This is a genomic window from Haloferula luteola, assembly GCF_014201715.1.
Classification (GTDB): domain Bacteria; phylum Verrucomicrobiota; class Verrucomicrobiia; order Verrucomicrobiales; family Akkermansiaceae; genus Haloferula; species Haloferula luteola.
In genome coordinates this window covers 1-56,190 of sequence record NZ_JACHFD010000025.1, presented here as the reverse complement: position 1 = coordinate 56,190, position 56,190 = coordinate 1, and the positions used below count along the sequence as shown (strand labels likewise).

Sequence of the window (56,190 nt, the reverse complement as noted above, 5' to 3'; positions counted from 1 at the left end):
CATCCATCATCGGCACCGGAAACGCAAGGCAGATATCGAGCGCCGATGGAACGGACGGACCGGAATTCCCACCAATTTAACTAAGTAGAACTAAAGCTCGTATTGAATTCGCCCATGACCTCTCTCACCCACGCCCCACTGATCAAATTCGCATCCACCTCAATAGGTAGCACTTGGATGACGCCTCATTCGAATTCAAAGTGACCAAAACACCTGCAATCAAAAACTCCTGTAAGGGTTCGCATGCATTGCCTCCAATTTGACCATCCAACGAACGAACGATCGTTTAGTCAATGCACCTGAACCATCTCCATCCCTTCTGACACAGGCCCGGGGCCACCTTCTTTCGCTTTGCGAGGGGTGGCCCCACCTGCATTCCGAAATCGGTTACGGCTTCCCCTACTCCATACAAACCGCAATCCAGCTCATCCTCGCCCACCAAAAATGATATGCCGGCCTGAACGGTCACCTACCACTGAAATTCCCTCACGATGGCGCGCACCGGCATGCCCTGGGCCACCGCCGCCACGACCTGATCGAACATCCCCCGCGGGCTCGACGCCGCCTCATAGGTCGCCAGATGCACCTCGCCATCGGTCTCGTGACGCACCCGAGGGAGCCGGATCGACTCCTTCTCCCCGTCGAAAAACGCCACGCCACGCTCGGAACCGGCGCGGTGACAGGGGCAGTCCGGATCGGGTCGGTAGCGCGGTCCGCACAAGGCGTCGACCTCCTCGGCCATCGCTTCAAGCTGCCCGAGACGGACCACTCCTTTCATCATTTTGCGGAACCATTCCGCCGCTTCGCGCTCTCCGCCTTGCAGGAACGCCTCCTTCAGTTTTTCGTGGTTCACGGTGGTTGGTTGGTTTTCGTTTAGCAACGCCACGCTGACGCGTGGCACCAACCAGCCACCACCTAATTCTAACGATTCATGGGACGCTTCCAAGAGTCACCTCCCTCCACACCTATTCTTACGGCATCAACAAAGCCAACCAAAACCAGGAATTTATCACCCGAATCGCTCCATCTGCACTACCTCGGTGACGAAGAAGCTCACATGCCGTCGAGCAACTTGATTCTGAACCACCATGTGTTCTGTGGATGTTTATATTTTTTACCCAACATTAGAGCATTTTAAATATTCTCGTAACCGCGCGGCGTGAAATCTGATACACTCCAGATAGGGCAACGCTCTCGATCGACCTACGCGAAAGAATCCTCAAGGCCTACGACAGCGGGGATGTCACGCGCGACCAAGTGGCCCAGCGTTTCGAAGTTTCACTTGGGATCGTCAAGAAGCTCCTCCAGCAAAGGCGCCGTACCGGAGACATCGCGCCGCAGCACCAACGCAGCGGGCGCGAGCCGAAGATCGAGGCTTCGCACTGCCGCACGATGAAGGCGCTACTCGTCGAGAGTCCGGATCTGACACTCGAGGAGATCCGCGCCGCAGCTGGTCTGGAATGCAGTATGCAGGCAATCCACTACGCGCTCTCCCGCATGGGACTGACCTGAATGGCGCTTAGATTAGGCGCAAATCATCGATTTTAAGAGACGAAAAGCCGATCAGCGTACGGTTTGAAAGTATGACCAAACAACCCGTTCTGACCGGCTTCCCGTGCACTGTCTTTGCCACCGCCAAACGTCGTTTGCAAGCTGCCATCCGGCGGCAGCGCGCAGCTGTCCTGCGCGACTCCATCTGTGGCTACGCGCTGGTGTTTGCCAGATTGCTCCCGGCGTCGGCCCTCACCGATGCCGATCCAACCAAACGCAACCGCCACTTCGGACACATCCCGGTCTTCTGGGCCTGGCTTGCGCAGATTCTCGAGAGCAACGCCTCGTGTTCGAAAGCACTGAACCTCGTCCAGTCCTGGTCGCGCTCCGTCGGCTTGCCCGTCTCTGTTGGTGGCGCGGGCGAATTCTGTCAGGCGCGCAAGCGCGCCCGGCCAGACTTCCTCCATTCAGTCCTGGCGAGGATCGGCGAGTCGCTGCAGCGCTCGATCCGACCCGAGAACCTGTGGCACGGCCGCGTGGTCAAGGCCAGCGACGGCAGCAGCGTGTAACTGATGGACACGGAGGCCAACCAGCGGGTCTTTCCGCTGTCATCGTCCCATAGCGTCGGCTGTGGCTTTCCTACCATGGGCATCGTCGGTGTTCACAATTTCGCACACGGTGGCTGGGAGGGGATCATGTCCTGCCCTCAGTCCACCCATGACTCTGCCGTCACCCCGCTCCTGCCCGGGCACATCGATGGTGACGGCGTGCTGCCGGCCGATCAGACCTTCTGCACCTACGAACTAATTGCCCGGCTGCGTATGAAGGGCGCGGATGCGGTGATGCGGCTCCACCAGACCCGCCACGCTAAGCTGGACTGGAGGCGGGTAGGATGGTCAGTCCCATTGAGCGGATGCTGGTGGTGATCACCACCCTGCTCGACCCTGACCTCCACGACGCGCTGGAAGTGGCCGGTCTCTACCCCGCCGGTGGGACATCGAACTGAAACTGCGCGACGTGAAGACCACGCTGGGCATGGAGCGTTTCGAGATACGCAGCCCCGCGATGGCCGAGCTCCCGCTTCTGATGATGATCGCCGCAAACATACTTCGGGGCCTGATGCAGCGGACTGCTGCAGAGGCCGGCAAGCCCGTCTGGCAAATCAGCTTCAAGGGTGTGCTCGATCAGGTGCTCGCCAGCCATGAGATCTACACAACCCACCGCGGCCGAACACGCAAACTTGCCGCGCACCACGCCTCGGTAATTGAGATCTGCGCCACGAAGATTCTCGAAATCCGCCCGTTTCGTCACGAGCCGCGGGCCGTGAAACGAAGGCCGAAGAATTTCTCGATGCTTACCCGATACCGCCACGTTTTTCGCCAGGTGCCGCACCGTGGAAACTCGAAATCAGCAGCCTAAACTAAGCACTATTCAGCCCGGTCCTAAAACTCGATGCTGTGCTTACTTCTCTTTCGTATCAGATTTTTCGGTTGGCTGACTCCGACCCGAATCCAATCACATCACAACATGCCACTTGCCACTCTTTTCGAGGTCTACAAAGACGTCGATGAGCCCCCTGCTGCCACCTTCCGACAGTGTAATTCAGCGCAGAGCCGTGCCCGCAATCCTACCACACCGTGAAAATGCAGTCGTATGCAGTGCCCGCGGTGAATTTCCAGATTTTTATCATTTTGAATCCCACCCCCCTCCTTCAACAGAGTGAAGAGAGGCCTTTTCATTGGGGCGCTGTACGAACTCGGGATTCCCTTCCCCCCCTCTTTCCACAGCGCTCAGCTGCATACCAACCGAACTCGATCAGCCGAGTATTCTCGCCGGGAGGTCCAGAGCGAACTTGGCCGACCGCACTTTCACTCCGACGAGGAATCGCTCGACGTCATCCTCGAACTCAAAGCCCGTCACGAAGTCGTCCGCATACCTCACCGCGGTCCATCTCCCCGCGGGCATGGAGGTTGTGCCACTGTTGCACCCACAGGTGGAAGACGTAGTGGAGTTACACCTTGGCCAACAGGGGCGAAATGTTCACGCCCAGCCGTATTCCCCGTTCGGTGGCTCGCAAGTTCCCGTCCACCATGACGCGGCATCAAACACTTGTCGATCAGGCGCAGGACGCGCCGATCCCCGATCCGGTGTGGAGGACCTTCATCAGCCACCCATGGACGATGGCGTCAAAAAAATCCGCAGATATCCGCATCCAGCACCCAGTTCACTCTCTTGCTTTTGAATCCGGCCGCCAACGCGTCGAACACTTCGTGCGGACTCTTCCCGGGCTGGAGCCCGTCTGAGATCCCCATGAAATTTCTCTCAAAGGAGGCTTCCAAAGCCAAGCCTCAGCACCTTGGACGATCTTGTCTTCTAATCTCGTGATTCCCAGCAGCCGATCTCCGCCATCCGCCTTGGGGATTTGAACCCGCCGCGACAGTAGGCCCCGCGATGAAGGCGTCCGTGCAGTCCTTGGTGGTTGGCCTCCAAATCCCTGCCCCAATCCTGCTTGCGAAGCACGTCCACCCCGCCAGCGGCACCTGGTTTGAATCTCCCGTATGATTCCTGCAGCAGGTCCACCGCGAGGTGGTGCAACAGGGCACTGAATACTGTCCCTTTCTCCCGCTTCGTTTAACAGTAGCAACCGGGACGAAACCGTTTCGTCGCTCGATACCTCGCCCGTGCTTGCAGCCTATTATCGCTTCGTGAGCACCCGATGCGAATGCCCCCCGCACGACTCGGAGCCAGGATGAATGGTTGGTTCTCTTCTTTGAGACTCTTCCATTCAGTGTATCACGCTAGTTGGCCACGCAACTGTTTTTCTGCATACGCTGTTAGGCTGGTTTGAGAAGGTGAGGCGTTCGGCTATATTGGAGGTGCGCAGCCGGCGGCGGTGTGCCTCGGGCAGGGCGAAGACGGCCAAGCCCGCGGGGAGGTTCGTCTCAAGCCAGTCGGAGAGCTTGGGCGAGATGTCTCACCAGTAGGTGGAGATCTCGGCGAGCCTGGCCTCGGCGTGGGCGAGGCCCGGGGCGTTGAAGACCGAGCGGATGTCGGCGGCGACTTTCTGCCGCAGATCGACGCGGGGGATGTGTGCCTGGGCGTTCTGCTGGAGATGGAACTGGCAGCGTTGCCAAGGAGTTGCGTCGAGGGTGGCTTTCAGTGCGGCTCGCAGACCTAGGTGGGCGTCGGAGGTGATGAGGTCGAGGATGCCGATGCCGCGCTCCTTAAGCGAGATGAGGAAGGCGTGCCAGTGGGTCTCGACCTCGGAGAGTGCGCAGGAGAGCCCAAGCACCATGCGCTTGCCGTCGGAGCGGCGGATGCCGAGAGCACTGAGGATGGCACAGTCGCGCACCGAGCCGTCGACACGAACCTTGAGATAGGTGGCGTCGAGGATGAGGAAGGCGATCTCCGGCAGGGGGGGCGCGCCATTTGTCGAACTCCTCATCGAGTCCGGCGGTGAGCCGCGAGGCCTGGGTGGAGGTGATTTCCAGGCCGCAGAGTTCCTCGAGGACCTTGGTGAAGCGGCGTGTGGAGACTCCCTGGAGATACATTTCAGCGATGGCGGCCTTGAGTGCGCGTTCGATGCGCGGCAGGCCACCGGCGAGGCCATGCTCGAGAAGGAGATTGATGGGGTCTGTGGCGGCGGTATAGTTCTGCGGCTTCGTCACGGTTGGTAATTGGTTCAGTTTAGGCACGTCCATTTTCAAACCGTGGCCGGGCTCCCTCAATCCCCGGTAGGGGGCGGCGTCCGTTGATTCGGACGATTCCGCTCCGCTCCACCGTCCGAATCAACGGAATTGCAGGCTTTCGGTACTTTTACAGACGGAATGTTGCACTAGCCGCTAGTTAGCTGGCGCCTCTATCCTCTACACCATCGTCGTTATGGCGGCTCGGCATCGACGCCCAAGGATTTCTTGAGAATCCGCTCCCTCACTTGCCGCGATAGGATGGTCAATGAAGGACTCAACTCACCGCCAGGAACCGGTAGGCAGCCTACCAAGACGGGCAGCATCGGGAATAGGCATCGCAACCGGCACAACCAAAGGAATTCGGACAGCAGATCCGATCACGTTTACTTTCGTTGAACGAAAATTTCGTTCTTCAAGGAAGACGGAATATATCCGGAATTTGAGGAATCCATTCCTCACTTGACACTGACTTCACCCACAGTCCGTCGACCTTTACCATACGTAGTTGCTGTAGAACCTGGAGATACTCATCGCGCTTGGCAGATGTCATGGGTTGAACCTTTTGCAGAATCCCTCGGCGACGGATCGATCCAGATTGGGAAACGGCCTTCAAGATCCTACCCAGCTCATTCTCCTCTCTCTCGCTAGAAGCCATCCATGCTTCTGGCAACAGGGCGAGCGTGCCTAACGCCAATCCTCTGCAAGCCGCGTCTCCGAGTCGTTCATCAAGCCCCTCAGGTGGTCCCTTCCCGCTCACCGTAAACCTTGTGATAATTTTTGACACAAGCCGGACCCCACGCATGGCCGAGATCAGCGAATCTAGATAGTCCGGGTGTAGCATCGGCATCGACCGCTGCACCACCCGAGCGTAATTCAAGCTGCACCCATCGGTTCGAAATGGTACCTTGAATCGTTCAGGACTCGTTGAGAGGATTCGGATAGAAGTCTCCAGTGACGTCGACATTCGACAGTCCAGGTGGGGTGGGTGCATGAAATCCCCGATGCCGATCCCAAGCATTCTCCGTCCATCGCCGAATGCTCCCTTGGCCAAGTGTGCGGCCCAAGCAGGGCGGCTCACGCCCCCTACGACTGAGATAGGAACCGAAATGCCAGCTTTGAATAGATGCCGGGTCGCAACAGGCTTCCCTTCGAAACACCCTTCAGCCATGAGACTCTTCAGCATTTGAACGTGTTGATCCGAACCCGTCCACAATGTGGAGATTCCGCTCGGTGATGGCGCGACTCCAAGCTGCACGTCTCGAAGCGCCCAGAATCTCTGAAGTTGGACTTCAGGGGACACTCGTAGAATCGCATCCCTCGTGCTGTCGTCTACCCATCCCTGCTTTAAATCATTTCGGATCGAACTAGCCCTCAGGTGTAGAAACTTCCGTGCAATGGCTCTCTTTCTCAAGAACCTAACACAATCCCTAGACAACGATCGCCTAAATTCTCGTAGCACGGCCCAAAGCCAATCGCGCCCTGGCTGAAATCCCGGACGCCCCTGAACGATAACGAAGCTCGGAGGTGGCAAATTCACAAGTCGAGTCCCCATCATGTGCCAGAGCGACAGCATCAACGCCGCGACATACTGGTAACCGCCCACCTCCCCACCTTGAACGTTATTTGAAAGTTGCTCTAGGTCAGTATGAGCTTCACGCATCTTGAGTGGAATCTGGTCGATACTTCGAATAGCAAGTCGATCTTCTAATTTATCCACGGTGCTCAATCAAGGTGAAGGTTGAATCCGGGCTATCGACGTCTCCAGAACATTTGACATGACCCGTAGAGATCAGACCCCGGAGTATCTTCCTGCAGTCAACAATTCGAAGGTCGTTGAACCGGCGTGCTAGGTCCCTAGATGTCTGCGGCTGGCTATTCAATTTCGATACCATGGAGGCGGCAATCCTGCGGAGGTCAGTCTCGTGATCACGCATCGCGATCCACTGCTTTGCAAAGATAGAGCGTTGGATAACAAAGCGGGTGAGTGAACCCACAGCGCTACCTTCGACTTTCGGCAAAAACCTCCCACCTTGTTCCGTGAGTAGGGAAAGACCAAATCCGAGAGATCCAAATAGACGCATCGTGAGAGGCCATGACTCATCACCTGGGCCACTTCTGGAATTTACCCACAGCCGTAGGTGCTCCAACTCGTCCCTCCAGGAAACGTTCATCGCTCTACTGACCCACGGGGATTGCTCAAAGCGCGCAACAAGAATTCTTTCAAGCGCCCCTTCGAAATGAACTTCAATCATTGGTGGAGAAATCTTATTCTGACTCCTAGAAAACGACCGCATTGGCTCCCACGGCACATCACTGAGAAGGAGCACGTCGGGGCCAAAATGCCGCTCGTCTTCAATAAGCGATTTCGCCAATGACATCGGCATTATCGTAACGGCATTCCCACGGATGATGGCGCCGCTTTCGAGCTGTCTACCACCGGAAATCGCCTGATAAACTGAAAGGGTTTCCTCGGAGTGGGCTATGCTTGTTGGAGTCAATGACACGAAGGCATGCCCAAGGTGACAACGTTCGAGCAATCTCTCGAATGACTTAGAAGCTGTTCCTTCAAAATAGACGTGTGGCTGCTCCTGGAAAACCTTCACTGGGGAGCGCGCATTAAAAAGCAGCTGCTTGAATGCGGACTCCTCATCAAGAGGTGAATGGCATTCACCTCTTCCGATCAACTCAACCAATTTTTCCATCTCATCCCCCTTAGTTCGCGCGCCATACGCCTTTCCAGACTCCCATTTTCGAACATCTTGATCTTGGGCTCGAAGTAGCTCAGCCTTCCTGAGCCATATCGCTTGGCGCCGTGATAGCTTATCTAATGCCATGATTCGGAGCTGCCGAGTCGATTGATCACCGGCGACAACCCAATCGAGGTGAGCATCCAATTCGTGATTGCCTTGTTTGATGCACGCATCGGGACCACCGAGATTGGAAAGGACCGCACAAAGAGACACTAGGGTATTCAATCCCGCACCTTCATCCCCACGCCCAAGCTCAAAGACATCAAAGCATCCCAATAAAGTAGTGCATATCGGCTCAGGCTTCGGATGTTTTAGCAAAAAAAACTCCGTTGAGCGCTGGGTATGCGACTCTGATTGCGCGTTGTTCTGTACGATTGGTTTCATCGTGATTTTAGGAAAATTGTAGAGGTAGAATAGATAATTCAGTTGGGCCCTGGATGTCTGAGCGGGTCGCAAACGACCCCCCTTCGGGCGCGTCCTCGACCAAAGGCTGCGGGCCTAGCACTTCGTGCGGCCCCCACCTTCGCCCTCGGAACGCGGCTCAGTCTCCAAGGGCCGCTTCTGAAGTGGAGGCCACACGGGGACCGAGTTGCTTCGCAACTCGGTCCCCGTGTGGAAGATAGAAGGCACTGTTCCCATCAGCATTTAGCCATGGGTAAAGATAATACATTTCGTTCTCGCCCTCCCAACCAGGAGCATAGACATCGCCGATCTCAGGAAGGATATCGAAGCCTGCAATCTGATGCTCTCTTACCATTTCTTTCTTGGGCACATGAACACCGGGTTGATACTGGTATGCCTCTTCGCAAAATAGGGCTCCTAGGTCTCTATTCCTCAGCGAACCCAAGCGTTCATAACAGGCTCTCGTAATCCGACACATTCTCCTGGAAGCAGACTTTTTTCCTTTCTCGTTGGCGACCGCAAAACCCTCGACAGGACGGTCCAAATCAGCGAAGAGAGCGATCCAGGCAGAGACCGATTCGTCGCCTGAACCGAAACGGTGATAGGCTTCAGCGATATAGACGCCAAATTGATCCGGTTTATTTTGGGATCTCGACACTTGAGACATCCCTCGAAACTGCAACATCTTACTTCTGTGGACCCGCCGAACGTCATCCAGAGTGAACGAGACTAGTCCTCTTCCTTCACCTTCTCGGCCTGATTCCATGGAAAACTTCACAGTAGGTGAGTCCAGCTGTTGAAACGCTTCCTCAAGGTGCCGCTTTCTGAGCCTCACTTCCAACCTCAGAACCTCTTCTCCGGTGTCTACATGTCCAGCCTTGTATTTTTCCCGCATCTGGCGCCGCTTCCGATATACAGCGATCTGAACGCCAGAACGATGTCCACCGAATGTAATACTCTCATCACGAACCGGAAGTGTTTTATATGAGCATGGATGAGATGCGTTGTAGAATTCCAGAAATTGAACTCCAACAGAATCCGGAAGGTGCATCGGAAGTTCAAGTTTGTCCCAGAAAGCCAGTCCTTCAGGATCGATCCCTGGGATGAGCCTAGAAGCTAACCTCCGGTCCCCCCATAGCGCCACCAGCAATTCGAAAAGAATGCTCAATGCTCGGGCAAACTGGGCACCACTTAGCACGCAACCGTTGTGACCATAGATAAGCTTGGGAAAATTGACTTCAATTTTGCTCACTTTCCATTCACCATCAAGTCTAGAACAGTAGATTGCAATTGCATACCCCGGCCCGATAAGAATCTTCTTTTTACTACCAGGAAGATCTTTATTCAGCCTCGGAATATCAACAACTTGACCATCGTAGAGTAGCGGATGAGAATTGAAAATCTTCTCCGGATTGCGGAATATTTCCGAAGGAATTGGAGAACCAAGAATACCGATAGTAGCTTTATCAATCATAATTCGTTAGTTTTTTGTCTCAGTTGGGGAAGTTCATGCGCGCATGGGCGCGCGCGTATTAGAGCTCAAGAGTTGCTCCGTTGCTCCCGTGATTCTCTATCCCACAGCGATGCCAAGAGCTTTGACCACAGATTCAGGGTTAAACCGAACCGTCCGGCCTGACCGGAAAGCCGCAGGTATTTTTCCCTGTGCCTCCCATTCAAGAACAGTTCGCGGGGTAACCTGAAGCGCGTCGCCGATCTGAGTCGCCGTTGAAAGCGTCGGAAGTAGCGAACCATCGCGTCCTCGGAGAACAAAGCCCCCGTCTGAGTTGGTAGCACAGCCTTTCGGAATCACGGCTGTAAACTCACGTTACAAAAGGCCCACCCACAAGCACATTTTGCTCTTTTGTCTCTCATTACCAGCAACTTCCGACATTTTTCGAGTTATTTTTTTGAACACCTATTGAACGGAATCATGAAGAATCCGAGCGTCCACTTGAACACTTGTGTAACGAATTAATCTCGGCACATGGGATGGCTCTGAACAATTGCTAAACACTTGAATCACCTCAGCTCACACCAAAAAAAAAATCTGAAACAGGCACGAATGCTAGCGAGGAGGGCTATAACTTTTCAGGAATCCACCATAGTTGAAGTGGTCTCCCCGAACGGAGTCAGGGGAGCTTGTAGCGATGTGGTAGGGTTCTGGGGCCCTTGAGGCACACAAGGTCATCAAGACCATCAAACAGATCCCCCCAGGACGAGGGCATTCACCCGGTACAGGTTTGCCAGTGGAAGAAGGAGCTCCAGGAGCGCCTGCCGGAAGTCTTCGCCTCAGCCAAGTCCGGTCGCGGAGACAAGGAGAAGTCCGAGCGCCACCTTACGCGCCTCAAGCGCAAGGTCGGCCAGCTGGTCATCGAAAAGGATTTCTTCGAAAAAAGTGCGGGGAGCTGAGGACTGATCTCCACGAAAGACCATGATCGAAAAAGACCATTCCCAGCTCAGCTTCCGCAAGCAGGCCACGTTGCTTGGCGTCAACCGCAACCGCCTCGAAACGGCGGAAGGTGTTAGCGAAGAGGATCGCGCGATCATGCGCGGTATCGACGAGCGATTCTAGGCAGAAGCGGGTGTCGGCCGTGTTGGAGATCCACTACGAAAGGACTGCTCGACTGTGCCAGTCCATGATCGCAACCAGTTAGGCGAAGCCGCAGCCCAAGGAGATGGAGGTGATGTCGGCGCACCCGACCTCGTCGGACGCGGTCACCTCGCGATCGCGCTGCAGTTAGGGATGCTTGCGTTGGTTCGGGTCCGGCACGCTTGTGCGCGGCTTCGGCACGACGGCGGTGAGGCTCATGATCCGCATGAGGCGACGCACGCGTTTGCGCAGTTCTACGATCCGTTTGCGGTTGCTGTAAACGGGCCAGTGGACGTGCAGTTCGCTGGCCACGCACCGGAGATCTTCAACACCGATTTTCACCAGGCGAGAATGGATCGCCGCGATCGAAGGGCCTGGCGCGCGCACGAGCATGGACGGCAAGAGACGTTGGATGGACAACGTCTTCATCGAGCGGTTGTGGCGCAGCCTGAAATGCGAGGTCATCCACCTGAAGGAATACCGCAACCTGTTGGAATTGGAGTCCGGCATATCATGCTGGCTCGGCGACTACAACCGGGGGGGAACCCACCAGCATATGGGCTACGTCTCCCCTTGGTCGGTCTACCGGCCTCAACCCGGGCTTGCCGAGTCGGCCTGATCCGATGACAACCAGCGCCTGAAAGTTGCCCACAGGAACCCGTCGCTCAGACGAGCTACTTACTGGCCCATTCTCGCGCCGGAACCCTATTGACACCTTTCCTCCAAGGGCGGAAGCACCCGAAACGAAAAGCACAGCCATCCGACCCACCACACCATAACGATAATCCGCCCTAGCCTTGCTCAGGAAAGGGGACCACTTCACGATAAATCTCCGGATTGCCACAGAATTTTCTTCCGTCGTTGAGGTTCCTCGCAACACATCTTGATCCAACAGATATGACCACCGAAAAAGAAGCCACTAAAATCCAGTTAATCGATAAAGTAATTCATCTTCTCGACAAATCGGACCCGAGATGGCGAGAAGATCAAAGTCGCCCAACCGAAAGAGAAATAGAACGCCTATCGGAACGAGCTGAAATTATCTTGCGTGGAGTAGAACGGCATTACGAACGACTGGTATACGCCTACCAGCTATTCGAGCCATGCAGTAACCTAATGAGTCCCCGAGAGATCGCCAATCGATTCAAGGAGGTCGGCTGGAAAGGAAAAACGACCCACAATTCAGTTCGCCCTCTGATCAACAATCTTCTTCTTCGCGCCGAGGAGCACATTTCGGCGATAGGCGATTCCCTCTGCGGCCTACTTACCGAAAGCCCAATCATGTTGTCTACCACGAAATACAGACCTAAAACAATTAAGGACGTCGTCGTTGAACTTGAACACAAGACGGATAAGCTTCTCGCCAGCATGGGATTTATGGACGTGGTCGCAGATTCGGATGCGCTGCTTCAGGCGGTGGTAGCAAGCATTACAAAATGCGTTGACTCACAACTCAAATTAGAAACCACCAGTTTCCCAGAGGAGCGCTCAGAGATTAGATTCGCAGTCATGGGATTCATGAAGTATGTTTGCGGATCGGACTCGATTGCGGATTATAATTCCCAACCCGAAAAATCCATCCGCCCTTACGAATTGTTTCTATTTGCCTACCAAAATGGGCTTGAAGCAGGTGCGTTAAGCATCCCAATTCAATCACTAAGAAACGATGCGTTAGATGATCTCAGCCCATCAAATCATGATTCCCTCTCCATCCTTTCGACTCACGGGGGAATCGACGATTCCATCGCAGCCTGGAGCAAATTTGAGGAAAAAGACGACGATTCGCCGCTTCAAGAGTGAAGTGCAACACTAGCGGTCTATAGGATTGAGGTAGGGAGACCGGTTGCCCGGTGCCCCCTAGCAGATCCCGGCGTGCGGAATTACCGCACCAGGCTCCTCGGTGAGCGCGCATCCGATGCAACGCTGGTCCTTAGCTTGATTTCTGACTCTATCATGCAGGCTTGGCCGACGGGTTCAATGTAAGTGTCGTAAAATCGACCCCCTACCGTGCGGCCGCTTGACCTGCCAACATCGCCGGGATGTCCAGATCCACCCGCCGCCCCGCGCGGTCACTGCAATGCACCTGCTTCCACTTCGCCGAAGTCGAGTTTCCGCGCGTCTCTCAGCCTCGGCTGGTGATCGAGTTCCGCGAGGGCTTTTCGCTGCTGCTCGCCGACGAGGGCGCCATCCCTCTGGCCGCCGAGTTCATTGCCGCCTTCCGCCACCACCTCGCACGTAAGGGAGTCCGGTCGTGCCGAGTCTCGCCAACGGCAAGCTGAAGGTCTTCCTCGCGCTCGAGCCCTGCGACATGCGCAAGTCCTTCAACGGCCTCCACACGCTGGCGACCGAACAACTTCGGCTCACGCCGGCCCGCGACGCGCTCTTCGCTTTCACCAACAAGCGTCGCAACCGAGTGAAACTGCTGGACTTCGACGGAACGGGCACCTGGGTCGCGGCGAAGCGTTTGGAAAAGGGCCGGTTCAGCTGGCCGGCACCCAGCGAGCCAGGCCAGCGGCGCATCCGGCTCCACGCCGAGGCCCTGCAGTTGCTCGTCGATGGCGTCGATCTGAGGGGCGCCTACTTCAAGCCGTGGTACGAGCGTCCCGAGTGAAGCGGAAAAGTTCCGGAGGAAGGGCACGTCCCGTGCTACTACTCATCCAATGGTCGAACCCGCTCCACCCGATCTCGCGAAGCTCGACGCCCTGGAGACGGAAGTCGTGCGCATCCCGGCTCTGGAAGCCGAGATCGCCCGCAAGGACAAGATCATTGCCAGCCTCCAGCAACGGCTCTTCGGCTCCAGCAACGAGAAACTCGACCCCGCCCAGCTCCAGCTCCTCTTCGACGAGATCGTGCTGGGAAGACCGGCGCCTCCTCCGGAGCAAAGCGGCGAAACATCCGCACCGGGGGAGGGAACGCCAAACGCCGCACCAAGGCTGAGCTGTTTCCCGCCAACCTCAAGGTCGTCTTCGACGAGGTGATCGTGCCCGGCGAGGTCCTCGCCAGCCCGCAGGACTGGGAGAAGATCGGCGAGAAGCACCACGACGAACTCGATGTCATACGCGCCGAGATCTTCTGGCGGCGCAAGGTGCGCGAGAAATACCGCCACAGGGTCGACCGCAGCCTGCCGCCGCTCATCGCCCCGGCACCGCGGCCCTCCATTCCCGGCACCCTGGTTCCCCCCGCGCTGGCCGCGCAGATCATTGCCGACAATTAATTACGAGGACCACCTGCCGCACCACCGCCAGACGAAGCGTTTCAAGAGACGGGACGGTATCGACCTCGGCCGGCAGACGCTCAACGGCTGGACCCACGCCACCCTCGGCCACCTCGCCCCGCTGGGTTCTGCGATGCGGGCGGAGGTCCTGCTCGCCGATGAACTGCAGATCGACGAGACGCCCATGAACGATCTCGACCCCGGCCATGGGGCCACCCGCGAAGGCCGTCTCTGGGTCTACCGCGACATCGGTGGCGGCACCTGCTACTTTGACTGGCACCCCGGCCGCGGCGCAGGCTGCCTTCTGGCTTTCCTTGGCCACGACCCCGAAACCAACACCATCGCCTGGCGGGGCACCTTCCACACCGACGGCTATGGCGTCTACGACGCGGTGACCGGGGCGCACGGCCTCCGCCACGCCAGCTGCCTCGCACACATCCGCCACAAGTTCGTCGAACTCGGAGACACGGCGCCCGGAGTCACCCTGCCGGTGCTGCTCCACATCTAGCGGCTCTACCGAATCGAGCGGCAGATGGGCCAAAGCGGAGCCCCGCCCCCGTGCCGGGGGCTGATCCGGCGGGCCCGCAGCCGGCCGATCGCCGATAAACTCCTCGCGCTCCTGTGCGAGGCGCAAGGCGCGCATCTGCCCGCCAGCGACATCGGCAAGGCGATCACCTACGCGCTCAACCAGTGGGACAAGTTCGCCGTCTGCCTGGAGGACGGGGCCCTGGAGCTCGACACCAACCTGGTTGAGAACCTGATCCGGCCGGCCAAGCTGGGTCTGAAGAACTACCTGTTTTTCGGAAGTCTGGAAGCCGGTTCGAATCACGCACTGATCTACACGCTGCTGGCCAACTGCCGGATCCACGACCTCGACCCGGAGGGCTACCTGGTGGAAGTCATCACGCGCCTGCCGGTCGATGCCACGCCGGAACAAGCGGCAGCGTTGACCCCCTTACGGATCGCCGCAGAGCGCCGCGCCGCGGCCGGGAGCAGCGAAGCCGCCTTATCGCAAGCCGATCATCCCGTCCGGCGTCAGCGCAGTTGATGGATTTACGACGCTTACGGTTCAATCCGTCTTTCAGGGGAAGCTCCACCACACGCGGCGGCGGTAACTCCCAGCCGGGCAGCCGACGCGTGAACTGCGCCCACGTCATCGAACGCCGTTGACTGCGACGGTTCAGCCACTTGTAGAGCAGACTCACTACTTCGAAGTAGGTCCGCTTCTCCCTCGTTCCGATTTTTTAGGGCAGAATACGGAACAGAACGCCACTCTCTCCAAGAGCAACACCTCGCAACTCACTGCTTATAAGTGCCACCGGGGGGACTCGAACCCCCACGCCGGTTGCCCGGCAACGGATTTTAAGTCCGCGGCGTCTGCCATTCCGCCACGGTGGCTTTGCAATGATCTGCCTCAGTTCACTGCCTGCCTTGGATCTCGGCGATGGCTTGATTGATCTGGACGAGGATTTCTCCCTCCGACTCGGATTTCATGGACTGCAAGGTCGGAAGCGAGCGAGCGCTCCCGACGCGCCCCAACAAGCGGATCGCTGACATTCGAAGCAAGAGAGAATCGCCCGGCAATGCACTGATCACCGAGGCTTCAATGCTCGGTCCCATGTCGCCGTATAGAGCCTCCCAGTCGCGCGGCTTCTTGAGCCACAACTCCTGAATGAAATCGATCGCTCGCTCATCCTTCACCGCGACCAAGAACTCAATCATCGGCCGGGGAACCTCTTTTTTGGCCCGTGCGATTCGTTTGGCAGCCGCATGGACGGCCTCTGCGGCACCATCTCCCGGTTCCGACCACTTCATCAATGCCTCGGAAAGATTCTCCGCCAAATCGGCATCCGCATTCTCCAGCAACTCACTCAACCTCCGACTGATGTCGGTCCGATATTGGGTAGGGGGCGCATTCGACAAACGCCGCACGGCTTGCTCCACCCGGGTGCTGTCGATGCTCTCAAGTTCCCGCCGATTGAGTTCGTAAAACGAGGGATCTTCCGGATTGGTCAGTTTATCGATCGGACCTGCGACGAAGCGCTCGTTGTCCACCTTCACCTCCACCACCTGCAACTCATCGATGGTTCGACCCACCTGTCCAAATGCCTGACAGGTGCGAGCCAAAGCCTTGAGATCGGGAGCGACATCGTGCAACACCACCAAGTAATCGGAAGGAGGACGACTGTAGGCCCATGACTTGTCTCCTGCATGCGTCTGCCGAATCAAGTATTTGACAATCAAATCCTTGTTATACTCCCGCACATCGCGCAACCAGACCCCCACCGCAGAAACCCCGTCTTTCTGGCCGGTCGGGCCATAGTTCTCAATGGCTTCTCCCAACTTGGAATAGGTCATCTCCTCCTTCAGAGCCGCGAGCGGATCTCCAGAAGCCGGATCGACCGGAACAAAGGGCGTGGGCGCAGCCGCCGAGGGAGTGCGCTCAGCATCCGGCAATCCCGTTTTGAAAAGGAACGGCAAAACCGACAGCAAAAGCGTGGCGACCAGGCCGCCCGCCAATCCCTTCTTTTTCGCCCAAGGGTTGGCCACGATCAGGAGGATCGTGCCGATCAAACCGCCAAAACCCGCGAGAATCAGGCGCTTGGCCATCGAAGCGCCATCGAGCAATCGTCCGGGCTCCCCTCCCACCACCAAAATCATCCCAATCAGCAGGATAAAGATCCCTGACGCGATTCCCAACATCAGGCGCAAGGGCGAAAACGTCCGAATCGGCCGAGAAACCTCAGGATTGGCCATCGCTGGCGCCGCTTGAAACTGAGGCATCGGACCCGACTTCATCGGAACCCGGCTGAACCGCTCAAGACGAGGGTCTCGGTTTTCCCCGGGATAGAAGCGTTTGATCCGCCCCATCACTTCATCCGTGACGCGGAACCGGGCATCGCAACTGCCGCATTCCACCATCTTCCCCACAAACTCCGTCGGCACCTTGAACCGTTGGGTGCATTGGGGACACCGGATTGAGATCTTATCTGACTGGTCTGAGGGGAGATCCATCGCGCCCGAGATTGCACCTGAGATCGGAAACAATGCAATCCCCGTCCGCCGGGCTTGCTCCAAGTTGAGCGTTTCTTCACTGTCCAGACATGATTCCTAGCATTGAGGCTCTTTTGGTCGTTCAGGACCGAGACCGCCGTTTGTCCGATCTTGAGGCCCAACTCGCCAAAATCCCAACCGAGGAAGCCCGGGCAAAAAACCGGCTGGAATCCGACCTCGCTGCCGTCGCCAAGGCCAAAGCCGAGGTGCAGCAAAATGGCGTCGCCGCCAAAAACCTCGAGATCGATATCGATACCCGCAAGAACACGATTTCAAGGCTCCGTCAGCAGCAATTCGACACGCGCAAGAACGAGGAATTCCGCGCCTTGGGCAATGAGGTGGAGCGCTACCTCGCCGAGGTCGATCGCATCGAAACCAACCTCCTCGAAATCATGGAAAAGGGCGATGCGCTGAAAAACAAACAGACGGAGGCCGAATCCTCCCTCGCCCAGTCACAAACCATCGTCGACGAAGACCTGGCGATGCTCGCGACCCGCAAAAAGAACCTCCAGGCCCAGATCGACGAAACCCGTGCCGAACGCGCCCAGCTCGCCGAGAAGAATGATCCCGAACTGTTCCACCTCTACGAGCGCTTGCTCAAAAAGAAGGGCGGGATGGCGGTCGTTCCCACCGAGCATGGCCAATGTGGCGGTTGCCACGTCAAATTGATCGCCGCCACTCTCGTCAAACTGCAGGGAGACCAGGAAATCGTGCAGTGCGAGACCTGCGGACGCATCCTCTATCTTCCCTGAAAAATCGACCGCTTCCCATCGGCTCCCCGCTGGATCATGGGGAGACGGCCGTTCCTTCGTAGGCTTCCGGCCGCCGCTCCTCGATCACCACCAGCCAGTTCATCATGGTGATCGGCGGCAAAGCCGCTGGATGCCGGATCGGCGCCAGATTCACCTCCACCTTGTCGTGCTCCATGGCGGTGCTGGAGGCCGCCTTCATATCGAGGAGGTGGACCGATTGATCCGCCGCGACGGCGCCCCCCGCAAGACTCCCCAATTGCCCTGATATTTTCAGCGCGTAGGGATCATTTTCCGCCCCATAGCGTTTCTCCGGAGCAAACATTGAGCACGGAGGATAAAAGGGCTCCTCAAGCCCACTCCCCGCCGGTGGGGTGATGGGAACCTGATTGAAATCATCGGCAATATACAAACGCAGGTTCGTCACCACGGAAAATCCACGAGTGAACGAGCTCAAATCACTGCACTCCCGAAGAATCACTCCGTAGTCAGAATCCGTGCAGGGAATCGACGGCTTTTTGATGAACGCGTTCTCCTTGTAGTTGGCATTGATGGAGATCGAATTGTTCACTTCAGGTCCATCCGCGCCTAAGTTGGCCAGCAACTCTTTGAACCGCTCGGGATAGAGGGTGATGCACGGCTGCGAGGTTCCCAGATAGGCAATTTCGTGAGCAAAGCTCGGACGGTAGTAACCCTCTTTCAAAGTTCCATAGGCGGGGTCGCCAAAGCGGTCATTCTCAAAGGTGACCGAACCACTCACACCATATTGATAGTAGTATTCCCCGTTGATCCCGTAGGCGACGTCGACCGGATAGGGAAACTCGACCGTTTCGTGTTCCGCGCAGCAACGGATGAACCCCGAGGGCAACCCGGCCGCGGCGCCTTGATTCAGATCGAGCACCAGCGATTCCGTCACCCCGCCCTTTTGATACCGAAAGGTGAGCTCGGTCGGTGTCGGATCCGTGCTGCTGGCGACATCGGTGATGTCGATGCTCATCGCGCACTGCCGTGCCCCGACCGTGTAGTCATCCCAAGAGGTTGGAGAAATCGTCTGGCTGGCGTCGGAACCTGCAAAGCGATCAAAGAACTCTTCTCCCCGGTTGATGGGAATGAATGCCGCACGACCACTTTCGGAGGACAGGGAAACAGGCATGAAATCCCCATGAGTGACCTCATATTTCTCACGAACCCCCGGTGTGAACGGTGTCGTGCCAGCACTCCCTGAGAAGTCGGAGGAAATCAATCCTGTCGACGAAGTATCTCCCACCAGCGCATTGCCACCGATCGTCACATCCTCATCGATTTCGAGCCCATTGCGACCGGACACTCGCTCAAGACTGATACCGGATTGGATACTCGCCCGCGAAGCGAAAACCCCACCCTCAATATTCGCATTCTGCCAAGGATTCCCATCCTCATAAGCACCGATCACCGCAAAGGCCTCCGCGGAAATCGCCAACTGGGAAGGCACCTCATAGATGGAAAGAATGAACTCTCGATCCCGTCGTTCCACCTGAGTCAGCGTCTTTTGCTGGTCGCCCAGATTCATTTTGAAGGCCCACCAGTTGCGCTTGGCCACAAACATTTCCCCGGCCTCCGCATAGCCGAAACGAATCTCGGGATACGGGATCAGATTGAAATGGGGATAGTCATCGGTGTCCGCGCCCACTCGACCGGCCGCCAGTGCACCATACTGCTTTTTGCTGGAGATGATCGGATAGGTCCGGTCGAGATTCTTGATCGTCGCGGACTCAATGTTGAGAGATGGCGGAAAATCGGTGCCGAAATCTTTGTCGATGCCCGGCATCGCATAGCTGTCATACGAATCGTAAGCACGAAATGTCGAGGACGCCCAAGTCGTCGAGTCCCCTGGATTGCCGATGATCGCCGCCCCCAATCCCACCGACTGCAAAGTCACCGAATCCACGGATTCCTCCGCATTCGAAGAGAGGATCGCCTGACGAAATATCTTCTGCCAGCTCAGGGGTGATCGACTCGAACTGTTGGCGTCCGAACCGTTCATCATCGACTTCATCGCCGCGTTGGCCGCCAGTGGGACGATGGCCCGGATGACGGCCTCCTCTTTCGTGTCGTAGTCACCCCGCAAGGTCACTTCGGCCTGCACCGTCTGCGCCCGCGAAGCCGAACGATAGGTCGCCAGCATCAGCAAAAGCACCGTCAGCCCGAGGGTGAGGACCACCACGGATGAGATATAGCCGGCCGGCTGTTTGCGAGAGAGAGGCTTCATCACTGTTCAGTTCCAGAATAGGTGATCGTTTCGCCATTGGGGCCCGTCAACCGCATGCGGAGGATACCTTGCTCGATGGAAAAAGTCACATCGACAGGCTCCTTGGTGATGGCCCACTCGGGAGTTCCAATATTCCCAGAGTCGGGCAAGAGACGATAATACAACCCTCGATCAAAATCGTCGCCAGGATCCTCGAAGGACAAGACAGCGGCCTTGATGCCGCCACTCGGCAAGCGATAGCGAAGTACCAGCACCTTGGCTCCTGTCAGAACGGGATTACCTCCGCCCTTGAGACTATCGATATCGGTGTAAAGTCGGTATCCTTCGGCACTTCCAAGGACTTTGGTCACGTAGCTGTTGATCAGCGGCGCTTCCCGCACCAGAAAATCCTGGGCTTTGTAAATCCGCAGGAAGGCCAGTTGCTGGTTCATCAGCAGCAGAGTCATTGATGCCGTCGCCAAGCCGATCATGATCGCCAGCGTTAGCTCAATCAGCGTGAAACCGCGCCGAGAAATGGGCTGTCCCCGCTTCATTGCGAACGAACCACCGTTCGGGTTTTCACATAAGTCCGGTCCCCGATTTGGTAGGAAAGCAGACTCTGAAGATGCCAAGTCCGTACTCCCGCCGGATTCGTCGTCGTCGTCCCGGTCCCTCCATCAATCGGATAATTGTTGGTGTCCGCCGTCCGCGTCCGAAAAACCGTGCCGGTCAGTTCGATTCCCCCCGGCAGTGAGCCTAGGCTCACTTCGGTCTCCGCGCTCTCGGGTGAGATGGGCCACAGAGAATCGTCCGAAATCACCTCAGAAAACGGCGCCCGCTGCGCAAGGGACTTCTCGTAAGTCAGATAGGCGTCCGTCACCGTTTGCTGGAGAGTCCACTGTCGCGGCGCGGTGATGTTCAGCGCCAGCTTCATGAAGACAAGCGACAGCCCCGCCAGGAACATCATGGCGTAAGTGGCCTCCAGCAGGACCGATCCACGGGGCGACCTCGCGGGGCGCAGGGTGAAGAAACGGCGACTGGCGGAGGGCCGGCGGGGGACATGGGGCGCTCCAAGCACTTAACGAATACTAATCAAATTCGAGCTTCTTGGCAACCCGCGCGATCACGGCCCGGGATGCGGTCTGACGCTTGCCGGGAATGGGGCCTCGCGGCATGGTGGGGACATGATTTTCCGGATTCTTGTGCTCGTCCTGGCCATGGCCAAGCTGGCCTCGGCTCAAGCCGTCCTGGAGCCGCCGCTGGGCATGAAATGGGGCGACCGGCCGGAGCGCTTGATCGCCTGGGCCGACGAACGAAAGCTGGATGTGAGCATCGACCTGCCCGCCGCTTCTCCCCATCTGCGCGTCATCCGACTGCGTCGCGACAAAGGAACCATTCCTGGCGTCGAAGCCAGCTCCATCGAAGCCCGCTATGAGGACGGGCGACTGATCGAGATCACGGTAACACGCGGCGGAGAGGGAACGGACGCCGAGTCTCTCGAAGCCGCCTTCCACACCGAGCGCAAACGCCTCGCCGCCGAGCACGGTCCACTCACCGCCAATCATCAGGAAAAATCCGTCTCCAATCAGTTTTCCACGGTCACCACTTCCTACCACCGAGAGCCGGTTCGCGGATTGTTCCTGCTCATTGCCTTCACCCGCATCGAGGACCTGCTTCGCCACCAGAGCGAAGCCGAACTGTCGATCCTCTATCGCAATGAGAATTTGAGGAACCTGATCGTCAACGACCGCGCGCAGGATACCTCCCCGGACAGCCGCTAAGTCCCTCTTCTTCATTCGATGGTCGTGACCGTGCCATTCACTTTGATGTCACGATCGATGGTGAAGGTGACATGGGCCAAACGATCCACCCCGAACGGCGTTTGAGTCAGAATCTCCATGGTCCACTCGCCGCTGTCTTTGATCAGCGAATCCCAGTGATCAAGAACCAGCACGCGGCTATTGGGAACGGCATCATTGATGACAATCGCTGAGCCGGGAATCGGCTCGCCCTCCTGACCGAGATTCGCCGGTCCCTGATAGAGCTGGGCAAAAGTTCGTGAATCCGGATAAAGATCGTTCAGGATCAGCTGAATCTGCGGCGTCTCAAAGCGCAGACTTTGACCTTCTTCAATGCCCACGATCGCTCCGTCCGCCACCGGCCATACCTGCAGGCGCACCGAGGCCACCTGATAGGGTGGGATGTCATAGTCCTCCCCCTGGTAGTCCCGAAGGGTACTTACCGTCAGTGTTTCTTCGCCGCGTAACTTGGAACGGTCTTCGCCCGGCAAAGTGCTCAGGGGATAATAGTAGGAAAAGGCTCCATCTTCCTCGAGCACGGCATCCTCCGCCAAGGTCGCCTCATCCCGATTGATCGTCGCTTCATTGCCGTCGGCACCGTATTCCTGGAGGTAGTGGAGAAGCCTCACCTTGCGGGAAGCTTCGGGTGCGCTGGGATCCGTCAATAGACCCGAAAGGCTCACCCGAAACGTGAAAGGCCGGTCAGCTCGGGTGCGATGCACGGTCACATAAGGATCCTCCGACTCCACCTCAACGAAGGCTTGCGGCACGTAGGAACCGACGTAGCGCTGATCGAGGAGATATTCGGTCAGCGTGGATGATCTCACGGTCCACAACTCAAACCGAGCGCCACCGGGGTCGATGGCCAGTGGCGACAGTTGCTCGCCGGCTTTTTCCACCGGGACCTCCCATTCCGCGCCGCTGTTGACCTGCACCTGGCGGATGAAGTTGGTATAGGTCTGAGCTCCCGCAACGCCGCCCAAGAACATCGCAAATACCAGTGCAGTGGTGACCTTGGAAACTTTCATGGCTTGGTATTCCCTTCTTCCACTTGAGTGATCGCTGGGGCTTTGGGCTCCTTGAGAGGCAGCACCGAAATCGGTCCGCCCTGGTACGTCGCTACAATGACTTCGGAGCAATCCTTGAAATTCTCCACCACCTTGGGATCGAGAGGCTTCAACCCCTCTGCCTGCGCTCGAGTGACTTCCATCGTGCGAATCCAACCGCGATTGCGAACCAGGAATTCGCTCCAATGGATCAGCCGCATCCCGTGCTCCAAGCCCACAAAGCGCCTCCGACACTCGGGGATATGCAGAACCGCGCGCTTCGGCACCAACGTGGCGAAGTGGCCTAAATGGAGCATCTCCGAACGGGCCAGCAATCCCTCGGGACGAAAGAGTTCCTTGGTCTCCCCCTCAGAACTGACCACCACCGGAGGCGCCGACGCGACCGGAGTCGATCGAGCCGCGGCAGCCTTTTCCACCAAGGCATCATGGGTCGCGGCATCGCGAAACTCCAGGCGACCCTCACTCGGGTGAATCAACTGAGCGACTCCCGGGACCACCATCCAAGCAGCCCACGCCATCATCCAAAATCTCGATTTCATCAGCATGGCCCCTCAGTGAATTTCGTCGTCCACGGTTCCCGATGGATCGTCTCCTCCATTCGGCCCGCCATTCCCCTGCCCCGGATTCGAGACATCCACGCCGTCCTCATTGTTCCCGTGGCCGTTGTTGTTTTTGCAGTAGTCGAAACTCACCAGCAGCACAATATCCTGCAGATCGAAGCCGGAAGAGGTGGTATCGGTCTGGCCCAATTCGATCAGATAAATCACATCCTTGGGACCGATCTCCACCTTGCCTCCCTCATCCAGATAGGGGTCGAGGAAATCCTCAATGTTTCCCTGGCTGAAGGCGGGCACCGAACTGGGGGGTTGATCGCCATTGATCAGGGCGACCACATTCGGGCTGGCGCTCTCCGTCGACCGCCAGGGAAGCCACTGACCTCCATTGAAACAGCGCGCCCGAAAATCAATGCGCGTCATCGCCGGCACTGATGCGAAACCATACAGATAACTCGGTTTCACATCGTCCTGAGTATCGTAGAAAAACTGGGCAAATGAACCGGAGCTTCCGATACGAGCTTGCGCTTCGACATAGCCCCAAACCGGCCGACCCTTGCGATCCACCCCCACCTGGTAAGAAGCCCCGAGAACCCGAATCTCCATGCACAGATCTTCGAGGGGAACGATCGAGCCATCCTCGGGATCGATCTGGATGATGTCCAAAATCGACTCAGGATATTGGATCTCCCATGACAAGGTGGGATGGGTGCCCGTTTGCACCAGAGTCGGGAAGGCGTCGAGAGAGCCAGTCGGCAACAAGGGCTCCACAGGCTGATTGCCCACGCCATTCCCATTGTTGCCATCGCCATTCCCCGCAAACGCAGGGCTCAGCAGGGCGACGACCGAGAGGAGGGACAAGCTCGCGGTGAGGCTGGTTTTCATGGTGGGTGAAGGTGCTCCCACCAGCGGGACTCGCGGTCCGGGAGTCCGGTGGGACCCCGGCCGCGAGTCGGACCCAAGGAGGCAAAGGCAGGGTGCCGACCTGGCTGGTGGTCGATCCCCTACCGGTTCGGGACAGAACCCCTCTCCGGTCCGCCAGACTCTCCAGAATGGAAAGCCCGGCCAATCGCTGGCGTGTGTGGGACTTGGGTGTGTTTGTGTGTGGGTGTGGGGCGTCGGGTAAGGCGCCGATCAAGCAGTTGAAAGGGACGAACCTCTCTCGCGGGACTTCCGCTCAAGGGGGAGCAGCCGTGAGCCAAGGTCCCGAAGGGACATCCCGGCTTTCGAGGAAACGCCATTGCACGCGTTCCCCACTTCGCAGCTGCAAAAAGTCCCGAACGGCTGGGCTCACATCGATGCCTGCCCCTCCGTTTCGATTGTCGCGCGGCTCTTCGCCGCCAAAAACATACTGCCAATGGTCCGTCTGAAACGGTCCTACATCCTCCCACTGCGCGTAGCACACGCGCCCACGGCAATGAATGGCGACCCAACGCCCACGGCAGACCGAAACGCCCTCCCCGCGATATTCCCGCCAAAACCAAGGAATCACCTCCGCGGCCTCAGGACGATGCCGCCCGTCAGACCCCAAATCGTTGTAGGGCAAGGCCACGTAAAAAGCATTGAGCCGGGGCTCAAAACCCGCCGGTCGGAAACCTTCCCGACGTTGGGGATCGTCCAATCCCCCGAAATTTGCAGTCCAATTCGGATCCCACGCGCTGGCGACATTCGAAATGGGATTGTTGAGAGTCGCTTCCTCTCCCACCCAGAACACCGTGGCCACCACATTGCCTCGCCACGCAGCGAGGGAGGGAAAAGGGGACGCCTCCGGCTCCAAAACCACTCGCGCCGGCTCCGGAACACCAAACGGATCACTCAAGGCTGGCAGACGTTCACGACGGTCCTCCAGCAGCGCCTCGTGCCGGACCGAAACCCTCTCAGTCAATCCCATGCCGCGAACGGCCACCAAAGTGGCCACCCACGCGAGCAGGCTGATCGAAAGCGAGGTTCTCATTGGGTTGGGACAGCAATGCCGAACACTTCAGAATGATCGGCCTAACGGGATCACGTATATTTATTGGCCTTTAAGGTTCCAAGAATTTTTTGGAAAAACTTTGAACATCTTAAATTTTTGAGTGTCGGAACTTTCAGGTCCATTTCACCACCTCCCGCCAAATCCCTAAACGCCTCAACCAGAGGCATTTGAGAGTTTTTCTCTCCAGACCTTGCCACCCCCAAGTTGGGGGTCTCCATCGGAAAAAAGCATTTCTTCTCCGTAGATTCCCGGAATCTCCAAGCTCACTTGGACAGACCAAATCGGCGCTCCAGCTCTCCCATAGAGAACTCACTGAGAGTCGGTCGCCCATCCGCCGCGCAGTACGGCAGGTCACATTGAAACAACGCTTCAAGCAGCACCATGGCTTCTTCCGGCCGTGCTTTTTCTCGCAGGGCGGCCTTTCGAGCCAAGGATTTGGCCAGTCTTTCGTCGGCAAACCGTCGCGAAAGCGTCGCCTCATCCGCCAACTCATCCGCCAGATCCAACAGCAGTGGCTGCACCTCTTCGGGTTTCACAAAATCCGGAGCCGACATCACCTGCAGGCAACCTCCGCCAAAATCCCCAATCTCGAATCCCGCCGATGCCAAACCCTCGCGATGCGCCAAAAGGAGTTCGACCTCCCGCGGGCCGGGCTCCAACAACAGCGGAACCAGCAAACTCTGGGTGTGGACGCTTTGCCCACCAGCAGCCATGAGCTTTTCATACCAAATCCTCTCCCGCGCTGCTCGCGGATCAAGCACCACCAGACCGTCGCTCGACTCCAGCAATGCGAAGCGGCCCAACAGAGTTCCAATCAGGCGGAACCCAGGCCCCGCTGGGGCGGCCTCCGTCACGGGCTCCTGAGAAATCAGCGGGCGCTCAACCGCGACCGGTTGCCAAACCGCGCGGGCAGCCGGAACCGAAGGCATGACGGGGCGGGCCACCGATACCTTCGGCACGCCGGACTCCGGTCGGTTCGGTATCACCGGTCGCCCTCGCTCAGAACTTGATGTTTCCGGCTCAATCGCCTTCGGAGGCTGCAATGCAGAAGAAGCCCCCATCACCGCGGCGGCAATCGCCTCGCGCAAATCGTGGGGTTTGCGCAATCGAATCTCCCGCTTGGCCGGATGCACATTCACGTCCACCCATGCCGGATCCATCTCGATCCACAGCCAAGCGGCCGGGTGCAGTCCTTCTTGCAGTCCGCCTCGGAATCCCTCCACCAATCCTCGGGAAATCGCGGCGTCTTCCACCGGTCTCCCGTTCAAAAAAATGCACTGATGTCGTCGGCCGCGTCGGGCGTGCCCATGCGGCAAAATGAAGCCCTCCACTCGCAAACCAGTCGCCTCCGTCGGCTCCAATCGCATCAACTCCCTGCCCACCGATAATCCGAGAATCTGCCGCAGCCGATCCAGCCGATCCAAGCCCGCCGGAAGATCGAATACCTCGCGGTCATCCTTCCGAAATCGAATGCGCACCTGCGCGGCCGCCAACGCATGCAGACGCAGCTGATGCTCAATGTGAGCACTCTCCGTCGACTCCGTCTTCAGAAACTTCTTCCGCGCCGGGACATTGAAAAACAGATCCCGCACCTCCATCACCGTGCCCACCGGACATCCTGCATCCCTGATGGGTCCGATCTGTCCTCCTTCCACCTCGATCTCCGTTCCTGCCACCTCCTCGGCCGTGCGGGTTTTCAGTCGAAATCGGGAAACGCTCGCCATGCTCGGAATCGCTTCTCCGCGAAATCCAAGGGTCCGGATTCGCAGCAAATCGGCGGCTGACTGCAACTTGCTCGTGGCATGTCGCTCCAGACACATCCGTGCGTCTTCCCTACCCATGCCCGATCCATCATCGGTCACGCGAATCAGCGCCGCCCCCCCTCGGCGAATTTCCACCAGCACTTCTCGGGCTCCGGCATCGATGCTGTTTTCCACCAATTCCTTCACCACACTGGCCGGGCGCTCGACCACCTCGCCAGCCGCCACTTGGCTGGCCAAAACATCAGGAAGCACTTGGATGCGCGGCACCCCCCCACTTGAAACCTGAATCCGGCCCGATCCAATCCCCATTTCCCACCAACTTCCCCCTCCTTGCTTTGCATTTTTCCCTCGCACCTCTCTCTGCGGGCCGTATCTAGCCCTTGTCATGATTTCCATCAGCGACCGCGCCGCCTCCGCCCTGCGAGACCTCCTTGCCAGCAAGGATGCCTCGCCGCAGGCCGGCCTGCGCCTCGCCGTCCGTCGCGGCGGATGCGCCGGCTGGCAGTATGAAATGAAAATCGCCGAACCCGAAGAAGGGGATCACATCACGTCCTTCGATGGTGGCTGCCTGATTGTCGCCGCCGATAGCACCGCGAAGCTCTCCGGTTGCCAGGTCGACTACGCCGATGGCCTTTCCGATGCCGGCTTCCGCATCGTCAATCCCCAAGCCGTCCGCTCCTGCGGTTGCGGCACCTCGTTCGAAACGGCCAGCGATCCCCCCTCCGACTTCGATTCCGAGGGCGACTGCACCTCCTCATGAGTTCCAAGACGGAAGCAGCACCCCGGCGCCGACGTCGCAGCCACTACTACTGGTGGCTGCTCGCCAATATCGTGGCCGCCTGTTTGGCAGTCCTTTCCTGGCTGCTCACCCTTCACATCTTCGGCCACCCGGAAATCCCCGAATTCTATCGCCTCATTCAAAAACTCGGCCGAGCCGAGCCTCCCGTCGATTTCAAAGTCGAAGACGCCCCTCCCGGCGAATCGGCGGATCCCCGCAAACTCTACGTCCGGTACGCCGAGCTTCCTGACGACCGCACGGCGACACTCAATCAGGCCCTGATGCGGAACTACCTCACTGGCCTCAAACAGCTCGAACTCATTCAATACGTCGAAGGCAGCTTCGAAGTCGTCGAAACCCGCCCCCTCGGCGAAGACGACCTTTTTACCGAAGGCTTCGCCGTCCGGGGCCGGGCAATGGTCAAACCTGACGAATTTACCAAGCCCGTCCCCTACCCCGTCGTCATCGATTATCTTTTCCCCACCCACCGAGTCGTCGCTGAGAAGTGGTTTGCTCCAGGCGATCGCCTCAAGGTTTCCAAGATTCCCGATTGCGCAATGCTTCTCCATGTCGGCCGCGCCATCGATGACGACACGCCACTGGTCGTTCTCACGGTCGTCCCGATCGTGATGAACGAATACCAAGTCGGCGAAGGTCGGCGCTTCACCCTCAACTCTCCGGAAGCTCTCCATCCCGGTGCTCCGCTCCCGGTTTTCAACACCGGTCCGCAGCCCTGAGCCCCACCATTCGGCAGCTTGCTGAGCATCCAGCCTGCAATCCTTCAAGACGCAGAACAGGGACGAAGCTAGGTTGCTGATCCTTGCAACCCCACCTCGCTTTCTTCCATGCCCACCGCCGGTGAGTCCCTCCCGTCGGCGGGCAAACGTTTCCTTCAATCTCGCCTGCTTGGCTACCTCGTGCTGTGCGGGGTGATTTTCATTTGGGCCGGTTTCGCTCTCACTTTACGGAGCCTCGAAAACTCCCCTCTTGCCGCCGTCGACGTGGCGCTATTTCGGATGCTGATCCCGCTGGGTTTCCTCCTTCCCTGCCTGCCTCGGCGCCTCCCCCGACTGCGAGTTCTTCCCCCCGGCACTCTGGTTCTCGTCGCTCTCGGAGGCGCCCCTTTTTTTCTGGTCGCCCATGCTGGCGCGGAATCGACCTCCGCAGCGGATGTGAGCGCCCTCATCGCCGGCACGGCTCCCCTCGTCGTCGCCCTTCTTCGGGCGGGTTTCGAAAAGCACCGTCCCGCCTCATGGGGCCCCCTTCTCCTCATCCCCATCGGAGCAGCTCTGCTCATCGCCAGCCACGCCCACGCCATCGATGCCGAAATGATCCGGGGTTGGGCTCTCCTTCTCCTGGCCAGCCTCCTTTGGGCTTCTTACACTCTGGGACTGCGGCGCTCCGGGCTCGATGCACTGTCCAATACCCTTCTGGTCTCGATCCTATCTCTGCCATTGCTCGGCCTGCTTCTTGCTACTTCTCTCACACCCAGCCACTTCGACCACTGGACCTGGAGCGACGCCCGCCCTTTCGTCCTGATCCAAGGGCTCGGCGCCGGTCTCTTTTCCAATCTCGGTTACGCGTTCGCCGTGAGACGACTGGGAGCCCCCACCAGTGCTACCTTGGGCGCTCTGACTCCCGCCCTCACCGCTCTGCTCGCCGTTCCTCTGCTCCATGAACCGCTCCCCCTCATTGCCCTCGCCGGCATCTTCATCATCGCCCTGGGAGTCGCACTTTCTCAATCTCGACACAGACTCGCCTTCCCCTTCCTCAAGCCTGGCAGATCCAAAACCCCTCTTTGCTCCCCTCCTTCTAGCCAAGTCCCTATCGACCGAGGTGCCCCTTGAGCGAGGCCTCTCAGGATTTCATCTCGAAGTCCCAGAGCTCTCCGAAGAAGCTTAGCGAATTTTCTTCCCTCACCTCGTCTCCTGAAAGTAACACCTGCGCCGCAGAATCTCATGCCGGGGTGGCGAAATTGGTAGACGCACCAGATTTAGGTTCTGGCGCCGCAAGGCGTGCAGGTTCGACCCCTGTCCCCGGTACTTCTTCCCTCTTCCGAGTCGCTCTTCTTCAGAAGCCCCGAATGGAGGCCACCACTCCATAGCCTCATCCAAGGGAAAGACGTGGAGCATAGCGGAATCGAACCGCTGACCTTCTCATTGCGAACGAGACGCTCTACCAACTGAGCTAATGCCCCTTCGTTTCCGATTGGACAGGCGAGGGAATGGCATCTCGCCGATTTCATGGCAAGGTCAAAGGAACTGCGTATCTACCCGGGGAGCCAATTTCAAACATGCGTTGCCAAGGACCTCAATTCCCTCATAGTCCAACTCATGCGGATTTCCCCGGCATGGTTGTTGATGAGTTTCATTCCTTGGATCTTCCCCAGCTGCAGCAATAGCAGCCTGTCGGGCGACAATCCTTCTGGAACGGGCCCATTTGATAGCCGCGGAAACTATGTGGAAGCCTGGGCCGATAACCCATCCAAGTGGAATGGGCGCTCCGTGCAGCCCACCGAGGTCGCTTCGAATGAATCATCGAATTCATCCACCGTCGCTCAAACGACCACGGTGACGACCACCCCCACCGCCAAGCCGGAACCCGTTCGCACAGTCTCCACCACGAGCACGCCCGCTCCGAAGCCCAAGCCCAAACCGGTCGTCAAACCCAAGCCAAAGCCCAAGCCGGCCTTTGCCACTCACTCAGTTCGCAAGGGCGACACCCTCTACGGCCTCGCCAAACGCTACGGAACGACCGTCGGCAAGATCCAACAGGCCAACGGCATCAAGGGCAGCAACATCCGCATCGGCCAATCGCTGAAAATTCCGCGCTAAGCCGCCTCTGCCTTCCGCCCCTCTCCCTGGGGTCGACCTACGACCCCCTCGATCCCACGGACGGCCTTGATCAAGCCGTCCGTTTTCTCGTCACCGCGACAGAGATAAACAAGGCGCCGATGGCGATCATGAACAGCGAAAGGAACTGACCGCTGGTGAACACCCCGACGAAACTCTTACTCGAATCGGGTTCCCGAAATTGCTCACCAATGATCCGGAATACTGCATAGCCGATAAAAAACAATCCGGTCAGAACCCCATGAGGCAGTCGTGGGAATCGCACCCGGACCGTCCACAAGATCAAGAACAGAGCGAGCCCTTCCATGCCCGCTTGATAGAGCTGGGACGGATGGCGTGGCTCCAAAAAGGGCTCAAGGGCCTGCGTCACTGCGGGATCGTGGATCTGCCACTGATGAACCGTCGTGAACCATTGCCTCGAAGGGACTTCCGCCAATTCAGGCCGCACCGCGAGCACAGCTTCCATCGCAGCATCGAACCGAGTCGATTCGATCCGGTCCGGCTCCACCAAGGCCATCGGGAACTTGACTGCCCAGGAGACCCCTTCCGCGACCCGTCCATAGAGCTCGCCGTTGATGAAATTGGCCAACCTTCCGAACATGATTCCAAGCGGCGCCACCACGCACAACCCATCTCCGAGCCCGGTCCATGACACCTTCTTTTTGCGTGAGTAGAACCAAGTAAAGATCACCAAGCCGAGGATGCCCCCGTGACTGGCCATGCCCCCGTCCCACACCCGGAATACCCGCAGCGGATCTTCAGTGACCCAGCTCCAGCCATGCTCCCGCGGTTCGTACCAAAGCATGTAGCCCAACCGGCCGCCAATGAAGACCCCAAAGATCGCGGCTGCCGCAATGAAATCCCCGGCGGCTCCCGGCGGCAGCACCCACAATTTCCGCTTGGCCAAATAGTCCAGCAGCACCATTCCCACCAGGAAGGCTGCGAGATAGGAAAGACCATACCAACGCAACGCAATCGCGTCGTTGATCCGAAAAAGAACGGGGTCGAGGTCGTGGACGTACGTCGCGAAAAACACGTGCGGAGCTGACACCGAAACACCCGCCCCGGCAAGCGGCTTACCAGTATCGAGTCAAAGAGCCCACGGCATCCGCATCCAGTCGCCGAACCAGGGCGGTCGCCAGCACCACCATGTGCAGGTAGTCGTTCACATCAATGATCGCATTGTGAGAATGGATATACCGTGCCGGAGTTCCCAAAACCACACAGGGAATCCCTTCATTGGCTAGATGGAACGAGCCTGCGTCGGTGCCTCCCTTGCGCCGCACCGTGACCTGATAGGGAATCCCTTCATCCCGCGCCACCTGTTCCGCCAACTGGGCAAACCGTGGATTGCCAATGGCGCTGGAATCAAAATATCGGATTTGCACACCGCCACCCAAACGTCCCTGACAATCCGACAGAGGAAATCCCGGCGTATCGTCCGCAGGAGGGCCTTCGAGCACCACCACAGCATCCGGCTTGGCGAGAACTGCGGCAGACCTTGCACCGCGCAGGCCCACCTCTTCCTGGACGGTTCCCGCCAACAACAGGCGGTTCCCGCGAGATTCTCCCGCCGTGCGCTGCCCGCACTGAATCGCCCCGGCCATCCCCACCCGGTTGTCAAAAGCCTTCGCCATGAACCAATCCTCCCGGGCCATCGGCGTGAACGCACTCACCGGGGCAATCGGATCCCCCAACGAGATCCCAAATTCCCGCATCGCCTGCCCGCGGGATTCCGCACCCACATCGATGAACATCTGCTCAATGCCAAGGACCTGATTGCGCTGCGCTTCACTAAGGAAATGGGGAGGCAGGGAACACACCACCCCGACGATTTTGCGACCCGATCGGGTTTTCACCTCCACCCGCTGGGACAACAAACTGTGCGTCCACCAGCCGCCCAATGCCACGAACTGAAGAAAACCTGTCGTCGTGATGTTCTGCACCATGAATCCCACTTCATCCATGTGCCCGGCCACCATCACCCGCGGACCTTCACCTCCCGCATCGCAGATCACCGAACCGTTGCCATCGGCCGAAAGCTCTCCGTGATCACCCAACTCACGGACAAATACATCCCTCACCTCATCTTCGTAACCCGGGACCGAGTGCGCCTCGGTGAGCTCCTTCAACAATGCCTCTGCCGTCGTTCGCATGCCGCGAAATCTAGCGATTCCCTTGCCACCGCAAAGCGCCAAGTCATTTCTCCGCCCATCGCGACCCTAAAAAAACCTCGCCCAGGATGCGCTCCGGGCGAGGTCAGCGTGGAACGATTTTCCACCCGTTGCCGTTTCCGAATCAGAAGGTCCAAACGAGGTCGACCGTGAAGCGATCTTCAATGATCCCATCCGCATCGTCCGTAAGCGGAATCTCATAGGCAAATCCGACATCGATCGAGTCGCAGAGCTGCGAACGGAAACCAACCGCCGCCGTGACCAAATCTCGATTCTGGCTGGCATTCGATGCCCCGAAATTGAGCAAATCGTTGCCCTCAAAGGTGGCCACTGCCGGGACCAACCCAACCGCCTGATCAAAGTAATTCATCCGACCATTGCCGGCAGACAAGACGTGGTGCCAATTCACTTCCACCAACGGAATGAACCATGGCGTGACCTCGTAGCTGGCGTGTGCGCTCAAGAAAGAGTTCGTCGCTTGCTGACCATCAAACGGCAGCCGCACCCCGCCGCCACCGGCCAGTTGCAGGCCGTCCCACAATTTCACTGCGGAGACGATCAGATTGAGGGCTCCATTGCCTTCCCCTTGAAACACATCATGGTTCCCGGTGGGAAACTCGTAGGTCGCCGTTCCGCTCAATGCGAAGGAATTGGCCGGATCGTAGATGAAGGCGTACTTCAGGCCGGCAGCAATATTAGCAAAGCCCGTCTGTGAGGTCCACAAGGCCGAACCTGCATCCAAATCGACATACCCATCCTTAGTCGCGACCAACGACAGGCGCTCGTTGAAGGCGATCTCAAATTGCAGCGCATACACTTCCACCGTCCCATCCATCGGCACCGGCCCAATGGTCGTATTCACCCGCCTCGGCAGATTTTGATACATGTAGATCGGGTGGATATTGGTCGTCGGCAGCGCCAAATCGAACATCGTCGGGTTGGTGATCGGACGACGGGCGTTTTCGAATCCACCGGTAGCGGTGGTCGTTTCCAGCACAGCGGGCTCAATCGCGACAGTTCCTGCCAAGGCGGTGGCTGCGCAGGCGCCGAGAATTCCGGTAACCGTAGTAGCGATGGATTTTCTCATAGGGGTAGCGTGGTTTCGGTTGCTTCGTTCCGGACGCATGCCGGATGCGCGGAGCTTCCTTCCCACACGCTCAACTCGCTAGTCACCGCCCACCCCAAGCTGCGCATATTTTGCGCCGCCTTCGCCGGTCTCGCACTTCGATCCGCGCCTATCCGGCCGTGGGCTCTCCACCTTTGGCGACTTGCCAGGCAGCCTCCATTTCCTCCACTGCTGCGGCATCGAGCGAGCGACCTTGAGTTTTCAAAGCCTGCTCCATCTGCCCAAAGCGCCGCTCGAACTTTTCATTGGCAGCCGCCATCACCACCTCGGGGTCCAGTCCCCGGAATCGCAGCAAATTCACCACCGAAAACATCAAATCGCCCAATTCTTCCTCGGCCTCTGCCGGAGTCGCCGCAGCCTCTAGCTCCAGCAACTCCTCGCGAATCTTGTCCACCACTCCCGCTTCGTCCGGCCAATCGAAGCCCACCTTCGCAGCTTTCTTCTGCAGCTTCGCCGCCCGCAACAAGGCAGGCAGCCCTTTCCCCACACCGTGGAGGAAAGGCTTTTCGGTGTCCCCCTTTTCGGCACGCTTGATAGCGTCCCATTGCAGCAGAACCCCCTCCGTCGTCGCCACCTCCCGCGATCCAAAAACATGCGGATGCCTCCTCACGAGCTTCTCGGATATTCCACGTGCCACCTCGTCGAAATCAAAGCCTCCTGCCTCCTCAGCCAGTTCGCTGTGGAATACCACCTGCAACAAAAGATCTCCCAACTCCTCCTTCAAATGCTCGCGATCCCCTCGCTGGATCGTATCGACCGTTTCGTAAGCCTCCTCGATCAGGTTCGGCACCAAGCTTTCATGCGTTTGTTCTGCATCCCACGGGCACCCACCCGGTGCCCGAAGTCGATGCATGATGGCCCGCAGGCGATCCATCTGCTGCGATTTTTCCGGGCAATCTATCATTTCTGCATCGGTCATCATGAGCGTTGGGAGGCTTGTTCGAGAATCTTGCGTTCTTCCGCAGTCAGACTTCCGAGGCCCTCCCGCGTAACTTTTTCGAGGATTCGATCCACTTCACTTTCAGAATGCAGATCGACCGTCGTGCGAGGCCGGATTTTCTCTTCGTGACGACGCCGCCGAAACTGCTTGGGACGTAAGATTTTTCTCCCCGTCGTCCACGAGCCTCCTTTTCGCAAAAGCCTTGGATATCGCATCAGCAGCAGCCCCATCAATGCCCCACCCAAATGCCCCGCCTCTCCTCCACTATTGGCAAACCACAAAGAGTTCGGAAACAGCAGCCCTCCTAAAATCGTCAACACCGCCAAGCCCGCGACGATCAAAGCTAGCTTTCGCATGGTAAGGGTGACCGGCGGAAAAAGCAGACTGACCCGAGTCTCAGGAGCGATTCGGTAGATCGCAAAGAGCAAGCCGAACACTCCAGCACTTGCTCCGATCAAAGGCGTGTGCATGTCGGCATTCGGCAACAGCCTTACACCCAGCAACAAACTGAAAAACAGCGCCCCCGCCACCCCACACAACAAATAATAGGCGATAAAGCGGCGGGAACCCCACCAGCGCTCCACCCATGGGCCAAAGAAATACACCGCCATCATATTCAGAAACACGTGCATCACTCCCGCGTGCAGGAACTGAAAGGTCACCAACTCCCAAATCCGCCCCCCCAGCAACCCCGTCGAAACTTGAAAAGCGCCCCACTGCTCAAAAGGCCCGGGCAACTCCACTCCTGAGTACCCTTGGGTGGGCCGCAACATCAGGTCCAACAGGAAAATCCCGCCGTTGATGATCAACAGAGCCTTCGTCACCGGTGGCAGCGGTGGCTGCCCACCCCGCACCGAGCGTGCGTAGTTTCGCTCAGAGAATCCCATGGCGCAGGGGAGTAGCACGGGGATTCCCAACCGGCAAGGCGCCGCACCCGGGAAGCAATCACCCCGTCCCCTCGGGAAAAATGCCGAAAACTCCCCATGCAAAGCATTTCGCCGCATCTGCCCCCACCATGAATCGGAGTCGCTGCGTCAAAACCCTTACTCGCGCCCAACTGGCACCACGTTTGCTGATGCTTCGCCGATACCTCACCCCTCAACGTGTATGTTCGAAATGGAAGCCAACCATGCACCCGATGCTCACCCGATTGCGTCCGAATTGATTCTCGGCGACGCCTGGGACCCGTCGGCTGTGGCCGGCCTGATCCGATCCAAGTCGTCCCATCAGGAATCGCCCTGCTTTCTCTTCTTGGGCAAACGCGAGGCCGACTTGCTACGCTCCCACCTCGGCGCGATCTTTGGTCCCGAAAACGTTCCCTGCCTCAAAGACACCTTCTACATGGGCCTCGAAGTCATCGAGCTCGCCAGTGAATCGTTCCTCCTCACCTGCGGCCGCAAAACCTCGCGCACCCTGCAGGATCCCATCTCAAAACGCCCCGAATGGAGGGACTCGGTCTCCGATACCCTCTGGCAGTACCGCCTCCATTGATATCGTTGCGTTCCGGCTTCGGGCGGCTCGCGCCCCATCCCGTGCGATCCACGCGGGTGAGGGGCGAGCGGCCCCCGCCCGGTTCTCCCTCCTCTCATGACCTTTCCTCGCTTCGTGGGATTCGAAGCTTTGATCCCACCCGATTTGTCGCTGGGATGATCTGTCCATGAAGCGACCCGCCCTCCACTGGCAAATTCTGATCGCCCTCGTCCTGGCCACCGTCACCGGGATGATTTTTCGGGGCCTATTCGGACCCGACCCCGGCGAGGGAAGCTTCTGCACCCGCGCCATCGAGATCTCCAGCTTTGTGGGCGATCTCTTCATGCAGGCGCTGAAGATGATCATCGTGCCCCTCATCGTCACCTCGGTCATCAGTGGCATCGCCAGCCTCCAGGGAGTTCAAGGATTCGGACGTCTCGGCGGAAAAACCCTCGGATTCTACGCCCTCACCACCCTGCTCGCCGTCTTCACCGGTCTTACCGTCGTCAATCTCATCGAACCTGGTGTGAAAGACGGAGTGCCCAACGAAGCCATTCGCAGCGCCTTCGCAAGCCACGCCGCCTCCGCCTCCGAAGCCGAACATGCGAAAGTCGCCGAAGCCGCCGGCCGTCAAGCCGGAGACTTCCTGGATACCTTTCGGATGATGATTCCGCCCAACGTCTTCCAAGCGGCCACCGACAATGGCCAGATGCTCGGCGTCATCGTCTTCAGCATCCTCTTCGCCATCGCCATGACCCGACTCCCCAGCGAGGAAATCCGCACCCTGCGTGATTTTTTCCAGGCAGGAAATGACGTCATGATCACTCTCACCCGCTGGATCATGGCCGTTTCCCCGATCGGGGTCTATGCCCTGATGTTTCCCGTGATCCACGCCAATGGCCCCGAAGTCTTCTGGGAACTCAAAGCCTATTTCATCACCGTTCTGGTCGCTCTCGGGATCCACTTCGGGCTCACCCTCCCACTCATCCTGCGCTTTCTCGGCGGCATCCGCCCCGCCGATCACTTCCGCGCCCTTCGCGAAGCCCTGCTGCTCGCCTTTTCCACCGCCTCCTCCTCCGGCACCCTCCCCGTTACCATGCGCTGCGTGCAGGAAAATGCCGGTGTTTCCAAACGCGTTTCTTCCTTCACCCTTCCCCTCGGAGCCACCGTCAATATGGACGGCACCGCGCTCTACGAATGCGTCGCCGTCGTCTTCGTCGCTCAAGTCATGGGCGTCGACATGGGCTTCACCCAACAATTCTTTGTCGTCATCGCCGCCCTCCTCACCAGCATTGGCGTCGCCGGAGTCCCTTCAGCCAGCCTCGTCGCCATCCTCCTCATCCTCAAAAACAGCCAAGTCCCCGAGGCAGAAACTGCCGTGGTGGCCCTTCTTGCCGTCGACCGACTCCTCGACATGTCCCGCACCGCTGTGAATGTCTTCGGCGACTCGTGCGCTGCCGTCGTCATCGCGAAAAGCGAGGGGGATCCCGTCTACTCCAAGTGACGGAAGTCCCTTCTCCCTCCTCCAGCCTTTGCTTGCTCCGTGCCGATCGGGCCGGTAAATCCCGGCCATGCACGGCTTCGCCTACCAGAACGGCTCCCTTCATTGCGAAGGCATCGATCTCCAGTCCCTTGCGGAAGAGCATGGCACCCCCCTCTACGTTTACTCGGCAGGGACCATCCGCGACCACTTCACCCGTCTCGACCAGGCCATGACAGGCGTCGATCACGAGGTCGCCTATGCCGTCAAAGCCAACTCCAACCTCTCCGTGCTCCGCCTGCTCGCCGGTCTTGATGCCGGCTTTGATATCGTTTCCGGCGGCGAACTTTTCCGCGTGATCGAAGCCGGTGGAAATCCTGCCAAGTGCACTTTCGCAGGCGTCGGGAAGACCCGTGACGAAATCGAATATGCCCTGAAGCAGGGAATCTATTCCTTCAATGTCGAGAGCGAAGAGGAACTGCGCTACCTCAACACCGTCGCTGCCGAGCTCGATCTCGTCGCTCCCGCCGCCGTGCGGGTCAACCCGAACGTCGACGCCAAGACCCACAAATACATCTCGACCGGCAAGTCCGAGAACAAGTTCGGCGTGGACTTCGAAGCCATCGAAGACCTCTACGCTCGCGCGGCCGCGGAACTCCCGCATGTGAAGCTCCGTGGCTTGCAAATGCACATCGGCTCACAGCTCACCTCCATTCAACCATTCGTCGAGGCCGTTGAAAAAGTCACCCCCTTGGTGCTGACCTTGAAGGCCAAGCACGGAATCGAATTCTGGTCGATCGGAGGAGGCATCGGCATCGTTTACCACGACTCGTTGGCGGCTGGATCCATCGATTGGTGGGATGCGAAATCCGAACAAGATCGCCCCCTCACGCTCACCCAATACGGCGCCACCCTCGTCCCTCGGCTCAAGGACCTCGGCCTGAAGATTCTCCTCGAACCCGGTCGCGCGATCGTCGGCAACGCCGGCGTGCTCCTCACCCGCTGCCTCTATGAAAAGCAAGGCACCGCGAAAACCTTCAAGATCGTCGATGCCGGCATGAACGACCTCATCCGCCCCGCCCTCTACGAAGGTCACCACGAGATCGTCCCACTCAAGGAACCCGCTGGTGAAAGGAAACTTGTCGATGTGGTTGGCCCCATTTGCGAAAGCGGCGACTTTTTCTGCCAAAACCGCGAACTGCCTGACTTCCAACCCGGTGACACCATCGCCCTGATGTCCTCGGGTGCCTACGGATTCGTCATGGCCTCGAACTACAACACGCGTCCCCTTCCCGCCGAGATTCTCGTTGATGGCACAACCGCTCAAGTCGTGCGCAAACGTCAGACTCTCGAAGACATCATCGCCGCCGAACGGTAACCGCCGGAAAGATCGATCGCCTGCTTTCGGTAGTGGATGGCAATCCATGGCCGGAAACGTTTCCCATTCGCTCCCGTCGGCGATCTTCGCGGCGACCCTCCTCTCGCTCCCAAGCTTCGCCGCCGAGCCGGATAGCGGCCCCGGGTGGGTCCGTTTTCCTGGCGGCGAGGGTCCAGGGGCTGGCAGACATCTTGTGTTCCTCGCCGGAGATGAGGAATACCGATCGGAAGAATCCCTGCCCATGCTGGCCAAAATGCTCAGCGTGCGGCAAGGCTTCGACTGCACCGTGCTCTTCTCCGTCGATGCGCAAGGCATCATCGACCCCAATCGAGGAGACTCACTCGGCCATCCCGAGTCCCTCGACTCCGCCGAGGCCATTGTGATGCAGCTCCGCTTCCGCAAATGGCCGGATGCGGTGATGGCCAAGTTCGATGCCGCCATGAAACGCGGTGTGCCCATCATTGGCCTGCGCACCTCGACCCACGCCTTCCAACTGCCGGAAAGCAGTGCGTTTTCACGATACAACCGCTTCGGCCCCGAAGTTCTTGGCGAAGGCTGGGTGAGCCACTGGGGACACCACGGTCATCAAGGCACCCGTGCCCAAACCAATACGAACATGGAGAATCACCCCCTCCTCCGCGGAGTGGGAGAAATCACCGGCCCCACCGACGTCTACGAAGCTCACCCAGCAGAAGACGCCACCATCCTCCAACGGGGACAGGTCATGGCGGGCCTGACCGCCGATTCCGCGCCCGCCACGGGGGAAAAACAACGCGACGACGGCGTCACCCAAGCACTGAACGAACCCATGATGCCCATCACATGGACTCGCGAAATGCCTCTCGCTTCCGGCAAAACTCGCCGTGTGCTCTGCACTACGATGGGCGCCGCAAGTGACCTTCTCAGCCCTGGACTGCGCCGCCTGATCACCAACGGAGTGTTTTGGGGCCTCGGCATGGAAATCCCTGAAACTCTATCCACCGATCCCGTCGGCCCCTACCACCCCAGCGACTTCGGCTTTGATCGCTTCCGGAAAGGCATGACGGCCGCAGATCACCTCCTCACCGCTTCCCTCCCTTTCGATCCTCAGGACGGTGCCCGTATCGCCCTGGTCGGCGGCAGCCTGGCCGCACGGATGGACCTTTTCGGCGAATTCGAAAGCCGGATCCATGCCCGCTTCCCGGACAAACACCTCGTGATCCGCAACTTCGCCCGACCTGCAGACGAAGTGGGCATCCGAATTCGCCAGGATCACTACACCGCCCTCGGCGACCCCTTGGAGGTCTTCTCCCCCGAGTGGCTGCTTTGCTTCCACGGCTTCAACGAGTCCATCGCCGGTCCTAAGGGCGTGACTGACTTCAAATGGGCCTACCATCGGTATCTCGATGAAATGGGCGATCGCTATCTCCATGCAGGCCGCCGACCCCAGTGGATCCTCCTCTCCCCCACCGCGTTCGAACCCACCGGGAATCCGGACCTCCCCGACGCCGATGCCGCCAACGACCGCCTTCGACTCTATGTTGATGCCGCTCGCCAAGTCGCCCAAGAACGCGGCCTTCCATTTGTCGACCTCTTCGAACCCACCCTTTCGCTGTTTTCCCGCGAGGCCGACATGCCATTCACCATCCAAGGCGTTCACCTCAACCAGAACGGCTACCAATCCTTGGCCCAGATTCTTTGCGATGCCCTGTTCGGACCGGGAGAGCCCACCTTGGAACCCGAAGCCTTTCACCGGCTTCAACGCATGGTTCAGGAAAAAGCCTGGATCCACCGCCAGGACCATCGAATGCTCAACGGTTGGTACGTCTACGGTGGTCGGAATACCTACGACAAAGAAACCTTCCCACGGGAGTTCGAAAAAATCCGGGCAATGGTCGCGGAACGGGACCGCGTGGTGTGGGCCCTGGCTGCAGGTCAGGAAGCCACGCCCGACGACTCGTCCACCGGTGAGCTGTTCGTTCCACCCACAAATTTTGGCAACGTCACCTACTCCGAACCCAAAGAGCTGAAATATCTCACCCCGGAAGCAAGCATGGCCACCATGACCGTGCCGGACGGATTCGAGGTTCAACTCGTCGCCAGCGAGAGAGAGTTCCCTGAACTGGCCAAGGCCTTTCAAATCAACTTCGATCGCCACGGTCGACTGTGGGTCCTGTGCTCACCTTCCTATCCCCAATGGAAGCCCGGCGATCCCTTCCCCTCAGATCGGCTGCTCATCCTCGATGACGTCGATGAAAATGGACGCGCCCGGCGATGCACAACCTTCTACGATGGCCTGACCACCCCCATGGGGTTCGAGTTTTGGAACGGCGGGGTGCTCGTCTCTAACGGAGGAAGCATGCTATTCCTCAAGGACACCGATGGCGATGACCATGCCGACATCGTGGAACAAGTCTTCGACGGATGGGCCACCGATGATTCCCACCACACCGTTGGCGCCTTTGAGTGGTCGAACGACGGGCTCCTCCACATGGGCGAAGGCCTGGCCATGCACACCGCCGTCGAAACGCCCTGGGGACCCCATCGCGCCATCTCCCGCAGTGGAGTCCACATCCTCGATCCCCGCTCGTGGAGCCTCCGCCACTACGCGACTCCCGGCTACGGAAACCCCTGGTGCTATGTATTCGATCAGTGGGGCAATGGCTTCGTCGGCGATGGCACGACGCCTCAACAACATTGGGACAGTCCACTGAGCGTCGCCACCGGCGCGCACGCCGGCATTGCCCCCTTATCCGATGGCCAAGGAATGCGTCCCAATGTCGGCAATGAGTTCATCATCAGCCGCCACTTTCCCGATGAATGGCAGGGCCGCTTTGTTTACGCATGCGTCAACAACATGCGCGGGCTCACCACCTTCACTCTGGGTGATGATGGAGCTGGCTTCCATGGCGCGCGCGCCCCCATGGACCTCCTCAAAGGAGACGATGCGAATTTTCGCCCCGCCGATCCCCATATCGGACCCGATGGAGCCCTCTATTTCGCCGACTGGCATACGGCGCTTCTCGGACATATGCAGTACTCGCAGCGCGATCCAAACCGCGATAAAACCCACGCCCGAATTTATCGATTGGTCTGCAAGGATCGCCCACTGCTGGAGCCCGTCACCCAAGCTGGAAAATCGCTTCCGGAATTGCTTGAGCAACTTCGTCAACCGGAATGGCGCACCCGCTACCGCGCCCGCCGCGAACTGCGCGATCGCCCACGGGCGGAAGTCCTGGCCGCCGTGGAGTCCTGGACCTCGAGCCTGGAAGATACCGATCCCGAAGGTGACCGTCTGCGCTGCGAGGCCCTGTGGCTGCAGCAGTCCTTCCACGCCGTCGATGAGTCCCTCTTAAGGAAGACCCTGGCGGCATCGACCGGAGAAGCCCGGGCGGCAGCCTTGAGGGTCATCGCCGACGCGGCAGCAAGTCCCGTGGGAAGCCTCGACCACGGCCCCCAACTGCTGATGGAGCATGTGACCGATGCTGCGCCACGGGCCCGCCTCGAAGCCATTCGTGGACTCAGCTTTTACCCCAGCCTCAAAACAGTGAACACCGTACTGCACGCGGCGGATGCCGGAAGCGACCGCTGGATCGACCACACCTTACGCTCCACCCTCATCGGAATGGAGTCGATTTGGCGACCCTTGCTGGGAAGTGAGTCGTTGGCGCCAAACCACCCAGATGGCCTCCGCTATCTTGAGGCTCTCGACAATGAACGACGCCCTGGCGGACGAGCCTTACCGGCACTGAAAAAGCTCCTCGCCGGAACCGCAGACCGGCCGCGCGAACAAGCGGCACTCGTCGCCACCGGAAAGGGCGTGGCCCCACGTGGGGAAGCCGTCGTTTCCCGCATGTGCTCCGCCTGCCATCAAATGAACGGCAAGGGCATCGACTTCGGCCCCTCCTTCGACGGAGTTGCTTCCCGCCTCACGCGTGAGGACTTGGTCATGTCGATCATCGATCCGAACGAAGCCATGAATCCCAGCTTTCTGGTCAATAATCTGGAACTCATCGACGGCACCGCCCTAAGCGGCTTTGTCCCATCGGAAACCGCCGAGACCCTCGACTTCCGTCAAGCAGACGGCACTCTCCGCTCCATTCCTCTGTCAGAGGTCCGCAAACGGGATATCCTCCACCAGAGTTCCATGCCAGAAGGTCTCGGAGCAGCGATATCTCCTCAGGAATTCCTCGACGTCATCGAATTCCTCAGCGGTCAGAAATAGCCTCAAAACTCTTCATCTCGCATCAGCCTGCTCAGCTCTCCTACGCCGCTTTTTTTCTGAACCCTCAAGCGAAACCCGTCTGGCTTCCTCGACCCGCTCGCGCTCGTTCCGTCGACAGGCTCGGCACATCACAGCGATCGATTCCATCTCCCCAGCGATTTCTTCATCCCACCACATCTGATCTTTCGCCTTCCAACACCCCTGAGAACCGCAAGCCCGGTACGTGAAACGGAAATCCAAGTAAACGTGCCCCCTCCACGTAGGCACCCCCATCGAACCGCATTCTCTTTCGAGAACGTTGGTGCATCAGAGTGGAAAAGATTTCTCACCGTCTCGCCATTCTCCTTTTCATGCCAGCTTCGAATTTGCAGGGGATTCTCCCGCCTGCGACTTCCCCGACCCTTCGACTCGACTCGGATGCCACCCCTTCTGCAACTCCACCTTCTGGTTCTCCTCATCACCTCGACCGGGATCCTCGGGCGATTGATTCAGCTCCCACCAGAGAGCATCGTCGCTTGGCGCACCCTTATTGCGGCCATGGGAGCCCTAACAATTGCGAGAGGCTTCCGTCACCAACCCATCGGTTTGGGTGCCCGCCGGATCGCCATTCTTCTAGGCGTAGGAGCCATCATGGGCCTCCATTGGATTTGCTTCTTCGCCGCCATCAAGCTGGCTAACATTTCGATCTGTCTTGCCGGCCTCGCCACCATTTCGCTGTTCACCGCGTTTTCCGAACCCCTTCTTACCCGCAAGCCCATTCGCCCTTACGAAGTCATGCTCGGGCTCTTGGTGCTCGCAGGAATCATCCTGATCGCCGGATTCTCCAAAGGCTACCTCGCTGGGCTGATGGCGGCTCTCGCCGCCGCCGTGCTGGCCTCGATCTTTCCCGTCCTCAATCGCGGATTGGTGCAACAAGGCAGCGACCCTCAGGTCATGGTGGGTTGGGAAATGGTGGGCGCATTTCTGATCACTCTTCCGCTCATCGGATTCCGCATCGCCACCGGAACGGGCGGTTGGCTTCCCACTCCCACCGATGGGGGCTGGCTGCTCATCCTGGCCCTGGTCTGCACCGTCTTCGGCCACGCATTCCATATCCACCTGCTTCGCCGCATCACCGCCTATCAGGGTAACCTCGCCTTCAATTTTGAACCCGTTTACGGCATCCTCGCCGCCGGATTTCTCTTCGGAGAGTGGCACGATCTCCATCCCGGATTCTACGCCGGAGCCCTGACCATCATCGGGGCCAATCTGCTCCATCCTTGGTTGGAGAAACGCCAACGCAGGCCCCTCAGCGAGCCATCGGCGCCCAGTTCCCCATGACGGCTGCACCGGCCTCACGCGCCCACGCATCCGCGGCGATCACGCTTTCCAGGGAGCTGGCCTGCCCCCATGAGTGCCGATCCATGACCTCGCTCACCAATTCCCATATTCCCGGAAACGGGAGCTTTCCGTCCACAAACGCAGCCACGGCCACTTCATTCGCCGCATTGAAAACAGCGGGCAAGGTGCCTCCCGCCAATCCCGCTCGCCGAGCCAACCCAAGCGCCGGGAACACGTCATCCCGCGGTGCTTCAAAATCGAGCTTCGCCAGCTGGGCAAAATCGATTCGCTCCAGCCCTCCATTGAGCCGATCCGGCCAGGTCAGCGCATACTGAATGGGAAACACCATGTCCGTCCGGCTCAACTGCGCGAGGACCGAACCATCAATGAATTCCACCATCGAATGGATGATGCTCTGGGGATGAACGATCACATCGATCCGCTCCATCCCGATCCCGAACAACCACCGGGCCTCAATCATTTCCAAGCCTTTGTTGAACAAGGTCGCAGAATCGATCGTGATCTTCGGTCCCATGTCCCAGGTCGGGTGCTTCAGAGCCCGCTCCACCGTCACCTCCGCCAGCTCCGCAGCCGGCGTCTGCCGAAAGGGACCGCCGGAAGCGGTCAAAATCAGCCGAGAAACCTCATCCACCCCACCCCGATGACCCTCAAGACATTGGAAAATCGCATTGTGCTCCGAATCGACCGGAAGAATCTTCACGCCGTGCTTCTCGGCCGCCGTGGTGATCACCTCACCCGCCATCACCAAGATCTCTTTCGAGGCGACTGCTAGGTCCTTGCCACATTCGATGGCTGCCAATGCGGGATGAAGCCCGCCCGTGCCCACGATCGCCACCAGCACCATATCCGCCTCCGCCAGGCAGGCTAATTCCACCAACCCTTCCGCACCGAGGTGAACCTCCACCCCCGCAGGAAGCCGTGCCCGCAGCTCAGCTTCCTTGGAGACATCCGCCAAAGCCACATGCTTCACCCCGGTTTCCCGGACCTGAGCTACCAGCTTCTCGACACTCGCATTCGCCGCCAGCCCGATCAGTTCGATCTGCTCCGGCAAACGACGCGCGACCTCCAAGGTCGAACATCCGATCGATCCAGTCGATCCCAGCAAAACCACCTTCTTCCGTTTCATCCCACCCATTTCAGATAGAAGTACAGCACAGGGGTGGTGAAGCAAAGAGAGTCAATCAGATCGAGAGCTCCTCCGATTCCCGGGAGCATGTGCCCCGAATCTTTGATTCCGAGACTGCGCTTCACCACGCTTTCCGCCAAATCACCGACCACCGCCAACAGCGCCAAAACCAAGCTCAATCCCACCACCGCGCCCCAACCACCAAGCACGTGCAAACCGGTCGCAAATCCCGGCATGTCCTTGTGGAAAATCGCATACAACCCGCACCCGGCGAGCAGCGCGAAAAACATCGCCCCCCCAAAACCCTGCCAGGTTTTCCCGGGACTCACATGAGGGATCATCTTATGCTTCCCAATCGCTGAACCGACAATGTAGGCGCCCATGTCGGTGAACTTCGTCACCGCGATCACCCACAATAGCAGCGCCGCTCCCGGAACCTCCCCCTCCCCCGGAACCGCAAAAACAATCCGCGCCGCAAAATTGAACAAAAACGGCAGATACACGAATCCAATCAGGCTCGATGCCACCGCCTGAAGCGGCTCCGTCCCACGAATCGGATGCCTCAACTGCAGCGTGAATGCCCCCGCCGTCGCCACAAAAATCGCCGCACCGTCCAACCACTCCGGCACTCCTCCACCCCAAAACCCCAAAAGGAACAGGTAGAGGACCACCGAGTAGACCACCGCCAACAACCACCCGAATCGCGGGAAGCACTTCATCCCCCCAGCCTTGAGCATTTGGAAATACTCCACGCTCGCCAAAATCGCCAAAAACCCGACCAGACCGACGTAGGCCCAAGCCCATCGGCTCGCAAAGGCCAAGCCCACCACCGCCCACAGCCCGAGGGTGCTCGCCGTCCGGCGGATGAACACCGCTCGCTTGCCATTTGCCTTGGAGTTTTCGCCCATTATTTGAACCGCGGGCATCCAATCGACTGAGACGCGTGAGGGCAAATCATTCCGTCGCGCAACCTTCCTTCGAAACCCGGGTTGCATGAATCAGAAGCGGGCGGCCGCCGCGTTCCAAACCAGATAACCAAATCGAAACGCAAAGATTCATTGACCATGAAAACGATCCACCTGCTCAGCACCCTCGCCCTCTTCTCCGCGAGCGCATCTCTCCTCCACGCTCAAGAAGGACCTCCAGAAGGAAAAGGCAACCGGGGCCCCCGCAACCTTCCGCCCGAGCTGATCAAAAAATACGACACCGATGGTGACGGCAAACTCAGCAAGGAAGAAAGCACCGCCATGCGTGAGGAAATGAAGGCCAAGCGCGAAGCCCTCGTGAAAAAATACGACACCGACGGCGATGGCAAACTCAGCCCGGAAGAACGCACTGCCATGCGCACTGCTCTGAAAGCTCAATACGACGCCATTCTTGAGAAATACGACGCCGATGGCGACGGCAAGCTCAGCCCCGAAGAACGCAAGGCCGCTGCCGATGCAGGCGAAGAACTTCCCATGGCAGTCGGCATGGATGGCCCCCGCGGACCTCGCGGCGAAGGCCGTCAGCGCCCGAACCGCCAAGGACCCCCTCCAGCTCCTGAAGAAGAAGCCGGAGAATAATCCTCTCCCTTGCATTTTGGGTTCATAGCAACAACGCCCCGGTCACCAAGGCCGGGGCGTTTTGTTTTTCCCACTACTCCCATTCCTGCTCCACCGCCCTCAACTCCAAGTGCAGGCGGTTCCATATCTCCGTCCGCGGTGCCAATTTCGCCTGCCGGTCCGCCAAGCGACGCCGGATGCCAATCAATCCGCGACTGTAGATCTCAAAAACCTCTCGAATCGCCTCCGCGTGGCACTCCCGTAGCGGACCCGAAAATCGCCCGACCCCATCACTCAGATGCTCGCGAATTCGGGCCACCAATCGCCCGCGCGAAATCCATGCTGCCAAAATCCACACCACTCCGATTCCCCCAACCAACACCGATGTGATTCGGACGACGGCATCTTTTTCTAAAGTCCCACCAACCCCCAGCGCGATCACCAATAGAAGCCACAAAGCGAACCAACCCTTCAGACGGCGGGCTCGCTCCCGCACCGGACCATCAATCGCTGCCCTCACCCGCAACGAAGCCAGCACCCCTGGCAAGGCCCGCTCAACATGTGCGGCAAATCGCTCCTCCATCGTATCGCGAAACTCCATCACCGTACTGGATGCGCCAGGATCGATCCCCATCCGCTCTACCACTCGCGGTCGAACGGTCGACCAATGGCCTTCGCATTCCTCCACGATTCTCTGAAAATCCCGCTTCGCAAATGCCTCCACATGCGTGTTGAGGCGTTCCGCAAAGCCCGTTTCCAACGCCGTCCCCACGGACTCGCCAAACAAAAGTCCGCGGATCGTTCGGAAAACTCCGAGCTGTTTTCCCAACCGCGACATCAACCGCTCGATCTCCCCCTGATAAATCGCACGCTCTCCCGCCAGCACCTTGTCGGAATGCTGAATCAGCAACTCCCTCAACTCATCCGACTCCCGCTCCAGACTCGTCAAAAACCAGCCATCGTCCGCCATCGTTCGCCCCTGACGATCCAGCCCGTCCTCAATCTCACGGAGTCTTCGCAAAGCTTCGTGGAACCCCCTCTCCATCGCGTGACGACTCTCCACCGATTCGCAAAACCTCGCCTCAAAACAACTTTCCAATTCCGCCAAATCGGCAGGACCTTCCGATGGGCACGCCGCGATCGCCAAAATCGGCAACGCACGTCCGACCTTCTTCAGACACAAGTCCGTCATGTGCCCGCGAATCACTCGCAGATCTTCCTCCGACTTGCGATCTGCACGCTGCACCACCAAAGCCGTACGACCCAAAGCTTCATCGGACAGCGAACTCACCCATTCCCAGCTCGCCGCCGTCCAGGTGTTCTCCGCGGGAAACACCACCAACATCAAATCTGCAGCCTCCCACGCAGTCAGCTGGGCAAACAAATCATCCCGCACCGGACCATTCAGCCCGGGCGTATCGACCCACTCCACCTCTTCAAAAACCGGCGCCGCCGACCGCACCACCTCCCCCTCGAAAAGAGCCGTCGCTCCCGCACCGCGGTAAACCACCACCTCTTTCGTCGTCGGCAGGGGACCCGAAGGTGCCACCTCCTGCCCTGCCATCGCATTGATCATCGCCGACTTGCCGGCATTGACCTCCCCCACCATGACAATGCGTCGTGGGCGCATCAATTCGGACAGGGCCTCTCCCGGCATCAACCGGGATTCGAGACCCACATCCTTCGCCAGAGCTTCAATTCTCCGGCGGCAGTCTAACAACCGGTCTCGCGTCCGGTGGAAACGCTCTCCCCACATGGCGCCAGCGGCACGGTCGTCGCGGCCTTACTCAGCCGGAGTGTTAGCAGCTTGGGCGGTAGCCTCCGCAGGCTTCATCGCCAGCAGTTGCGAGACAGTGACGAACTTGTAGCCCTTGCGGAGCAGTCCATCGAGGGTCGCCGGCATCGCGTCGACCGTGGGTGCGTGGAGATCGTGCGATAGCACAATGGCCCCAGGAGTGGTGCCGCTCAGGATCCGCGAAGTCACCACAGAGGGACCCGGGCGCTGCCAGTCGCGGGGATCGACGGACCAAAGAATGGTAGGATAGTTCATCTCGGAATGAATCCATTCCCGCTGGCGTTGAAGCAGGGCCCCATAGGGCGGACGCAGCGTCCGCGGCTGAACTCCCGCAGCACGCACAATCGCGTCCCGGGTCTTCGTCAGCTCCGTGCGCACGGCGTCGTCGCTCATCTTGCTGAGATTCCCGTGGGTGTAGCTGTGGTTTCCGATCTCATGACCCTCCGCCACAATTCTGCGAACCACCGCAGGGTAAAGATCGACGTTGCGCCCGATCACGTAAAACGTCGCCTTGATATTGCGCTCACGCAACATATCGAGCAAACGAGGAGTGTTCTTCGGGTGAGGACCGTCGTCGAAAGTCATCGCCACATACGGATCCGTCACCGACACCCGCGAAAAACTCACCCCAGCATCCTTGCTGAAGTTGGCGGGCAGATGCATCGAAGGATTTCGTGGCACCGGGCCCGTCGTGCGAGGCGTCGTATACGTCGGATTGGACGGACTCTTCACCGGAGCAGCGGACTCGGACGGAGCCACCGGAGAAGAGGTCGAAGCCGTGGACTTATCGGCATTCGAGCAACTTCCCAACGTGGTGCCGAGAATCCAGCAGGCAAGGAAGTGAGCAGCGAATTTCATGCAGGAGCGCAGTGGGGTGCGAAACATCGGATTGAACCGATGATGTCCTCTCGATGAGAGATGTCACGCCCCCATTTGCGACGTTAATTCAGATCCAGCGACCTAGCAGGGGCTTGAGCATCGCCACCCTCTCTTCCGGCCAAAACTCTCTGGGCGTCATGATCGCGCCATCCAGAGCCCGGTGCTCCGGCCACTCCGCCTCCGCCGGAATGGCAGGAATCGCTGCGGCAATGATCCGCTTGGCCAATGCCACATTCGCATGGAGATGGGCAATCACCGCCTCCGCCGTCACCGGCTCCTCCTCCACCTTCCAGCAATCGAAATCCGTGATCATCGCCAGAGTCGCCATCGCGATCTCCGCCTCCCGCGCCAATTTCGCCTCTGGAAGATTGGTCATCCCAATCACATCAAATCCCAATTGGCGATTCGCCTCGCTTTCCGCCCGCGTTGAAAAGGCCGGGCCATCCATGTTCACATAGGTCCCCCCATCGTGAACCACGCCCCCTTCGGCCACCGCCGCTTCACGCAAAATTCCCCGCATCCCAGCACTCACCGGCTCCGCAAAGGAAACATGCCCGACAATCCCCCCACCAAAAAAAGTATGATGCTCCCGCCGGCTCGTCCGATCAAAAAATTGGTCGGGCAGCACCACATGGCGTGGATGGTATGCCTCCTTCAAGCTGCCGACCGCCGTGACGCAGATCAAAAACCGCACTCCCAACGACCGCAGGGCCCACAAGTTCGCCTGATGACGGATCTCATGCGGTAGAATCCGGTGTCCCCGCCCATGGCGCGGCAAAAACCACACCTCCCGGCCCGCCAGCATCCCACCGACCAAAACATCGGAAGGGTTTCCAAAAGGGGTTTCCACCTGTCTCTCCTCCGACTTCTCGAAACCATCGATCTCGTAGAGCCCGCTGCCGCCAATGATTCCAATCGCCGCTGCCATGCCAGCCCCTTGCACCCAGGCCGCCTTGGGATCAATGCTAAATCCCCGCCTCTCCCTCCCATCTTCATCTTCTCTTCAAAAAACTCCGCCCGGACGGCGCTATCCTCAAAACCGTCGTGATCGAGCCCCGCCGCGAAATCCCGGGTCGCCTTGCCGCCACCCTCTTCCAATTCAAAATCCGGATTTTTCAGATCCGACGGTTTCTCGTCGATCTCCCTCGGCCTCCTCCCCGACATCGCTCGGGAGATCGCCTCCACCAAGCGCCCATCATTGCCGAAGTCCGATCCCTCCTCTGGAACAAACTGAGTCCCGAGGAATTTCCCCTGACGTCTGGCAAAATCCACAACCTGCGACTCGCAGCCCGCGCCCTCCATGGCTTGGAAATCCCCGCAGGCGCTACCTTTAGCTTTTGGCGTCAACTCGGTCGCACCACTCGCCGGCGCGGGTTCACTGCTGGTCGCGAACTTCGCGAAGGATGCCTCGTTCCCTCCATCGGCGGCGGCCTCTGCCAACTCACCGGCCCCCTCTATCAAACTGCCCTTGCCGCTGGATTTCAAATCATCGAGCGCCATGCCCATTCCCGAGTCATTCCGGGTTCTGCCGCTGCCATCGGGCTCGATGCCACCGTGTTCTGGAACTACGTCGACCTGCGCTTCGCATCCGACTTCATGTGGCGGCTTGAGGTCGAACTCGATGCCACCCACCTCATCGTCCGCATGCGCAGTGCCATGCCTGGCGAAGCCCCTCAACCCCATCCCATCCCACCCGACCCTCCGCGGCCGATTTCTCAAGGTGATTGCCTCACCTGCGGTCAAACCTCCTGCTTCCGACATCCCTCCGCGACCTCAGCTCACCGCCCGGCACTCGGCCATACCACCTACCTTCTCGATGCCTATTGGCCCGAGTTCCAGGATGGGTGCAGCCAGCACTCCCAACCGGGCGACCGCTGGCTGACGCCTCTCGATGGCCATCGCTGGAACAAAACCAACTACCAATGGTCGCCGCCCACCGGCACTTCGATCGCACACGCCACTCTCACCACCCTCCTGCGCGCTTGGCGACAGCGACGTCTTCCGGCCCAAGGAGCCTCCCGCCAGAGCTTTCTCCTCAAGGCCGATGCCGAACTCGCCGCCGACTTCGCCAAACGCATCGACCCCCAATGTCGCCATCTAGTCATCGCCCAAAACCTCCTCCCCCACCTATGGCGCCTGGGCATTCTCGGAGGGCGCACCTTTGATGTTCTCCTCCACCGTTGGCCGCTGGAGGAACTGCACCGCCGCTTGGATCAGGCCGCCCTCCATCATCAGAAATCATCAACCCTCAGCGACTTTCGCGCCGACCCCCAGCTCGTCCGCGACGAATCATCGGCTCTCGCTCGCGCCGGGCGTTTGATCACTCCTCACAATGCCCTCGCCGACTGGGCCGGAGACCGCGCCTGGCGCCTGACCTGGGCTTTGCCGACGCTCACCCCGACCCCGCCCGAAATCGCTTCGGATACCAAGTCGAGCCTTCCCCGTTTGTTTTTCCCTGCATCTCCTTTGGCCCGAAAGGGCATCCACGAACTTGCCGCAGCCCTCCGCTCTTTTCCCGCCGAACTTATCGTGCTCGGCCATGCCCGCGAAAACCCGGATCTCGATCCCCTAAAGGGCCTCTCATGGCGGCAAGGAACCCTCGCCGACCTTTCCTCCTCTCGCGCTCTTGTCCTTCCCGCTTGGGTGGAACACGAGCCTCGCATCGCCCTCCGGGCTCTCGCTATGGGCATCCCTGTCGTGGCCACCCGCGCTTGTGGACTTCCGCCTCACCCTTTGCTCACCGAGATCGACGAACCCGATTCTCTCACCGGGTGGCTTCAAAACCTCCTGGAAGTTCCCGTTTCGTGAATCCCCGGCGCCTCCTCCTGCTTGCGCTCCTAGGAGTCGTCCTCTGCCCCCTGCTCTGGCGGAGTGGACCAGGCTCCGAAAACCGCCCTCGCTCGATCCCATCCGCCACCACGCCAGGCTCCCACTCATCATTGCCCTCCTTCCCACCCTTGAACGAATCATCCTTCTCCCCCGCACCCGAATTCGATCGTGCTCAAAACGCGGCCCAACGAACTTACCCCAGCCTGCTGCGGCAACTCACCCCACTTGGACTCCACATTGGCGATCCCATCCTTCTCCGTGCATTCAAGGAGGAACGCGAATTGGAGATCTGGCTCCAGCCGCGCTCCCGGGAACCCTATGTTCTTTTCCGCACCGACCCCATCGCCGCGCTCTCCGGAACGCCCGGACCCAAACTTGCCGAAGGCGACCAGCAAGTTCCCGAGGGCTTTTACGACGTGGGACCCCAAGCCATGAAACCCGACTCGGCATTCCACCTCGCCTTCAATCTTGGCTATCCCAATGCCTTCGACCGTTCCCTCCAACGCACCGGGTCCTTCATCATGGTCCACGGCGGAGATCAATCCATCGGTTGCCTCGCCATGACCGACGCTCGCATCGAGGAAATCTACACCCTCGCTGCCGCCGCCCTTCAAAAAGGCCAGACGCGATTTCAAGTCCAGATCTACCCTTTCCGCATGTCCCCTGACCGCCTTGACCGGGAGTCCTCATCCCCGTGGGTCGATTTCTGGCGCAACCTTGCCGAAGGCGACGCCCTGTTTGCCCGACATCATCTGCCGCCGACCGTCCAAGTTCAGAATCAGCGGTACCACTTTTCCCTCTGAGAAAACGCGCCCACCATCCGTTCTTGTGTCGAAGACCACAAGCGACTACCAACTCGCCCGCAACGCGCCCGTAGCTCAGTTGGATAGAGCACCCGCCTTCTAAGCGGATGGTCACTGGTTCGAATCCAGTCGGGCGTGCTTCTTTTACAACGCCTTACACAGGACCCTCAGGCGACAACCCTTTCTACTGCCCTTTCACTACCCTTATTTCCTGGCAATTGTTTCAAAGTGCATCGGGTTGCACTGGCCAGAAATGGCGATGACACGGGAGCGGAAATTTCTGGGTCGAATCCGCCAGTGATCGGAGAAGCCTCGAGTGTTCCTATGCGCTTCTTTGCGTCTCGCATTGACCGGAGACCTCGGCAAAAATGCCTGCTCCCGACCCTCTATTGGCACCGCGAGCCATTCAGTTGCTGCCCTCACCCAGCACCTTCCGCGCATGGCCCAGCGATCGAGTAAGCTCCTTCCGAGAGCCAAGGGCGACCATACCAGCTTCCAACAGTCCCCTACTCTGAATCTCAGGCCGCCTAACTAGCGATTTCTTCTGAGTTTAGGTCGATTCAATCGGGTGCGCCGCCATGTCCGGCTTCCTTCTTCGTTGGTGGGCTACTTGCGCACAAAGACCTGCGACTCCCCATCTTCAGACCAATAGTAGCAGGTTCCTGCGTCAAAATCCCATTCTCCGACTAATCGAACTTCAGCACCCGACTCGCGCCATTCTACTCCAGCCATTTGGAGCATCGGGACGGGAATCTCACCGAGGTTTTGTCCTCGCGAATCAATCATTCTCACCCAGCACGGCTTGTCGCTCGAAGACCCCGGGGACATCGAAACGAACGATAAATAAGTGGGATATGACCAAATGGCGGTATATCGCCCTGTGGGATCAATCTCCCTAGAGGCTTCCGTCCGATGAAAAGGGAATCCGACAATTGCAAGGACGGCAGCCGCCAAGCTAGCAGCGACAATGATGACTCGCTTCTTCATTTCTGTCGATCGTCCTGGCCTGGCACCCGCTACCGGGAGCGCGCATCCGACTCTGGATCAGTTTTCCCTTCCTCCCCCAGCCTCGTCTCCGAAGCGGTAGCGGGTTGTCCAGCGCCGACTTGTTCGTCTTGTTCTTCTTGTTCTTCTGGAGTGACCACGAGAAGACGAGCGCGGTCAGAAGTGAAGCCAATCATCACCTTGAAGCGATACCAATTGCCGGGATGATCGTCGGGGTTGCTCGCGCCATCCACCAAGCTTCCGCGAGCAACGAACTGGATGGCCGGCCCCTTCTTCCAACTTAGGTCCTCATCGAAGTGATAACGCCCTCCTTCGATTTTGTTGAACCGCCCTAAAATATTGAGCCGAAAGTCGGGCAGAGGAACTGGCCTCACGCTGTCGGCATCAAGTCTATATATCGCGAGATTCATCGTGGTCTTCGTGCCATGCTCGACGAGTGCGAGGTATTCGGAATCTGGCGACCACGATACGGCTGTGTATCCTCCATACCCAGAAGCAGTTGAGAATATCCGTTTCTCGCCTCGCATTACGATCAGGTTCCGAACTCGAAACTCATCCTCTGCGACCGTGACCCTGTAGCTCCCGTCTGGCGAGGGAAAGGACGAGTCACCCTTCGCCAGCTGGACGCAGATTAGAAACAGGCAAGCTGGAAGGTGCGACCTCATTATTTGGGACGAACGTCAGAGCTGTGGCGGCCCGGGTCCCCATGACGGCGGTTCCCACAGCTCATGTAGATTCCTACCAACCGGGCGGACGTCCAACAAGCCCGTGGTCTAGGGTCGTCCACCAGCGGCTCGTTGGGCATTGGTTTTCATTCGTGTCCTGCTGCTCTTCGGGCTTCGAGCTTCCTCTTCTTCTCGGCGGCTCTGCAACTGCGACATCGAATCGCGGTAGAGTAGTAGGGCGCTCCAGAAGCCTCGTAATACCACGCCTGATCTTCTGCCTTCCAAACCTGCTGCTCCCCGCAATCCTGGCATACGAAGGGAAGATCGTCGAAATAGGTGGGCCGGAAATACGACCCGCCCAAATTGAGCTGGCGCGGCATGTACCACAACAAGATCAAGACCGCCGTCGCCCGCGAGTTGTGCGCCTTCGTCTGGGAACTCGGCACCCGTTTCGAATCGCAGCAACCCCAACCCTGA

The 56,190-nt window shown here is 58.8% G+C and carries 55 protein-coding genes, 4 tRNA genes and 2 pseudogenes; 29 read left to right on the top strand and 32 right to left on the bottom strand.

Translation table 11 applies throughout. The features are described 5' to 3' along the window. Positions 1–469: 469 nt before the first annotated feature. Positions 470–853 carry a hypothetical protein gene (locus HNR46_RS17740; protein ID WP_184021300.1) on the bottom strand — a complete coding sequence of 128 codons (384 nt, stop codon included), beginning with the start codon at positions 851–853 and terminating at the stop codon, positions 470–472. Between the two features lie 404 nt (positions 854–1,257). Here HNR46_RS17740 and HNR46_RS17735 point away from each other — a divergent pair, with 404 nt between their 5' ends. The 3 genes from HNR46_RS17735 (at position 1,258) to HNR46_RS17725 (ending at position 2,910) form a co-directional block, all read left to right on the top strand. After that, entirely contained in the window at positions 1,258–1,512 is a 255-nt protein-coding gene (locus tag HNR46_RS17735; protein WP_184021298.1) for a hypothetical protein, read from the top strand. Between the two features lie 71 nt (positions 1,513–1,583). After that, on the top strand, positions 1,584–2,060 hold the full coding sequence (locus tag HNR46_RS17730) for a hypothetical protein (protein WP_184021296.1): 477 nt from the start codon (positions 1,584–1,586) through the stop codon (positions 2,058–2,060). Positions 2,061–2,508: 448 nt separating this feature from the next. After that, positions 2,509–2,910, top strand: a complete 402-nt coding sequence (locus HNR46_RS17725) for a hypothetical protein (protein ID WP_184021294.1) — start codon at positions 2,509–2,511, stop codon at positions 2,908–2,910. A 396-nt stretch (positions 2,911–3,306) separates the two neighbouring features. Here the strand turns inward: HNR46_RS17725 and HNR46_RS17720 are convergent, their stop codons facing one another. Then, complete coding sequence (locus HNR46_RS17720; protein WP_184021290.1) at positions 3,307–3,456, bottom strand: hypothetical protein; 150 nt, start codon at positions 3,454–3,456, stop codon at positions 3,307–3,309. 71 nt (positions 3,457–3,527) lie between these two features. Here HNR46_RS17720 and HNR46_RS17715 point away from each other — a divergent pair, with 71 nt between their 5' ends. After that, the gene (locus tag HNR46_RS17715; RefSeq protein WP_221285254.1) at positions 3,528–3,794 is read left to right on the top strand and encodes a hypothetical protein; all 267 of its coding nucleotides are present in this window, start codon (positions 3,528–3,530) and stop codon (positions 3,792–3,794) included. 671 nt (positions 3,795–4,465) lie between these two features. Here HNR46_RS17715 and HNR46_RS17710 read toward each other — a convergent pair. The 5 genes and pseudogenes from HNR46_RS17710 to HNR46_RS17695 all read right to left on the bottom strand — a co-directional run bounded on the left by HNR46_RS17710 (position 4,466) and on the right by HNR46_RS17695 (position 10,765). Then, positions 4,466–4,936 (bottom strand): transposase, encoded by a 471-nt coding sequence (locus HNR46_RS17710; RefSeq protein WP_184021284.1) that lies wholly within the window; start codon positions 4,934–4,936, stop codon positions 4,466–4,468. Positions 4,937–4,970: 34 nt separating this feature from the next. Beyond that, positions 4,971–5,042, bottom strand: a pseudogene (locus HNR46_RS21570) (hypothetical protein); the annotation flags it as partial. Positions 5,043–6,889: 1,847 nt separating this feature from the next. Beyond that, complete coding sequence (locus tag HNR46_RS17705; protein ID WP_184021281.1) at positions 6,890–8,314, bottom strand: hypothetical protein; 1,425 nt, start codon at positions 8,312–8,314, stop codon at positions 6,890–6,892. 157 nt (positions 8,315–8,471) lie between these two features. Then, positions 8,472–9,806 (bottom strand): hypothetical protein, encoded by a 1,335-nt coding sequence (locus tag HNR46_RS17700; RefSeq protein ID WP_184021278.1) that lies wholly within the window; start codon positions 9,804–9,806, stop codon positions 8,472–8,474. An 815-nt stretch (positions 9,807–10,621) separates the two neighbouring features. Then, positions 10,622–10,765: a hypothetical protein gene (locus HNR46_RS17695; protein ID WP_184021275.1), complete on the bottom strand. Its 144-nt coding sequence runs from the start codon at positions 10,763–10,765 to the stop codon at positions 10,622–10,624. On the opposite strand from HNR46_RS17695, the gene HNR46_RS17690 reads away from it, so the two are divergent. Next, positions 10,764–10,904 carry a hypothetical protein gene (locus HNR46_RS17690; RefSeq protein WP_184021273.1) on the top strand — a complete coding sequence of 47 codons (141 nt, stop codon included), beginning with the start codon at positions 10,764–10,766 and terminating at the stop codon, positions 10,902–10,904. The two genes, HNR46_RS17695 and HNR46_RS17690, sit on opposite strands and share 2 nt — an antisense overlap. A gap of 165 nt (positions 10,905–11,069) precedes the next feature. Here the strand turns inward: HNR46_RS17690 and HNR46_RS17685 are convergent, their stop codons facing one another. Beyond that, positions 11,070–11,315, bottom strand: a complete 246-nt coding sequence (locus tag HNR46_RS17685; protein ID WP_184021271.1) for a hypothetical protein — start codon at positions 11,313–11,315, stop codon at positions 11,070–11,072. Here HNR46_RS17685 and HNR46_RS21565 point away from each other — a divergent pair. From HNR46_RS21565 to HNR46_RS21435, 8 genes and pseudogenes are all read left to right on the top strand, one after another. Further along, positions 11,314–11,541: an integrase core domain-containing protein gene (locus HNR46_RS21565; protein ID WP_425491707.1), complete on the top strand. Its 228-nt coding sequence runs from the start codon at positions 11,314–11,316 to the stop codon at positions 11,539–11,541. The two genes, HNR46_RS17685 and HNR46_RS21565, sit on opposite strands and share 2 nt — an antisense overlap. Before the next feature lie 278 nt (positions 11,542–11,819). Beyond that, positions 11,820–12,722, top strand: a complete 903-nt coding sequence (locus HNR46_RS17675; protein WP_184021267.1) for a hypothetical protein — start codon at positions 11,820–11,822, stop codon at positions 12,720–12,722. 239 nt (positions 12,723–12,961) lie between these two features. Continuing rightward, complete coding sequence (locus HNR46_RS17670; protein WP_184021264.1) at positions 12,962–13,201, top strand: hypothetical protein; 240 nt, start codon at positions 12,962–12,964, stop codon at positions 13,199–13,201. Beyond that, positions 13,174–13,533 carry an IS66 family insertion sequence element accessory protein TnpB gene (gene tnpB, locus HNR46_RS17665; RefSeq protein WP_184021261.1) on the top strand — a complete coding sequence of 120 codons (360 nt, stop codon included), beginning with the start codon at positions 13,174–13,176 and terminating at the stop codon, positions 13,531–13,533. The genes HNR46_RS17670 and tnpB overlap by 28 nt, the downstream gene beginning before the upstream one ends. Positions 13,534–13,582: 49 nt before the next feature. After that, the gene (locus tag HNR46_RS17660) at positions 13,583–13,900 is read left to right on the top strand and encodes an IS66 family transposase (RefSeq protein ID WP_184021259.1); all 318 of its coding nucleotides are present in this window, start codon (positions 13,583–13,585) and stop codon (positions 13,898–13,900) included. Then, positions 13,897–14,136, top strand: coding sequence for a hypothetical protein (locus HNR46_RS21445; RefSeq protein WP_184021256.1), 240 nt, complete (start codon positions 13,897–13,899; stop codon positions 14,134–14,136). Before HNR46_RS17660 ends, HNR46_RS21445 begins: the two co-directional genes overlap by 4 nt. Continuing rightward, positions 14,123–14,899 (top strand): annotated as a pseudogene (gene tnpC, locus HNR46_RS21440) (IS66 family transposase); the annotation flags it as partial. The gene HNR46_RS21445 and the pseudogene tnpC, both read left to right, overlap by 14 nt. Continuing rightward, the gene (locus HNR46_RS21435; protein WP_343076060.1) at positions 14,882–15,184 is read left to right on the top strand and encodes a transposase domain-containing protein; all 303 of its coding nucleotides are present in this window, start codon (positions 14,882–14,884) and stop codon (positions 15,182–15,184) included. The pseudogene tnpC and the gene HNR46_RS21435, both read left to right, overlap by 18 nt. 265 nt (positions 15,185–15,449) lie before the next feature. Here HNR46_RS21435 and HNR46_RS17640 read toward each other — a convergent pair. Together HNR46_RS17640 and HNR46_RS17635 are read right to left on the bottom strand one after the other, a co-directional pair. Beyond that, a tRNA-Leu gene (locus HNR46_RS17640) sits at positions 15,450–15,534 on the bottom strand. A gap of 21 nt (positions 15,535–15,555) precedes the next feature. Continuing rightward, entirely contained in the window at positions 15,556–17,082 is a 1,527-nt protein-coding gene (locus HNR46_RS17635; RefSeq protein WP_184021248.1) for a hypothetical protein, read from the bottom strand. A 158-nt stretch (positions 17,083–17,240) separates the two neighbouring features. Here HNR46_RS17635 and HNR46_RS17630 point away from each other — a divergent pair, with 158 nt between their 5' ends. Then, the gene (locus HNR46_RS17630) at positions 17,241–17,942 is read left to right on the top strand and encodes a zinc ribbon domain-containing protein (protein ID WP_184021245.1); all 702 of its coding nucleotides are present in this window, start codon (positions 17,241–17,243) and stop codon (positions 17,940–17,942) included. A gap of 34 nt (positions 17,943–17,976) precedes the next feature. Here the strand turns inward: HNR46_RS17630 and HNR46_RS17625 are convergent, their stop codons facing one another. From HNR46_RS17625 to HNR46_RS17615, 3 genes are read right to left on the bottom strand one after another with little or no spacing between them, the layout of a single operon-like run. Then, complete coding sequence (locus tag HNR46_RS17625; RefSeq protein WP_184021242.1) at positions 17,977–20,187, bottom strand: hypothetical protein; 2,211 nt, start codon at positions 20,185–20,187, stop codon at positions 17,977–17,979. Further along, the gene (locus HNR46_RS17620; protein WP_184021240.1) at positions 20,187–20,720 is read right to left on the bottom strand and encodes a pilus assembly FimT family protein; all 534 of its coding nucleotides are present in this window, start codon (positions 20,718–20,720) and stop codon (positions 20,187–20,189) included. Before HNR46_RS17620 ends, HNR46_RS17625 begins: the two co-directional genes overlap by 1 nt. Then, positions 20,717–21,244, bottom strand: coding sequence for a hypothetical protein (locus HNR46_RS17615; RefSeq protein WP_184021236.1), 528 nt, complete (start codon positions 21,242–21,244; stop codon positions 20,717–20,719). Before HNR46_RS17615 ends, HNR46_RS17620 begins: the two co-directional genes overlap by 4 nt. 106 nt (positions 21,245–21,350) lie before the next feature. On the opposite strand from HNR46_RS17615, the gene HNR46_RS17610 reads away from it, so the two are divergent. Continuing rightward, positions 21,351–21,947 carry a hypothetical protein gene (locus HNR46_RS17610; protein ID WP_184021234.1) on the top strand — a complete coding sequence of 199 codons (597 nt, stop codon included), beginning with the start codon at positions 21,351–21,353 and terminating at the stop codon, positions 21,945–21,947. A gap of 11 nt (positions 21,948–21,958) precedes the next feature. Here HNR46_RS17610 and HNR46_RS17605 read toward each other — a convergent pair whose 3' ends face one another. The 5 genes from HNR46_RS17605 to mutL form a co-directional block, all read right to left on the bottom strand. Further along, positions 21,959–22,993, bottom strand: coding sequence for a hypothetical protein (locus HNR46_RS17605; RefSeq protein WP_184021231.1), 1,035 nt, complete (start codon positions 22,991–22,993; stop codon positions 21,959–21,961). Further along, complete coding sequence (locus HNR46_RS17600; RefSeq protein WP_184021228.1) at positions 22,990–23,571, bottom strand: hypothetical protein; 582 nt, start codon at positions 23,569–23,571, stop codon at positions 22,990–22,992. Before HNR46_RS17600 ends, HNR46_RS17605 begins: the two co-directional genes overlap by 4 nt. 12 nt (positions 23,572–23,583) lie before the next feature. Next, a complete protein-coding gene (locus HNR46_RS17595) occupies positions 23,584–24,471 on the bottom strand; it encodes a hypothetical protein (protein WP_184021305.1) in 888 nt (295 codons plus the stop codon). Between the two features lie 292 nt (positions 24,472–24,763). After that, entirely contained in the window at positions 24,764–25,540 is a 777-nt protein-coding gene (locus tag HNR46_RS17590; protein WP_184021225.1) for a hypothetical protein, read from the bottom strand. Between the two features lie 284 nt (positions 25,541–25,824). Continuing rightward, positions 25,825–27,591, bottom strand: coding sequence for a DNA mismatch repair endonuclease MutL (gene mutL, locus HNR46_RS17585; protein ID WP_184021222.1), 1,767 nt, complete (start codon positions 27,589–27,591; stop codon positions 25,825–25,827). A gap of 118 nt (positions 27,592–27,709) precedes the next feature. Between mutL and HNR46_RS17580 the strand changes: the two genes are divergently transcribed. From HNR46_RS17580 to HNR46_RS17565, 4 genes are all read left to right on the top strand, one after another. Beyond that, positions 27,710–28,084, top strand: coding sequence for a HesB/IscA family protein (locus tag HNR46_RS17580; protein WP_184021218.1), 375 nt, complete (start codon positions 27,710–27,712; stop codon positions 28,082–28,084). Next, on the top strand, positions 28,081–28,839 hold the full coding sequence (locus HNR46_RS17575; RefSeq protein ID WP_184021215.1) for a hypothetical protein: 759 nt from the start codon (positions 28,081–28,083) through the stop codon (positions 28,837–28,839). The genes HNR46_RS17580 and HNR46_RS17575 overlap by 4 nt, the downstream gene beginning before the upstream one ends. A 108-nt stretch (positions 28,840–28,947) precedes the next feature. Beyond that, positions 28,948–29,949, top strand: a complete 1,002-nt coding sequence (locus tag HNR46_RS17570) for a DMT family transporter (protein WP_184021212.1) — start codon at positions 28,948–28,950, stop codon at positions 29,947–29,949. A gap of 113 nt (positions 29,950–30,062) precedes the next feature. After that, positions 30,063–30,144, top strand: a tRNA-Leu gene (locus HNR46_RS17565). Positions 30,145–30,226: 82 nt separating this feature from the next. On the opposite strand, the gene HNR46_RS17560 is transcribed toward HNR46_RS17565, so the two are convergent. After that, a tRNA-Ala gene (locus tag HNR46_RS17560) sits at positions 30,227–30,299 on the bottom strand. Between the two features lie 163 nt (positions 30,300–30,462). Here HNR46_RS17560 and HNR46_RS17555 point away from each other — a divergent pair. Next, positions 30,463–30,936, top strand: a complete 474-nt coding sequence (locus tag HNR46_RS17555) for a LysM peptidoglycan-binding domain-containing protein (RefSeq protein WP_221285253.1) — start codon at positions 30,463–30,465, stop codon at positions 30,934–30,936. Positions 30,937–31,006: 70 nt separating this feature from the next. On the opposite strand, the gene lgt is transcribed toward HNR46_RS17555, so the two are convergent. The 5 genes from lgt to HNR46_RS17530 form a co-directional block, all read right to left on the bottom strand. Further along, complete coding sequence (lgt, locus tag HNR46_RS17550) at positions 31,007–31,990, bottom strand: prolipoprotein diacylglyceryl transferase (RefSeq protein ID WP_221285252.1); 984 nt, start codon at positions 31,988–31,990, stop codon at positions 31,007–31,009. 40 nt (positions 31,991–32,030) lie between these two features. Further along, positions 32,031–33,110, bottom strand: a complete 1,080-nt coding sequence (locus tag HNR46_RS17545; protein WP_184021204.1) for a M42 family metallopeptidase — start codon at positions 33,108–33,110, stop codon at positions 32,031–32,033. Between the two features lie 142 nt (positions 33,111–33,252). Next, the gene (locus tag HNR46_RS17540) at positions 33,253–34,215 is read right to left on the bottom strand and encodes a transporter (protein ID WP_184021201.1); all 963 of its coding nucleotides are present in this window, start codon (positions 34,213–34,215) and stop codon (positions 33,253–33,255) included. Between the two features lie 148 nt (positions 34,216–34,363). Next, positions 34,364–35,176 carry a nucleoside triphosphate pyrophosphohydrolase gene (gene mazG / locus HNR46_RS17535; protein WP_246418181.1) on the bottom strand — a complete coding sequence of 271 codons (813 nt, stop codon included), beginning with the start codon at positions 35,174–35,176 and terminating at the stop codon, positions 34,364–34,366. Continuing rightward, the gene (locus HNR46_RS17530) at positions 35,173–36,081 is read right to left on the bottom strand and encodes a rhomboid family intramembrane serine protease (protein ID WP_184021199.1); all 909 of its coding nucleotides are present in this window, start codon (positions 36,079–36,081) and stop codon (positions 35,173–35,175) included. The genes mazG and HNR46_RS17530 overlap by 4 nt, the downstream gene beginning before the upstream one ends. 229 nt (positions 36,082–36,310) lie before the next feature. On the opposite strand from HNR46_RS17530, the gene HNR46_RS17525 reads away from it, so the two are divergent. From HNR46_RS17525 to HNR46_RS17510, 4 genes are all read left to right on the top strand, one after another. Further along, positions 36,311–36,685 (top strand): hypothetical protein, encoded by a 375-nt coding sequence (locus HNR46_RS17525; protein ID WP_184021196.1) that lies wholly within the window; start codon positions 36,311–36,313, stop codon positions 36,683–36,685. Positions 36,686–36,851: 166 nt separating this feature from the next. Continuing rightward, complete coding sequence (locus HNR46_RS17520) at positions 36,852–38,168, top strand: dicarboxylate/amino acid:cation symporter (RefSeq protein WP_184021193.1); 1,317 nt, start codon at positions 36,852–36,854, stop codon at positions 38,166–38,168. 67 nt (positions 38,169–38,235) lie between these two features. Then, on the top strand, positions 38,236–39,522 hold the full coding sequence (gene lysA, locus HNR46_RS17515) for a diaminopimelate decarboxylase (protein WP_184021190.1): 1,287 nt from the start codon (positions 38,236–38,238) through the stop codon (positions 39,520–39,522). A gap of 46 nt (positions 39,523–39,568) precedes the next feature. Beyond that, positions 39,569–43,726, top strand: coding sequence for a DUF7133 domain-containing protein (locus HNR46_RS17510; RefSeq protein WP_184021188.1), 4,158 nt, complete (start codon positions 39,569–39,571; stop codon positions 43,724–43,726). 12 nt (positions 43,727–43,738) lie between these two features. Here the strand turns inward: HNR46_RS17510 and HNR46_RS21560 are convergent, their stop codons facing one another. Beyond that, positions 43,739–43,999 (bottom strand): zinc-ribbon domain containing protein, encoded by a 261-nt coding sequence (locus tag HNR46_RS21560; RefSeq protein ID WP_425491706.1) that lies wholly within the window; start codon positions 43,997–43,999, stop codon positions 43,739–43,741. Positions 44,000–44,143: 144 nt separating this feature from the next. Between HNR46_RS21560 and HNR46_RS17500 the strand changes: the two genes are divergently transcribed. Next, positions 44,144–45,046, top strand: a complete 903-nt coding sequence (locus tag HNR46_RS17500) for a DMT family transporter (protein WP_184021182.1) — start codon at positions 44,144–44,146, stop codon at positions 45,044–45,046. Here the strand turns inward: HNR46_RS17500 and HNR46_RS17495 are convergent. After that, entirely contained in the window at positions 45,015–46,193 is a 1,179-nt protein-coding gene (locus HNR46_RS17495; RefSeq protein WP_184021179.1) for a 1-deoxy-D-xylulose-5-phosphate reductoisomerase, read from the bottom strand. The two genes, HNR46_RS17500 and HNR46_RS17495, sit on opposite strands and share 32 nt — an antisense overlap. Further along, positions 46,190–47,101, bottom strand: a complete 912-nt coding sequence (locus tag HNR46_RS17490) for a phosphatidate cytidylyltransferase (protein WP_184021176.1) — start codon at positions 47,099–47,101, stop codon at positions 46,190–46,192. Before HNR46_RS17490 ends, HNR46_RS17495 begins: the two co-directional genes overlap by 4 nt. A gap of 156 nt (positions 47,102–47,257) precedes the next feature. On the opposite strand from HNR46_RS17490, the gene HNR46_RS17485 reads away from it, so the two are divergent. Further along, on the top strand, positions 47,258–47,758 hold the full coding sequence (locus HNR46_RS17485; protein WP_184021174.1) for an EF-hand domain-containing protein: 501 nt from the start codon (positions 47,258–47,260) through the stop codon (positions 47,756–47,758). Between the two features lie 73 nt (positions 47,759–47,831). Here HNR46_RS17485 and HNR46_RS17480 read toward each other — a convergent pair whose 3' ends face one another. The 3 genes from HNR46_RS17480 to mtnP all read right to left on the bottom strand — a co-directional run bounded on the left by HNR46_RS17480 (position 47,832) and on the right by mtnP (position 51,339). Then, positions 47,832–49,493 (bottom strand): dynamin family protein, encoded by a 1,662-nt coding sequence (locus tag HNR46_RS17480; RefSeq protein ID WP_184021171.1) that lies wholly within the window; start codon positions 49,491–49,493, stop codon positions 47,832–47,834. Between the two features lie 27 nt (positions 49,494–49,520). Further along, positions 49,521–50,390 (bottom strand): polysaccharide deacetylase family protein, encoded by an 870-nt coding sequence (locus tag HNR46_RS17475; protein ID WP_246418180.1) that lies wholly within the window; start codon positions 50,388–50,390, stop codon positions 49,521–49,523. A gap of 88 nt (positions 50,391–50,478) precedes the next feature. Then, positions 50,479–51,339, bottom strand: coding sequence for an S-methyl-5'-thioadenosine phosphorylase (gene mtnP, locus HNR46_RS17470; RefSeq protein WP_184021168.1), 861 nt, complete (start codon positions 51,337–51,339; stop codon positions 50,479–50,481). 116 nt (positions 51,340–51,455) lie between these two features. On the opposite strand from mtnP, the gene HNR46_RS17465 reads away from it, so the two are divergent. From HNR46_RS17465 to HNR46_RS17455, 3 genes are all read left to right on the top strand, one after another. Next, a complete protein-coding gene (locus HNR46_RS17465) occupies positions 51,456–53,219 on the top strand; it encodes a VanW family protein (protein ID WP_184021166.1) in 1,764 nt (587 codons plus the stop codon). Between the two features lie 149 nt (positions 53,220–53,368). Next, a complete protein-coding gene (locus HNR46_RS17460) occupies positions 53,369–54,043 on the top strand; it encodes a murein L,D-transpeptidase (protein WP_184021164.1) in 675 nt (224 codons plus the stop codon). Positions 54,044–54,107: 64 nt separating this feature from the next. After that, positions 54,108–54,181: transfer RNA gene (locus tag HNR46_RS17455), tRNA-Arg, on the top strand. An 878-nt stretch (positions 54,182–55,059) separates the two neighbouring features. Here the strand turns inward: HNR46_RS17455 and HNR46_RS17450 are convergent. After that, entirely contained in the window at positions 55,060–55,458 is a 399-nt protein-coding gene (locus HNR46_RS17450; RefSeq protein WP_184021162.1) for a hypothetical protein, read from the bottom strand. Between the two features lie 401 nt (positions 55,459–55,859). Continuing rightward, positions 55,860–56,190, bottom strand: a 331-nt coding sequence (locus HNR46_RS17445; RefSeq protein WP_221285251.1) for a zinc-ribbon domain containing protein, incomplete at its 5' end; no start/stop codon positions are given.

What these genes read in the sequence shown, in the direction of transcription:
- HNR46_RS17510 (WP_184021188.1), top strand. Translation starts at nt 39,569, where the DNA reads ATGGCCGGAAACGTTTCCCATTCGCTCCCGTCGGCGATCTTCGCGGCG.
- HNR46_RS17705 (WP_184021281.1), bottom strand. Translation starts at nt 8,314, where the DNA reads ATGAAACCAATCGTACAGAACAACGCGCAATCAGAGTCGCATACCCAG.
- HNR46_RS17480 (WP_184021171.1), bottom strand. Translation starts at nt 49,493, where the DNA reads ATGTGGGGAGAGCGTTTCCACCGGACGCGAGACCGGTTGTTAGACTGC.
- HNR46_RS17495 (WP_184021179.1), bottom strand. Translation starts at nt 46,193, where the DNA reads ATGAAACGGAAGAAGGTGGTTTTGCTGGGATCGACTGGATCGATCGGA.
- HNR46_RS17570 (WP_184021212.1), top strand. Translation starts at nt 28,948, where the DNA reads ATGCCCACCGCCGGTGAGTCCCTCCCGTCGGCGGGCAAACGTTTCCTT.
- HNR46_RS17485 (WP_184021174.1), top strand. Translation starts at nt 47,258, where the DNA reads ATGAAAACGATCCACCTGCTCAGCACCCTCGCCCTCTTCTCCGCGAGC.
- HNR46_RS17685 (WP_184021271.1), bottom strand. Translation starts at nt 11,315, where the DNA reads ATGCTCGTGCGCGCGCCAGGCCCTTCGATCGCGGCGATCCATTCTCGC.
- HNR46_RS17610 (WP_184021234.1), top strand. Translation starts at nt 21,351, where the DNA reads ATGATTTTCCGGATTCTTGTGCTCGTCCTGGCCATGGCCAAGCTGGCC.
- HNR46_RS17695 (WP_184021275.1), bottom strand. Translation starts at nt 10,765, where the DNA reads ATGGTCTTTCGTGGAGATCAGTCCTCAGCTCCCCGCACTTTTTTCGAA.
- HNR46_RS21565 (WP_425491707.1), top strand. Translation starts at nt 11,314, where the DNA reads ATGGACGGCAAGAGACGTTGGATGGACAACGTCTTCATCGAGCGGTTG.
- mazG (WP_246418181.1), bottom strand. Translation starts at nt 35,176, where the DNA reads ATGATGACCGATGCAGAAATGATAGATTGCCCGGAAAAATCGCAGCAG.
- HNR46_RS17575 (WP_184021215.1), top strand. Translation starts at nt 28,081, where the DNA reads ATGAGTTCCAAGACGGAAGCAGCACCCCGGCGCCGACGTCGCAGCCAC.
- lysA (WP_184021190.1), top strand. Translation starts at nt 38,236, where the DNA reads ATGCACGGCTTCGCCTACCAGAACGGCTCCCTTCATTGCGAAGGCATC.
- HNR46_RS17490 (WP_184021176.1), bottom strand. Translation starts at nt 47,101, where the DNA reads ATGGGCGAAAACTCCAAGGCAAATGGCAAGCGAGCGGTGTTCATCCGC.
- HNR46_RS17530 (WP_184021199.1), bottom strand. Translation starts at nt 36,081, where the DNA reads ATGGGATTCTCTGAGCGAAACTACGCACGCTCGGTGCGGGGTGGGCAG.
- HNR46_RS17475 (WP_246418180.1), bottom strand. Translation starts at nt 50,390, where the DNA reads ATGAAATTCGCTGCTCACTTCCTTGCCTGCTGGATTCTCGGCACCACG.
- HNR46_RS17600 (WP_184021228.1), bottom strand. Translation starts at nt 23,571, where the DNA reads ATGAAATCGAGATTTTGGATGATGGCGTGGGCTGCTTGGATGGTGGTC.
- HNR46_RS17700 (WP_184021278.1), bottom strand. Translation starts at nt 9,806, where the DNA reads ATGATTGATAAAGCTACTATCGGTATTCTTGGTTCTCCAATTCCTTCG.
- HNR46_RS17595 (WP_184021305.1), bottom strand. Translation starts at nt 24,471, where the DNA reads ATGAAAACCAGCCTCACCGCGAGCTTGTCCCTCCTCTCGGTCGTCGCC.
- HNR46_RS17660 (WP_184021259.1), top strand. Translation starts at nt 13,583, where the DNA reads ATGGTCGAACCCGCTCCACCCGATCTCGCGAAGCTCGACGCCCTGGAG.
- HNR46_RS17525 (WP_184021196.1), top strand. Translation starts at nt 36,311, where the DNA reads ATGGAAGCCAACCATGCACCCGATGCTCACCCGATTGCGTCCGAATTG.
- HNR46_RS17450 (WP_184021162.1), bottom strand. Translation starts at nt 55,458, where the DNA reads ATGAATCTCGCGATATATAGACTTGATGCCGACAGCGTGAGGCCAGTT.
- HNR46_RS17720 (WP_184021290.1), bottom strand. Translation starts at nt 3,456, where the DNA reads ATGCCCGCGGGGAGATGGACCGCGGTGAGGTATGCGGACGACTTCGTG.
- HNR46_RS17690 (WP_184021273.1), top strand. Translation starts at nt 10,764, where the DNA reads ATGATCGAAAAAGACCATTCCCAGCTCAGCTTCCGCAAGCAGGCCACG.
- HNR46_RS21560 (WP_425491706.1), bottom strand. Translation starts at nt 43,999, where the DNA reads ATGGGGGTGCCTACGTGGAGGGGGCACGTTTACTTGGATTTCCGTTTC.
- HNR46_RS17620 (WP_184021240.1), bottom strand. Translation starts at nt 20,720, where the DNA reads ATGAAGCGGGGACAGCCCATTTCTCGGCGCGGTTTCACGCTGATTGAG.
- mtnP (WP_184021168.1), bottom strand. Translation starts at nt 51,339, where the DNA reads ATGGCAGCGGCGATTGGAATCATTGGCGGCAGCGGGCTCTACGAGATC.
- HNR46_RS17555 (WP_221285253.1), top strand. Translation starts at nt 30,463, where the DNA reads ATGAGTTTCATTCCTTGGATCTTCCCCAGCTGCAGCAATAGCAGCCTG.
- HNR46_RS17630 (WP_184021245.1), top strand. Translation starts at nt 17,241, where the DNA reads ATGATTCCTAGCATTGAGGCTCTTTTGGTCGTTCAGGACCGAGACCGC.
- HNR46_RS17715 (WP_221285254.1), top strand. Translation starts at nt 3,528, where the DNA reads ATGTTCACGCCCAGCCGTATTCCCCGTTCGGTGGCTCGCAAGTTCCCG.
- HNR46_RS17580 (WP_184021218.1), top strand. Translation starts at nt 27,710, where the DNA reads ATGATTTCCATCAGCGACCGCGCCGCCTCCGCCCTGCGAGACCTCCTT.
- HNR46_RS17545 (WP_184021204.1), bottom strand. Translation starts at nt 33,110, where the DNA reads ATGCGAACGACGGCAGAGGCATTGTTGAAGGAGCTCACCGAGGCGCAC.
- HNR46_RS17605 (WP_184021231.1), bottom strand. Translation starts at nt 22,993, where the DNA reads ATGAAAGTTTCCAAGGTCACCACTGCACTGGTATTTGCGATGTTCTTG.
- HNR46_RS17500 (WP_184021182.1), top strand. Translation starts at nt 44,144, where the DNA reads ATGCCACCCCTTCTGCAACTCCACCTTCTGGTTCTCCTCATCACCTCG.
- HNR46_RS17675 (WP_184021267.1), top strand. Translation starts at nt 11,820, where the DNA reads ATGACCACCGAAAAAGAAGCCACTAAAATCCAGTTAATCGATAAAGTA.
- HNR46_RS17670 (WP_184021264.1), top strand. Translation starts at nt 12,962, where the DNA reads ATGTCCAGATCCACCCGCCGCCCCGCGCGGTCACTGCAATGCACCTGC.
- HNR46_RS17730 (WP_184021296.1), top strand. Translation starts at nt 1,584, where the DNA reads ATGACCAAACAACCCGTTCTGACCGGCTTCCCGTGCACTGTCTTTGCC.
- HNR46_RS17520 (WP_184021193.1), top strand. Translation starts at nt 36,852, where the DNA reads ATGAAGCGACCCGCCCTCCACTGGCAAATTCTGATCGCCCTCGTCCTG.
- HNR46_RS17625 (WP_184021242.1), bottom strand. Translation starts at nt 20,187, where the DNA reads ATGAAGCCTCTCTCTCGCAAACAGCCGGCCGGCTATATCTCATCCGTG.
- HNR46_RS17710 (WP_184021284.1), bottom strand. Translation starts at nt 4,936, where the DNA reads ATGAGGAGTTCGACAAATGGCGCGCCCCCCCTGCCGGAGATCGCCTTC.
- HNR46_RS17590 (WP_184021225.1), bottom strand. Translation starts at nt 25,540, where the DNA reads ATGAGAACCTCGCTTTCGATCAGCCTGCTCGCGTGGGTGGCCACTTTG.
- HNR46_RS17540 (WP_184021201.1), bottom strand. Translation starts at nt 34,215, where the DNA reads ATGAGAAAATCCATCGCTACTACGGTTACCGGAATTCTCGGCGCCTGC.